Annotated in this window: 37 protein-coding genes and 1 pseudogene; 23 read left to right on the forward strand and 15 right to left on the reverse strand. The window is 72.4% G+C overall.

Annotation, left to right across the window (positions count from 1 at the left end; translation table 11 throughout):
- Window positions 1–184: 184 nt before the first annotated feature.
- Complete coding sequence (locus ACGF0D_RS30800; protein ID WP_392880011.1) at window positions 185–1,279, reverse strand: NlpC/P60 family protein; 1,095 nt, start codon at window positions 1,277–1,279, stop codon at window positions 185–187.
- A gap of 519 nt (window positions 1,280–1,798) precedes the next feature.
- Here ACGF0D_RS30800 and ACGF0D_RS30805 point away from each other — a divergent pair.
- From ACGF0D_RS30805 to ACGF0D_RS30850, 10 genes are all read left to right on the forward strand, one after another.
- The gene (locus ACGF0D_RS30805; RefSeq protein WP_392921743.1) at window positions 1,799–3,667 is read left to right on the forward strand and encodes a methylmalonyl-CoA mutase family protein; all 1,869 of its coding nucleotides are present in this window, start codon (window positions 1,799–1,801) and stop codon (window positions 3,665–3,667) included.
- On the forward strand, window positions 3,664–5,901 hold the full coding sequence (gene scpA, locus ACGF0D_RS30810) for a methylmalonyl-CoA mutase (RefSeq protein ID WP_392921746.1): 2,238 nt from the start codon (window positions 3,664–3,666) through the stop codon (window positions 5,899–5,901). The genes ACGF0D_RS30805 and scpA overlap by 4 nt, the downstream gene beginning before the upstream one ends.
- Before the next feature lie 12 nt (window positions 5,902–5,913).
- On the forward strand, window positions 5,914–6,906 hold the full coding sequence (gene meaB / locus ACGF0D_RS30815; RefSeq protein WP_392880018.1) for a methylmalonyl Co-A mutase-associated GTPase MeaB: 993 nt from the start codon (window positions 5,914–5,916) through the stop codon (window positions 6,904–6,906).
- Window positions 6,907–6,933: 27 nt separating this feature from the next.
- A complete protein-coding gene (locus ACGF0D_RS30820) occupies window positions 6,934–7,332 on the forward strand; it encodes an SRPBCC family protein (RefSeq protein WP_392921747.1) in 399 nt (132 codons plus the stop codon).
- A gap of 323 nt (window positions 7,333–7,655) precedes the next feature.
- Entirely contained in the window at window positions 7,656–7,856 is a 201-nt protein-coding gene (locus ACGF0D_RS30825; protein ID WP_392921750.1) for a hypothetical protein, read from the forward strand.
- A gap of 2 nt (window positions 7,857–7,858) precedes the next feature.
- Entirely contained in the window at window positions 7,859–8,395 is a 537-nt protein-coding gene (locus ACGF0D_RS30830; RefSeq protein WP_392921752.1) for a DUF6879 family protein, read from the forward strand.
- A complete protein-coding gene (locus ACGF0D_RS30835) occupies window positions 8,392–9,231 on the forward strand; it encodes a helix-turn-helix domain-containing protein (RefSeq protein WP_392921755.1) in 840 nt (279 codons plus the stop codon). Before ACGF0D_RS30830 ends, ACGF0D_RS30835 begins: the two co-directional genes overlap by 4 nt.
- Before the next feature lie 265 nt (window positions 9,232–9,496).
- Window positions 9,497–9,685 carry a hypothetical protein gene (locus ACGF0D_RS30840; RefSeq protein WP_392880040.1) on the forward strand — a complete coding sequence of 63 codons (189 nt, stop codon included), beginning with the start codon at window positions 9,497–9,499 and terminating at the stop codon, window positions 9,683–9,685.
- Window positions 9,686–9,717: 32 nt separating this feature from the next.
- On the forward strand, window positions 9,718–10,869 hold the full coding sequence (locus ACGF0D_RS30845) for a methyltransferase domain-containing protein (protein ID WP_392921757.1): 1,152 nt from the start codon (window positions 9,718–9,720) through the stop codon (window positions 10,867–10,869).
- Window positions 10,870–11,201: 332 nt separating this feature from the next.
- Window positions 11,202–12,197: a hypothetical protein gene (locus tag ACGF0D_RS30850; RefSeq protein WP_392921760.1), complete on the forward strand. Its 996-nt coding sequence runs from the start codon at window positions 11,202–11,204 to the stop codon at window positions 12,195–12,197.
- Window positions 12,198–12,219: 22 nt separating this feature from the next.
- On the opposite strand, the gene ACGF0D_RS30855 is transcribed toward ACGF0D_RS30850, so the two are convergent.
- The 3 genes from ACGF0D_RS30855 to ACGF0D_RS30865 form a co-directional block, all read right to left on the reverse strand.
- Entirely contained in the window at window positions 12,220–12,624 is a 405-nt protein-coding gene (locus ACGF0D_RS30855; protein ID WP_392921763.1) for an SMI1/KNR4 family protein, read from the reverse strand.
- 230 nt (window positions 12,625–12,854) lie between these two features.
- Window positions 12,855–13,889 (reverse strand): glycosyltransferase family 2 protein, encoded by a 1,035-nt coding sequence (locus ACGF0D_RS30860; protein WP_392921765.1) that lies wholly within the window; start codon window positions 13,887–13,889, stop codon window positions 12,855–12,857.
- Window positions 13,890–14,175: 286 nt separating this feature from the next.
- Window positions 14,176–14,778, reverse strand: a complete 603-nt coding sequence (locus tag ACGF0D_RS30865) for a superoxide dismutase (RefSeq protein WP_392880054.1) — start codon at window positions 14,776–14,778, stop codon at window positions 14,176–14,178.
- A 182-nt stretch (window positions 14,779–14,960) separates the two neighbouring features.
- Here ACGF0D_RS30865 and tsaD point away from each other — a divergent pair, with 182 nt between their 5' ends.
- The 6 genes and pseudogenes from tsaD to ACGF0D_RS30895 all read left to right on the forward strand — a co-directional run bounded on the left by tsaD (window position 14,961) and on the right by ACGF0D_RS30895 (window position 22,250).
- Window positions 14,961–16,013: a tRNA (adenosine(37)-N6)-threonylcarbamoyltransferase complex transferase subunit TsaD gene (gene tsaD, locus ACGF0D_RS30870; protein ID WP_392921768.1), complete on the forward strand. Its 1,053-nt coding sequence runs from the start codon at window positions 14,961–14,963 to the stop codon at window positions 16,011–16,013.
- A 302-nt stretch (window positions 16,014–16,315) separates the two neighbouring features.
- Entirely contained in the window at window positions 16,316–18,565 is a 2,250-nt protein-coding gene (locus tag ACGF0D_RS30875; RefSeq protein ID WP_392921771.1) for a collagenase, read from the forward strand.
- A gap of 572 nt (window positions 18,566–19,137) precedes the next feature.
- Window positions 19,138–20,184: a cytochrome P450 gene (locus tag ACGF0D_RS30880; protein ID WP_392880063.1), complete on the forward strand. Its 1,047-nt coding sequence runs from the start codon at window positions 19,138–19,140 to the stop codon at window positions 20,182–20,184.
- Window positions 20,185–20,259: 75 nt separating this feature from the next.
- On the forward strand, window positions 20,260–21,366 hold the full coding sequence (locus ACGF0D_RS30885) for a JmjC domain-containing protein (RefSeq protein WP_392921774.1): 1,107 nt from the start codon (window positions 20,260–20,262) through the stop codon (window positions 21,364–21,366).
- A 74-nt stretch (window positions 21,367–21,440) separates the two neighbouring features.
- A pseudogene (locus ACGF0D_RS30890) lies at window positions 21,441–21,655 on the forward strand (DUF6193 family natural product biosynthesis protein).
- Between the two features lie 82 nt (window positions 21,656–21,737).
- On the forward strand, window positions 21,738–22,250 hold the full coding sequence (locus tag ACGF0D_RS30895) for a histidine kinase (RefSeq protein ID WP_392880067.1): 513 nt from the start codon (window positions 21,738–21,740) through the stop codon (window positions 22,248–22,250).
- A gap of 96 nt (window positions 22,251–22,346) precedes the next feature.
- On the opposite strand, the gene ACGF0D_RS30900 is transcribed toward ACGF0D_RS30895, so the two are convergent.
- Window positions 22,347–24,734 carry an FtsX-like permease family protein gene (locus tag ACGF0D_RS30900; RefSeq protein ID WP_392921777.1) on the reverse strand — a complete coding sequence of 796 codons (2,388 nt, stop codon included), beginning with the start codon at window positions 24,732–24,734 and terminating at the stop codon, window positions 22,347–22,349.
- A gap of 73 nt (window positions 24,735–24,807) precedes the next feature.
- Window positions 24,808–25,503, reverse strand: coding sequence for an ABC transporter ATP-binding protein (locus ACGF0D_RS30905; protein ID WP_392921780.1), 696 nt, complete (start codon window positions 25,501–25,503; stop codon window positions 24,808–24,810).
- 209 nt (window positions 25,504–25,712) lie between these two features.
- Between ACGF0D_RS30905 and ACGF0D_RS30910 the strand changes: the two genes are divergently transcribed.
- The gene (locus ACGF0D_RS30910) at window positions 25,713–26,972 is read left to right on the forward strand and encodes a sensor histidine kinase (RefSeq protein WP_392921782.1); all 1,260 of its coding nucleotides are present in this window, start codon (window positions 25,713–25,715) and stop codon (window positions 26,970–26,972) included.
- Window positions 26,969–27,658 carry a response regulator gene (locus tag ACGF0D_RS30915; protein WP_392880076.1) on the forward strand — a complete coding sequence of 230 codons (690 nt, stop codon included), beginning with the start codon at window positions 26,969–26,971 and terminating at the stop codon, window positions 27,656–27,658. Before ACGF0D_RS30910 ends, ACGF0D_RS30915 begins: the two co-directional genes overlap by 4 nt.
- A gap of 126 nt (window positions 27,659–27,784) precedes the next feature.
- Here ACGF0D_RS30915 and katG read toward each other — a convergent pair whose 3' ends face one another.
- Window positions 27,785–30,001, reverse strand: a complete 2,217-nt coding sequence (gene katG, locus ACGF0D_RS30920) for a catalase/peroxidase HPI (RefSeq protein WP_392880079.1) — start codon at window positions 29,999–30,001, stop codon at window positions 27,785–27,787.
- A 289-nt stretch (window positions 30,002–30,290) separates the two neighbouring features.
- Here katG and ACGF0D_RS30925 point away from each other — a divergent pair, with 289 nt between their 5' ends.
- Window positions 30,291–30,704 carry a Fur family transcriptional regulator gene (locus ACGF0D_RS30925; protein WP_392921784.1) on the forward strand — a complete coding sequence of 138 codons (414 nt, stop codon included), beginning with the start codon at window positions 30,291–30,293 and terminating at the stop codon, window positions 30,702–30,704.
- Window positions 30,705–31,232: 528 nt separating this feature from the next.
- Window positions 31,233–32,252, forward strand: a complete 1,020-nt coding sequence (locus ACGF0D_RS30930; protein WP_392921786.1) for a PP2C family protein-serine/threonine phosphatase — start codon at window positions 31,233–31,235, stop codon at window positions 32,250–32,252.
- Window positions 32,253–32,284: 32 nt separating this feature from the next.
- On the opposite strand, the gene ACGF0D_RS30935 is transcribed toward ACGF0D_RS30930, so the two are convergent.
- From ACGF0D_RS30935 to ACGF0D_RS30950, 4 genes are all read right to left on the reverse strand, one after another.
- Complete coding sequence (locus ACGF0D_RS30935; protein WP_392921788.1) at window positions 32,285–33,433, reverse strand: substrate-binding domain-containing protein; 1,149 nt, start codon at window positions 33,431–33,433, stop codon at window positions 32,285–32,287.
- Complete coding sequence (locus ACGF0D_RS30940) at window positions 33,430–34,494, reverse strand: ABC transporter permease (protein WP_392880089.1); 1,065 nt, start codon at window positions 34,492–34,494, stop codon at window positions 33,430–33,432. The genes ACGF0D_RS30935 and ACGF0D_RS30940 overlap by 4 nt, the downstream gene beginning before the upstream one ends.
- Window positions 34,491–36,053 carry a sugar ABC transporter ATP-binding protein gene (locus ACGF0D_RS30945; protein WP_392921791.1) on the reverse strand — a complete coding sequence of 521 codons (1,563 nt, stop codon included), beginning with the start codon at window positions 36,051–36,053 and terminating at the stop codon, window positions 34,491–34,493. The genes ACGF0D_RS30940 and ACGF0D_RS30945 overlap by 4 nt, the downstream gene beginning before the upstream one ends.
- Window positions 36,054–36,132: 79 nt before the next feature.
- A complete protein-coding gene (locus ACGF0D_RS30950; protein ID WP_392880094.1) occupies window positions 36,133–39,012 on the reverse strand; it encodes a SpoIIE family protein phosphatase in 2,880 nt (959 codons plus the stop codon).
- A 170-nt stretch (window positions 39,013–39,182) separates the two neighbouring features.
- Between ACGF0D_RS30950 and ACGF0D_RS30955 the strand changes: the two genes are divergently transcribed.
- On the forward strand, window positions 39,183–40,091 hold the full coding sequence (locus ACGF0D_RS30955; protein WP_392921793.1) for a cyclase family protein: 909 nt from the start codon (window positions 39,183–39,185) through the stop codon (window positions 40,089–40,091).
- A 53-nt stretch (window positions 40,092–40,144) separates the two neighbouring features.
- Here the strand turns inward: ACGF0D_RS30955 and ACGF0D_RS30960 are convergent, their stop codons facing one another.
- A complete protein-coding gene (locus ACGF0D_RS30960) occupies window positions 40,145–40,732 on the reverse strand; it encodes a hypothetical protein (protein WP_392921795.1) in 588 nt (195 codons plus the stop codon).
- A 304-nt stretch (window positions 40,733–41,036) separates the two neighbouring features.
- Here ACGF0D_RS30960 and ACGF0D_RS30965 point away from each other — a divergent pair, with 304 nt between their 5' ends.
- Entirely contained in the window at window positions 41,037–42,182 is a 1,146-nt protein-coding gene (locus tag ACGF0D_RS30965; protein ID WP_392921798.1) for a PP2C family protein-serine/threonine phosphatase, read from the forward strand.
- Window positions 42,183–42,191: 9 nt separating this feature from the next.
- Here the strand turns inward: ACGF0D_RS30965 and ACGF0D_RS30970 are convergent, their stop codons facing one another.
- The 3 genes from ACGF0D_RS30970 to ACGF0D_RS30980 form a co-directional block, all read right to left on the reverse strand.
- Window positions 42,192–42,701, reverse strand: coding sequence for a cytochrome P450 (locus ACGF0D_RS30970; RefSeq protein ID WP_392921801.1), 510 nt, complete (start codon window positions 42,699–42,701; stop codon window positions 42,192–42,194).
- 366 nt (window positions 42,702–43,067) lie between these two features.
- Window positions 43,068–45,902: a M4 family metallopeptidase gene (locus tag ACGF0D_RS30975; RefSeq protein WP_392921803.1), complete on the reverse strand. Its 2,835-nt coding sequence runs from the start codon at window positions 45,900–45,902 to the stop codon at window positions 43,068–43,070.
- A 529-nt stretch (window positions 45,903–46,431) separates the two neighbouring features.
- Window positions 46,432–47,733, reverse strand: coding sequence for a cytochrome P450 (locus ACGF0D_RS30980; RefSeq protein ID WP_392921806.1), 1,302 nt, complete (start codon window positions 47,731–47,733; stop codon window positions 46,432–46,434).
- Window positions 47,734–47,947: 214 nt separating this feature from the next.
- Between ACGF0D_RS30980 and ACGF0D_RS30985 the strand changes: the two genes are divergently transcribed.
- Window positions 47,948–51,976, forward strand: a complete 4,029-nt coding sequence (locus tag ACGF0D_RS30985) for a hypothetical protein (protein WP_392921809.1) — start codon at window positions 47,948–47,950, stop codon at window positions 51,974–51,976.
- The last annotated feature ends 95 nt before the right edge of the window (window positions 51,977–52,071 follow it).

The following is a 52,071-nucleotide window of genomic DNA, read 5'->3' on the forward strand; positions in this document are numbered from 1 at the left end:
CAGTTGTCGGGCCCCCCCCCCGGCCCCGCGGTGGGGGGGGGGGGGGGGGCGGGGCGCCGCCCCCCCCCCCCCCCGGGCCGGGGGGGGCCGGGGGCCCCCCCCCCCCCCCCCCCCACTGCGGTCGGTCCACGAGGGTCGGCCCGGTCTCGTGGGCCGACCCTCGTGGATCACATGAGGCGCCCGGTCAGGCCGGGCGGACGGCGCCCATGTAGGGCATCACGGAGATCGGCAGGACCTCGATGTTCTTGCCCGTGCGCGGGGCGTGGATCATCTTGCCGTCGCCGATGTACAGGCCGACGTGGTGCAGGTCGTTGTAGAAGAAGACCAGGTCACCGGGCTGGAGGTTGGCGCGGTCGACGTGCGGGCCGTCCTTCCACTGCTCCTCGGACGTCCGGGAGATCGTGACGCCCGCGGCGCGGTAGGCCTGGCTGGTGAGGCCGGAGCAGTCGAAGCTGGCGGGGCCGTTCTTGCCCCAGCCGTAGGGCTTGCCGAGCTGGGCCTGGGCGAAGCCGATGATGGCGCCGGCCCGGCCACTGGCCGACGGAACCGGGGCGTTCATGTCCGGGCGGTCGGCGGAGCGGGAGGCACGGTCCTTGGCGGCGGCAGCGGCGGCGGCGGCCGCCTGCTGGGCCTCGGCCTTGGCCTTCTCGGCGCTCTGCTGGGCGTTGATCTTGGCACGGTCCTCGGCGCTGAGCTTGTTCAGCGTCTCCTGGGCCTGGGCCAGCTTGGTCTGGATGTCCTTCTTCTGCTCCGCCAGCTGGGTGCCCACCGAGTCGAGCGCGGCCAGGGTGGCGGTGGCCTCGGCGCGGTCCTGGTCGAGCTTGCGCTGCTCGTCCTGGGCCTGCTTGAGCAGGTTCGCCTGGGAGTCGGAGACCTGGTTCTGCACCGCGGCGCGCTCCAGGTAGGCGGACGGGTCGGAGTCGAGCATCAGCTGGACCGACGGGTCTATGCCGTTGGTGCGGTACTGGTCGGCGGCGACCGCGCCGAGCCGGGTCCGCAGCTCGTTCATCGCCTCCTGACCGCGGGCGACCTTCTCCTGGATCACGTTGGCGTCGGCCTGGAGCTGCTGCTGCTTCGCCTGGAAGCCGTTGTGCTTCTCGATCGCCTGCTCGGCCGCCTCGTTGAGCTGGTCGACCTGCTCCTTGACGGAGGCCAGGCTCGGGGTCGGCTCGGCGTGGGCGGTACCGGACGCGAGGACCGCGCCGCCGGCCGCCATGGCCGTGGTGACGACCGCCATGCGGGCCCGGCTCGGCGGGCTGGGCTTGCGACGTTTTCCCATGGCGGTCGCTCTCCTTCGGGGGAATCTGGGGAGGGTCCGGACGGAGCCGGGGGACGGCTCGGCCGGGGCCGGGGACGACGAAGGCAGGCAGGGCGAGCAACGGGGGGGTACCGCCCCGCCCACCTTCTTCGAAGTAACTTAATAGATGAGGGCCCGGGTTCCGCAATCCCCCTGATCATGACGTTTTGGCAGCATGACGGAACATCGATCGTGTTCCCTGCCATCGGTGTTGACCTCGGACATCGCGCCCGCCGCCGACGGCCGCCGCCGCCCCCGCCGACCTGCGCCCGTCCCGCTCCCGCTCCCCCGCCTCCCCTCGGATCCCTCCACTCCCCCCTCGGCTCCCCCTCGGCTCCCCCGTACGGCCCCCCTTCCCACCCCTGGTACCCGTGGTGCCCGCCGCCCCGGCCGCCGTGACACTCCCCACCTCGGAGAGTGCTCGGATCCCGGCCCGATCGAGGGCAAGGTCACACGGAATCCCCCTCCTGCGGCCCCGCGAACGGGCGCTAACCTGCGCACATGAAGGTCCCGCCCGAAGGGCTCCCCCTTGCCTCCGAGTTCCCGGCCGCGCACCGCGAGCAGTGGCAGCAGCTCGTCCAGGGCGTGCTGCGCAAGTCCGGTGCCCAGCCCGAGGACGGCGCCGCCGCCGAGCAGGCGCTCACCACCCGGCTCCAGGACGGGCTGAGCGCCCGCCCGCTGTACACCGCCGAGGACACCGCCGCGGACCCGGGCTATCCCGGCTTCGCGCCGTTCGTGCGCGGCGGCCCGGCGCAGGGCTCCGCCGTGGCCGGGTGGGACGTCCGCCAGCGGCACGCCGACCCGGACCGCCGGCGCACCAACGAGGCCGTCCTGGCCGACCTGGAGCACGGCGTGAGCTCGCTCTGGCTGGAGCTGGGCGGTGCGGGCCTGCCGGTGGCGGCCCTGCCCGAGGCACTGACCGGGGTGTACCTGGACCTGGCCGCCGTGGCACTCGACGCCGGGCCCGAATTCACCGACGCCGCTGAGCAGTTGTTCAAGCTGTACGAGGAGCGCGAGGTCTCCCCCGGCTCCGCCGCCGGCAACCTCGGCGCCGACCCGCTCGGCCTCCAGGCCCGCACCGGCGACGGCGCCCGCACCGACGCGCTGCTCGCCGAGGCCACCGCGCTGGCCGCCCGCTGCGCCGCCGGGTACCCGGGCCTGCGGGCGCTCACGGTGGACGCCCTGCCGTACCACGAGGCCGGCGCCTCCCCCGCCCAGGAGTTGGGCTGCTCGCTGGCCACCGGCGTCGCCTACCTGCGCGCGCTGACCGCCGCCGGGCTGTCGGTGGACGACGCGCTCGGCCAGCTGGAGTTCCGCTACGCCGCGGACGCCGACCAGTTCCTCACCATCGCCAAGTTCCGTGCCGCGCGCCGACTCTGGGCCCGGGTCGCCGAGGTCTCGGGGGCCGGCGCGGCCGCCCCGGCGCAGCGTCAGCACGCCGTCACCTCGCGAGTGATGATGACCGCCCGCGACCCGTGGGTGAACATGCTGCGCACCACCGTCGCCTGCCTGGCCGCCGGCGTCGGCGGCGCCGACTCCGTCACCGTGCTGCCCTTCGACACCGCGCTCGGCCTGCCGGACGCCTTCGCCCGCCGGATCGCCCGCAACACCCAGGCGATCCTGCTGGAGGAGTCCCACCTGGCCCGGGTGATCGACCCGGCCGGCGGCTCCTGGTACGTCGAGCAGCTGAGCGAGGAGCTGGCGCGGGCCGCCTGGGCCTGGTTCCAGGAGATCGAGCGGGCCGGCGGCCTGGGCGCCGCCCTCGCCTCCGGACTGGTCGAGGAGCGGATCGCCGCGACCTGGGCGGAGCGGTCCGTACGGCTCGCCAAGCGGCGCGAACCCGTCACCGGCGTCAGCGAGTTCCCGCACCTGGACGAGCAGCCGCTGGTCCGCGAACCGGCCCCCGCCGGGTTCGGCGGCGGGCTGCCGCAGGTCCGCCGCGCCGAGGCCTTCGAGGCGCTGCGGGACCGCTCGGACGCCCACGCCGCCGCGCACGGTGCCCGACCGAGCCTGTTCCTCGCCTCGATCGGCACCGCCTCCGCGCACACCGCGCGCACCACCTTCGCCGCCAACCTCTTCCAGGCCGGCGGCATCGCGACGGTCTCGGCCGAGTCCGTCGACCCGGCGGCCTTCGCCGAGGCGTTCCGCACCTCCGGCGCGACCGTCGCCTGCCTCTGCTCCAGCGACGCCCTGTACACCGAGCACGCCTCGCCCGTCGCCGAGGCCCTGAAGGCGGCCGGCGCCACCAGGGTGCTGCTGGCCGGACGGCTCGGCGAAGTACCCGCCGGAGTGGACGAGTTCATCTTCGCGGGAGGCGACGCCGTCGCCGTCCTGACCTCCCTGCTGGACCAGATCGGAGCCGCTCGATGATCCCCGACTTCACCGGAATCGGGCTGGACGGTGGCGCCGCCGGCGCCACCGTCAACCCGGACGCCACCGGCAACGCGGGCGTCACCGAGGAGCAGTGGCGGGCCGCCTGGCGCCAGTCCACCGGCAAGGACGTCGAGGAGCTGCTCTGGGACACCCCCGAGGGCATCGGCGTCAAGCCGCTGTACACCGGCGCCGACCTGGCCGGCCTGGACTTCCTGGAGACGTACCCGGGCGTCGCCCCGTACCTGCGCGGGCCGTACCCGACCATGTACGTCAACCAGCCCTGGACCGTCCGCCAGTACGCGGGCTTCTCCACCGCCGAGGAGTCCAACGCCTTCTACCGCCGCAACCTCGCGGCCGGCCAGAAGGGCCTGTCGGTCGCCTTCGACCTGCCGACCCACCGCGGCTACGACAGCGACCACCCGCGGGTCACCGGCGACGTCGGCATGGCGGGAGTCGCCATCGACTCGATCTACGACATGCGCCAGCTGTTCGACGGCATCCCGCTGGACAAGATGTCGGTGTCGATGACCATGAACGGCGCCGTGCTGCCGATCCTCGCGCTGTACATCGTCGCGGCCGAGGAACAGGGCGTACCGCCGGAGAAGCTCGCGGGGACCATCCAGAACGACATCCTCAAGGAGTTCATGGTCCGCAACACCTACATCTACCCGCCGCAGCCGTCGATGCGGATCATCTCGGACATCTTCGCGTACACCTCGCAGAAGATGCCCCGGTACAACTCGATCTCCATCTCCGGTTACCACATCCAGGAGGCGGGTGCGACGGCCGACCTCGAACTGGCCTACACCCTCGCCGACGGGGTGGAGTACCTGCGCGCGGGCCTGGACGTGGGCCTGGACGTGGACGCCTTCGCGCCGCGCCTGTCGTTCTTCTGGGCGATCGGCATGAACTTCTTCATGGAGGTCGCCAAGCTGCGCGCGGCCCGGCTGCTGTGGGCCAAGCTGGTCAAGCAGTTCGACCCGAAGAACCCCAAGTCCCTGTCGCTGCGCACCCATTCGCAGACCTCGGGCTGGTCGCTCACCGCCCAGGACGTGTTCAACAACGTGACGCGCACCTGCGTGGAGGCGATGGCGGCGACCCAGGGCCACACCCAGTCGCTGCACACCAACGCCCTCGACGAGGCGCTCGCCCTGCCCACCGACTTCTCCGCGCGGATCGCCCGCAACACCCAGCTGCTGCTCCAGCAGGAGTCGGGCACCTGCCGGGTGATCGACCCGTGGGGCGGCTCCGCGTACGTCGAGAAGCTGACGCACGACCTCGCCGCGCGGGCCTGGGAGCACATCCAGGAGGTCGAGGCGGCCGGCGGCATGGCGAAGGCCATCGACGCGGGCATCCCCAAGCTGCGCGTCGAGGAGGCCGCCGCCCGCACCCAGGCGCGCATCGACTCCGGCCGCCAGCCGGTGATCGGCGTCAACAAGTACCGGGTGGACAGCGACGAGCAGATCGACGTGCTCAAGGTCGACAACTCCTCGGTGCGGGCCCGGCAGATCGAGAAGCTGCGCCGGCTGCGCGAGGAGCGCGACGAGGCCGCGTGCCGCGACGCGCTGCACGCCCTCACCCGGGCCGCCGAGGCCGGTTCGCAGCGCGGCGGCTCGCTGGACGGCAACCTGCTGCACCTGGCCGTCAACGCGGCCCGGGCCAAGGCCACCGTCGGCGAGATCTCGGACGCCCTGGAGAAGGTGTACGGCCGCCACTCCGGCCAGATCCGTACCATCTCCGGTGTGTACCGAGACGAAGCGGGCCCGTCGGCCTCCCTCCAGCGCACCCGCGACCTGGTCGAGCGGTTCGAGCAGGCCGAGGGCCGCCGTCCGCGCATCCTGGTCGCCAAGATGGGCCAGGACGGCCACGACCGCGGCCAGAAGGTGATCGCCACCGCCTTCGCCGACCTCGGCTTCACCGTCGACGTCGGCCCGCTGTTCCAGACCCCGGCCGAGGTCGCCCGCCAGGCCGTCGAGGCGGACGTCCACATCGTCGGCGTGTCCTCGCTGGCCGCCGGCCACCTGACACTGGTGCCCGCACTGCGCGCCGAACTCGCCGAGGCCGGCCGGGAGGACATCACCATCGTGGTGGGCGGGGTGATCCCGCCGCAGGACTTCGACGCCCTCTACGAGGCGGGCGCCGCGGCGGTCTTCCCCCCGGGGACGGTCATCCCGGACGCGGCGTACGACCTGCTGAAGTCCCTGGCGGCCGACCTCGGCCACGAGCTGTGATCGCCTGATCCCATGCCTCCGCGGACGATCGACCTCGACAGCTACGTGACGGGCGTACTGGACGGCTCGCGCGCCTGGATCGCGCGCGCCGTCACCCTCGTCGAATCCTCCCGGCCCGACCACCGCGCGCTCGCGCAGCAGCTGCTCCAGCGGCTGCTGCCGCACGCTGGCGGCGCGGTCCGAGTAGGCATCACGGGCGTGCCCGGTGTCGGCAAATCGACCTTCATCGACTCCTTCGGGACGATGCTGACCGGCCGGGGCCACCGGGTCGCGGTGCTCGCCGTCGACCCGACGTCCAGCCGGACGGGCGGCTCCATCCTGGGCGACAAGACCCGGATGGAGCGGCTCGCCGTCGACCCCGCCGCCTTCGTCCGGCCCTCGCCGACCTCGGGGACACTGGGCGGCGTCGCCAAGGCCACCCGGGAATCCATGGTGGTGATGGAGGCGGCCGGGTACGACGTGGTGCTCATCGAGACGGTGGGCGTCGGGCAGTCCGAGACGGCGGTGGCCGGAATGGTGGACACCTTCCTGCTGCTCAGCCTCGCGCGGACCGGCGACCAGCTGCAGGGCATCAAGAAGGGCGTACTGGAGCTCGCGGACGTCATCGCCGTCAACAAGGCCGACGGCCCGCACGAGCGGGACGCGAAGGCGGCGGCGCGCGAACTCGCGGGCGCACTGCGACTGTTGCAGGCGCCCGACGCGGCCTGGACGCCGCCGGTGCTCACCTGCAGCGGGCGCGACGGGGCGGGCCTGGACGTGCTGTGGGAGCGGCTTCAGCAGCACCGCAAGGTGCTGGACGCGACGGGGGAACTCGCCGCCAAGCGCCGTGAGCAGCAGGTGGAGTGGACATGGGCGATGGTCCACGACCAGTTGTACGCGCGGTTGCACGAAAATCCCGAAGTTCGGCGTCTCTCCTCCGAGTTGGAAACCCAGGTCCGCGCCGGAACCCTTCCGGCGGGGTTGGCGGCACAGCGTCTGCTGGACGCCTTCTTCGGCACTTCCTGACAGGAGCGCAGGACCATCGCCACCATCGTGCAGGACGTCGCGATCGAGGCCGACGCGGACGAAGTCTGGGACGCCGTACGGGATGTGGGCGCTGTGCACCGGCGCCTCATTCCCGGCTACGTCCTCGACACCCGGGTCGAAGGCGACGTCCGCTACCTGACCATGCCCGGCGGCGCGGTCATCCGCGAGCTGATCGTCAGCATCGACAATGATCTGCGCCGCCTCGCCTATTCGGCGGTCGAGGGCTTCAAGATTCCGCTCACCCACCATCATGCTTCGTTCCAGGTCCTCCCGGAGGGGGTCGGACGGTGCCGCCTCGTGTGGACGACGGATGTCCTGCCCCAGGAGATGGCCGAGCAGGTCCGGCTCCGGGTCGTCAGGGGCGCTCAGGTCATGAAGGAGACCCTGGAACAGCGCGCTACCTGACGGCGGCGGTCACTGCTACCGCCGTGCCCCACCCGTGCGTGGGGCACGGCGGTTCGCCGGTTTCGGGGTAATCGAACCACACCACCTTGCCCGCTTCCGTCGGGTACCACCCCCAGGCGTGCGCCAGCGCCTCCACCAGCAACAAGCCGCGCCCGCTGGTCGCTTCTTCCTCGCACGCCAAGGAAGTTCCGCAAACCGGTCCACGGCCTCCACCAGGACGCGCCGCCGCGTTCACTCCTGGGCCTGGAAATCTTCCCGAACAGCCCCGCGTGCTGTCCTTCAGGCTGCATCCTGGTCCCCCGCCGAACGAGAGGGAGCCCTCCATGCAGCTCAAGTTCCTCGGCACCAGCAGCGAAGACGGGAAGTGCCCGACGCTCTATGAGACGGAGACGGGTGACATCGTCGTCCAGGGATACCGTCTGACCGATCCCGAGGCCCTCGCCCAGCTGCGGGACGTCCTCCCCGGAGAGACGTTCGTCGTTGTGCCCCGTGACCTGCTCACCCGCTTCGCCCCCAAGGACTGACCATGGCCTACATCAGCGATGAACAGTTCGACTACTTCTTCGGCGAGGGATTCGCCCACACTGCGTGGCGCCTGGAAAGCCGGCAGGGCTACGCCTCGGATCGACAGGCTCCCGGCTTCCAACGGTGGGTCTGTGGCGAGGACCCGCAGACGGATCCGCAGCGGCCCTGGTGCCGGAACATCACGACTCAGGTCGCGGCCGGGAAGCGTGTCGAACGGGTGCGGATCGCGGACGACCCGCTGACCGACGGGCAGGCCTACCTTCTCGCTGTCGGATGGGCCAACGTCCAGGCAGGGGAGGACATTCGACACCTACAGCGCGCCACAGCACAGCAACTCGAGCTTCCGGATCGCGACTTCTGGCTGTTCGACTCCGCATCGCTGTTGGAGATGCGTTTCGACACGGAGGACAACTACCTCGGGGCGGAGCTGATCGAAGACCTCAGCGCGGTCCTGGAAGCATGCCGAATCCGGGATCGAGCCTGGAAGTACGCCATCCCCCGGGCGGAGTTCGCCGACGAGGTGCCGTCCCAGGAGTGAGCGACTTCCAACGGGCTCGCGAGGCGCTCGGCGCTCGGCTTCAAGGGCTGCGCGCCGATGCGGGACTCACCGGCCGGGAACTGGCGGGCCGATTGGGCTGGCCCCACTCGAAGATCAGCAAGTTGGAGAACGGTCGGCAGACCGCCACAGGCGCCGACTTGGCCGCGTGGGCCGAGGCAACCGGTCACGCAGCACTGGTGGTCTCGCTCCAGAACGACCTCTCCGGTCTGGAGACGCACTACCGCTCCTGGCGCCGCCGCCTGTCCGGTGGTCACCAACACGCCCAGCGGGAAGCCGACACGGAGGAACGCAACGCGCGGGTCGTCCGGGCCTACGAGCCCACCGTGGTGCCCGGATTGCTCCAGACACCCGACTACGCTCGACACGTTCTGCTCGCCGCTGCCGCGCTGCATCAATCGCCCCGGGACACGGACGAAGCCGTCCGCGAACGGATGCGTCGCCAAGAGCTGCTGTACGAAACGGGCCGACGCTTTCGATTCATCCTCTGGGAAGGAGCGCTGCACGCCCGCGTCTGCCCTCCAGGGGTACTTCGGTCACAGCTCGACAGGCTCTGCGGCCTGATCGGCCTGGACACGGTGAGCATCGCCGTCATCCCGTTCTCCGCGACACTTCCGCTGTCACTTCGGCATGGTTTCTGGATCCACGACCGGTCCTTCGTGACCGTCGAGACGATCAATGCCTCGCTACATCTCGACGAACAAGCGGACGTTGCGCTCTATCTCCGGGCATGGGAACTATACGAACAGGTGGCTGAAACCGGAACGGATGCGTACCACGTTCTCGCAGCGGCACGCCATGCGTTGGAGGCCGCCTGAGAAGCGTCGGGAACCAGCCGCCGGTGTCCGAGAAACCGCGAGAAACACGAACCACGGACCGGCGAGGTTCCCCCTACCGTCCTGTCATGACAGAGCTTCCCGCTCTGCGCCAGCCGTCACAGGCAGGAGGAGTAGAACCATGGCCACTCCGTTCCCCAAGCCCCCGCGTCCCCCGGCGCCGCCGGGGCCCGGGCCGGACATGCCGGTGAGCGGACCGACCGGCAGCAGCACCACGACGACCATCACGACCAAGTAGGAGACTCCCATGGGATGGGGCCTCGGTAAGGGCGGAAACTCCGGCGGAAGCTCCGGCGGCGGCAGCGGAGCCAACGACGGCGGTCAGGGCAAGCACGCCGGCGGCAACAAGGACTTCAGCACGAGCAAGTCGAGCCAGGACACCTCGTCCGGGTCGAAGACCGGCAAGCACGGCAAGGGCGGCGAAAAGGACAAGTGACACCTCAGCCGAGTGTCTGTGAGCAGGCCGCCATGCGCGGCCTGCTCCACACGGTCTCCCACTTCCTCGGCCATGAGGTGGCCGCGGAGTGGCGCATGGCCGCCGAAGCGGCCCCTCGACACCGTTTCCTCCCCAACCGAATCTGGCTGAGCGGCGACAACGATCGTCTCACTTCGTGCGATCGTGAACACGAGCCGGATCGTTGGTTCGCCGCCGCCTATGCGGACAAGCCGGTGGTAACGCAGATCAACGACGGAGAGGAGCAGGACGGCCCCGATGGCCTGCCTTCGTCCTCCGCTTCCGCCCCGTCGATCGTCTTCCGAATGCTCGAACTCCTGGACCTCTCACCGGGGATGCGAGTACTGGAGATCGGAACCGGAACCGGTTTCAACGCTGCTCTTCTCGCCCACCGGCTGGGCGATGCCAATGTCACCACGATCGAGATCGACCCCGCCATGGTCGAACTCGCCCGGTCAAACCTCAAGGCGAACGGCTACGCCCCCACCGTCGTCCACGGTGACGGAAGCCTGGGGCGAAGCATCAAAGCGCCCTACGACCGCGTTGTGGCGACGTGCTCCGTCAAACGCATTCCCTACGCCTGGATCAACCAGACCCAGAGCGGTGGAACCGTACTCGTTCCGTGGGAGAGCCCATGGATCTGCGGCGGCCTACTCCGTCTCACCATCGACGACGATGGAACCGGCACCGGTCGCTACATCCCCGAGAGCGCCTTCATGCTGATGCGCACCCAGCGCCTCGACCTCCGGCTCTTCCGCGATGTCGCCCTGGAAGAGCATGTGCCGACCGAATCCACGACCATGCTCAACCCATGGGCCGTCGCAGACTCCGCCTTCGAGACCCAGTTCGCCCTCGGCCACCGCCTCGGCGACCTCTGGTATGCCTGGCACCAGAACCCCGACGTCGAGAATGTGGCGACCCGCCTCTGGGTGGCCACGACCGACGGCGGCTCCTGGGCAGCCGTCGACTGGGACGGCACCGAGGAGGCCCAGCAGTACGCGGTGTGGCAGCACGGCCCACGGCAGGTCTGGAACGAAGTCGAAGCCGCTCACCAATGGTGGCTCGACAACGACCGTCCCGGGCCGGATCGGTTCGGCTTGAGCGTTACCCCCGAAGGGCATATCGCCTGGCTCGATCACCCTGCGAACGGGTGGCCACTGCAATAGGTGATCGCCCTCGGGCCGCCCGGCGCGGCCCGAGGGCGAGTGCCGGTCGGAGGAGAGCGGAACTGGCGGTGCCGCGGTCTCATTCTCTACCGGCTCCGAAACGTTCCAGGCGTCCAGGCACTCGATGGACGCGCCGCATACCTCTGGAGTAAACCATGGCAGGTGATCAACCGAGCTCGTCTGGCACAAGAGAGGACTGGCGCCGGGTACGAAGCTTCCTGAACGAGCAACGCTTCGCCTTGACCATTCAACTCCTGGCTGAGAGCACTATGGAGAATCTGGTCCCAGGAACGCCCCTGTTGGCCCGGCCCCACTGGATCCCGGAGCAGCCGGTGCCATTGGAGCGCGTCCGGCTGCGGTGGCAGCCGGACGGGCCGAATGCCCTCCTGGACGGGAGCGAGCCGGAGCTCGACCACATCCGGCCTCGTCGGGCGGACGGCGCCTCGTACCGCTACTACGCGGATGCTTTGCGGGATCTCGCCAAGCCCAAGGTGTTCGAAAACCGTGGCTGCTACCGCCTCCTGGACGTCGATGCTTCCACGGCCGAACCCGTGCTGACCTTCGGGCGCGGGCAGTACTTCGACGTCATCAACGTCTGCGAGGCCGTCGCCCACGAGTACGCGTCGGCCGTCCTGGCGGGCCCGGACCGGCACACGCCGTTCCGGGCCGCCATCGCCGATCCGACCGACCTCACGCGCCGCCCCGTCATGGCCGCGACCAGCACGCTCACCATCCGGCACGATCGCCGCACCGACGAGGCGGAGTTCGTCCTCCACTGGCGCGACCCCGAGAAGGTCGCCAGCGGTGGCGGCCTCTACCAGGTCATGCCGGTCGGGATGTTCCAGGCCTCGCACGACGCACCGTGGAACGAGGCCAACGACTTCGACCTGTGGCGTTCCATCCTCCGCGAGCTGAGCGAAGAACTCCTCGGCGCCAGCGAGGACCACGGAAGCGACAAGGCGCCCATTGACTACGCCTCCTGGCCGCTCAACAAGAGACTCACCACAGCACGCGAGGACGGCACCCTACGCGTGTTCTGGCTGGGCCTCGGGATGGATCCGCTGACGTACGTCACCGACATGCTCACCGTGGCCGTCTTCGACGCCGGCCTGTTCGACGAGACGTTCCGGCGGATCGTCTCCACCAACGACGAAGGCCGTCGGGTCGGGCTGGACGACGCCACGGGTCGCTCGACCGGCATGCCCTTCACCGCGGATCAGGTGGATCGCCTCACCACCGCGGAGCCCATGCAGCCCGCCGGTGCGGCGCTCCTTCGCCTGGCCTGGCGGCACCGGAACGTACTCCTGCGGCCCCTCGACGCCGGATAGGCGACCGTCAGGTGCACGAGGCCTACAGCATCCCGTGTATGAAGGCCGCGAAGGAGGCCGCGCCTTCGTGGACGCCCTCGTGGGTCTCGGCGACCTCGTAGGTCCTGCCGCCCAGTTCGGGCGGGGCGATGAAGGAGTAGATGTAGCCCTGGTGGGCCATGAAGACGACGCAGCCGTCGAGGGACTCGCCGGGGGCCGCTTCCGTCAGGATCTCGCGGGCGCTCTCCTTGATGCCCAGGATCTCCGGGAAGGCGTACGTCTCCCCCCGCAGCGCGTGGAACCCGCCGCCGCCGGCGAGGGCCAGGAATTCGTGGTAGTCCTCGGGGAGGGGAACGCCCTGGTCCTCCTCGATCAGGGCGATCTGCTCCGGGGTCAGACCGACCGCCCCGTTCAGTGATCCGGGGAACGCGTCCAGAATCCTTGCCATCGCACCCATGGGTCTCGCACCTCGGAACGTCGTGGGTCGCCCTCGAACAGGCGAATGTACGGGACCATCGTGCCGGAAGAGCCCTGGTCAGGGGCCGCCGGGCAGATCCGGCCCGGCGGCCCCGTGGTTCCCTGGCTACCGCAGCCTCTGCGGCACCGAGCGGCTCGGCCGGACTCCCCTGCCCGCCCGTGGAGGACGGCCCAGTGGAAGACGGCCCAGTGGAGGACGGCTCAGCGGCGGGCGGAGACGGCCTGCCGGGTGCGGCGGGCGAGGCGGTGGGCGTGTTGGACGGCGACGAAGCCCTGCATGGCGCCGGCCAGGGTGAGGCGGTACTTGAGGCGCAGCTGGGGGCTGAGGCCGGCCACCTGCCCGGGGCCGATGGCCCGCAGGAGGCGGCTGACGTGCTGCTGGTAGGCGGCGCGGTAGGCGTGGTCGCCGTCGGGGACGGTCCAGAAGAACATCGGGATCTCCTCGACCAGGCAGTTGCGGTCGTAGGCGTGCAGGTGGTCGGCGAAGACGGGCTCGGGGCGGGCGAGCAGCCATTCGCGGACGAGTTCCATCGAGCGGACCCGGTCGACCAGTCCGCGCGGGTCGGTCTTCTTCTGGGTGATGGAGAGGTCGCCGTCCTCGCGCACGCGCCAGTGGTAGATCGGGTCGGCGAGCACGTCGACCTTCTCGGCGAGGAAGTGGTGGGGCACGCTGACCGGGGCGTCCTCGTACAGGATGCCCTCGGGGTAGAGCAGGCCCGCGCCGTCGAAGAAGGTGCGCCGGTAGACCTTGTTCCAGGCGGTGCGGTCGGTGACCAGGGCGGGCAGTTCGCTGACGTGGGTGCGCAGCCGGGTCTCGTGGAACGGGCGGCGGTGGCCGTGCGAGGGGGTGAGGCCGGTGGTGCGCAGCCGCAGGGCGTTGCCGGCGGCGAAGTCGGAGCCGGTCCCGTCCAGGGTGTCGATCATCAGCTGGTAGGCGTGCGGCGGAAGGGTGTCGTCGCTGTCGACGAAGGCCAGGTACTCGGTGCCGGGGGTGAGGTGGCGCCAGCCGGTGTTGCGGGCGGCGCCCAGGCCCTGGTTCTCCTGGCTGACCAGCCGGAAGCGCGGGTCCTGTTCGGCGTGGGCCTTGGCGATGGCCGGGCCGTCGTCGGTCGAGCCGTCGTCGACCATGACGCACTCGAAGTCCCCGAAGGTCTGCGCCGCGATCGAGTCCAGGCACTCCTGGAGGTAGCGCTCGACGTTGTAGATCGGGACGACGAGGGAGAGACGCGGGGCCATCGGGCGCCCTTTCGCTCAGCGGCGGCAACCGCGGCTGCGGCGATGGCGGCGGCAGCAGCGGCGACAGCAGCGGACAGGGCCGGGAGGCCGTTGCCGGCCGGTCACCGGCGGTGGTCCGAGCGAGCGTAGGGAGGGCACGCGACCGGCAGGCGAACGGCGGGTGGCTTACGGCCTGCGGCGGGGTGCACCGGCTGTGTCGGGCGTCAACTCCCGTACGGGACAAGCACGAAAGGGGACGGCCCCGGACCGCCCGACCGGGCCGGGGCCGGCTGTCACCCGACGGGGATCAGGCGCTCTTGACGGCCGCGAAGCGGTCCGACACGTCCTGCCAGTTGACGACGTCCCACAGGCGGGTGACGTAGTCCGGGCGGACGTTGCGGTACTGCAGGTAGTAGGCGTGCTCCCAGGCGTCGAAGGCCAGCAGCGGGGTGGTGTTCTGGCCGACGTTGCCGTGGTGGTCGTAGACCTGCTCGACGATCAGGCGCTGCCCGAGCGGCTCCCAGGACAGGATGCCCCAGCCGGAGCCCTGGACGCCGGTGGTGGCGTTGGTGAGCTGCTTCTTGAAGGCCTCGAAGCTGCCGAAGTGCTCGGTGATGGCGTCGGCCAGCTCGCCCTCGGGGCGCTCGCCGCCCTCGGGCGAGAGGTTCTGCCAGAACAGCGAGTGCAGCACGTGGCCCGACAGGTGGAAGGCGAAGGTCTTCTGCAGGCCGACCAGGCCGCCGAACTGCTCCTTGTCGCGGGCCTCGGCCAGCTGGTCGAGGGTGTCGTTGGCGCCCTTGACGTACGCGGCGTGGTGCTTGGAGTGGTGCAGCTCCAGGATCTCGGCCGACATCGCCCGCTCCAGCGCGGAGTAGTCGTACGGGAGGTCGGGAAGCGTGTAGGTGCCCATCAGGACACGGCCCCTTTCGGCGGGTTGAACCGCGTTGGACGGCGGTGGAGGTGGTGATCGTGCCGGAACAACACTATTGCGTATGAGTTGCAAGAACGAAGCATGGGCTCCTGCTTATTCCTCACATCCCGTCGGGCACAATGGTCGTCGTTCCGTGTAATGACCGACAAGGATGAGTGACTGTGACAGGGTCGCCGGTAGTGCTGGGCATCGAGTCCTCCTGCGACGAGACCGGCGCGGGCCTGGTGCGCGACGGCGTGCTGCTCGGACAGGCGGTGGCCTCGTCGATGGACGAGCACGCCCGCTACGGCGGGGTGGTGCCGGAGATCGCCGCCCGGGCACACGTGCACGCGATGGCACCGGTGGTCCGGGAGGCGCTGGACCGGGCCGGACTCACCCTGGCGGACGTCGGCGCGGTCGCGGTGACCGCCGGCCCCGGACTGGCCGGGGCGCTCCAGGTGGGCGTGGCCGCCGCCAAGGGGTACGCCTTCTCGCTGGGCGTCCCGCTGTACGGCGTGCACCACCTCGCCGGGCACGTCGCCGCCGCCACCCTGGACGGCGGGCCGCTGCCCGACCCCTGCGTGGTGCTCATCGTCTCGGGCGGCCACACCTCGCTGCTGCTGGTGCGCGACCTGGCCCGGGACCCGATCGTCCACCTCGGCGACACCCTGGACGACGCGGCCGGCGAGTGCTTCGACAAGGTCGCCCGGATCCTGGGACTCCCCTACCCGGGCGGTCCGGCGATCGACCGCGCCGCGCGCGAGGGCGATCCGACGGCCGTCCGGCTGCCGCGCCCGCTGACCGGGCCGCATGACGACCCGTACGCGTTCTCCTTCTCCGGCCTGAAGACCGCGGCCGCCCGCTGGGTCGAGGCGCAGCGCGAGCCCCGGGTGCCGGACGCGGCGGCCGCGCTGCAGGAGGCGATCGCGGACGTGCTGACCCGCAAGGCGGTGCGGGCCTGCCTGGACCACGGGATCGGCACCCTGGTGGTGGTCGGCGGGGTCGCGGCCAACTCCCGGGTGCGGGCGCTGGCCGAGCAGCGGTGCGCGGCGGCGGGGATCGCGCTGCGGGTGCCGCCGCTGCGGCTGTGCACCGACAACGGCGCGATGGTGGCGGCGGTCGGGGACCTGCTGGTCCGCGCAGGTGCGGAGCCGGCTCCGGCGGACCTGTCGGTGGATCCGTCGGCGCCGCTGGAGTTCGCGGCGCTCACGCCGTCGGCACGGTCGGGCGGCTGACCGACCGTCCGTCCGTCCGTTTCGGCGACGCGCCGCCCGACGACGCGTTCCAGTGGCGCGCCCGACGACCCGCCACAACGCGCCACGACGAGGCGCTCTGACACGCGTTCCGACACGCTCCGGCAACGTTTCGGTCTCGCCGACCGGCAATCCGTTCTTGGGGGCTTCCCTCCGCGTTCAGCCTTGTGCCATTTTACATGTCACACAGCAAGGCCCGTGCGCCCCACGCAGCACGGCCGCCCCCACCTCAACGGCCCCGGAGGCCCCCACAGATGCGTCCCTCCTCGATAGCGAAGGACGGCGTGCGCAGGCTCCCCGCGCTCGGCACCGCCCTCCTCCTCTCACTCGGCCTGTTCGCGTCGGCCGCACACGCCACCGAAGCCCCCTCGGCCGCCCCGGCCGGCAAGCCCGCCACCTCGGCCGGGAAGGCCGCACCCCGCACGATCCCCGTGCCCAAGTCGCCCGACACCCCGCAGGACGACCGCCCGCTCGCCTCGGACCCGCAGGCCAAGGCGACCGCCCCGACGGCGGGCAGCACCGTCGGCGCCGCCAAGTCGGCCCGGTCGTTCTCGGCCGCCGCCGCCTGCGACGTCTCCGCCTTCACCGGCAAGTCCGGTGCCGCGCTGGTCCAGCAGGTCAAGGGCTCCGGGCTCGACTGCGTCAACACGCTGTTCCAGCTCACCGGCAACGACGCCAAGGGCGCCTTCAACGAGGCCCAGATGGTCACCGTCGCCAACGCCCTGCGCGACACCGCCGCCACCTACCCCGGCGACAACTCCACCTCGGCCGGGCAGTTGGTGCTCTTCCTGCGGGCCGGGTACTACGCGCAGTGGTACAACAAGGACGCCGTGGGCCCGTACGGCGACGGCCTCAAGACCGCCATCCGCGGCGCGCTGGACGCCTTCTACGCCGCCCCGCACAGCAAGGACGTCACCGACGCCAACGGCGCCACCCTCGCCGAGGCCGTCACCCTGATCGACAGCGCCCAGGAGAACGCCCGCTACACCGGCGTCGTCAAGCGGCTGCTGAACGACTACACCGGCAGCTGGCCGGCGGCGATGACCACCGCCGTCGCCAACACCGAGACCGTCATCGAGCGCGGCTTCGACCTGCCGGAGTTCGTCTCCGCCCTCCAGGCCGACCCGTCCTTCGCCACCACCGCGGCGTCCTTCGTCACCCGCAACAGCGGCCTGCTCAACGGTGGCGACCTGGTCACCAGGATCGGCATCCAGCTCGGCAACCTGGTCGCCCACGACGAGCTGCGCGCCCAGGGCCGGCCGATCCTCAAGGACCTGATCAACCGCTACCCGCTGGTCGGCAACACCGGTCCGCTCACCATGAACCTGCTCTGGTTCACGGAGAAGAAGGACGAGGGCAACTGCTCCCTCTACGGCACCTGTGACGTGCCCGCCAAGCTCGTCCCGCTGGTGCTCACCGTCGACCACACCTGCAACGCCAACCTGCGCATCCGCGCGCAGGACATGACCGCGCAGCAGCTCGCCGACACCTGCACCAGCCTGATCAACCAGGACGCGTTCTTCCACAAGATCGTCAAGGACAACGGTCCGGTCGCCAACGACAACAACACCAACCTCGAGGTCGTCGTCTTCGAGGACTACTACAACTACAGCCTGTACGCCTGGGAGATGTACAAGATCGAGGTCGACAACGGCGGCATGTACGAGGAGGGCGACCCGGCCAAGGCCGGCAACCAGGCCCGCTTCATCGCCCACGAGGCCTCCTGGCTGCGGCCCCAGTTCCAGATCTGGAACCTCAACCACGAGTACACCCACTACCTCGACGGCCGCTACGACATGTACGGCGACTTCGAGGCCGGCATGACCACCCCGACCATCTGGTGGGTCGAGGGCCTCGCCGAGTACGTCTCCTACAGCTACCGCGGCCAGCACTACGACGACGCCGTCGCCCAGGCCGGCAAGGGCACCTACGCGCTGAGCACGCTGTTCGACACCACCTACGACAACTCGGACTCCACCCGGACCTACAACTGGGGCTACCTGGCGGTCCGCTACATGCTCCAGTCGCACCCGGACGACGTCACCGCGGTGCTCGCCAAGTACCGCGCCGGTGACTGGAACGGCGCCCGCACCATCCTGAAGACCACCATCGGCACCAAGTACGACGCCGACTTCGCCACCTGGCTCAAGGCCTGCGCCGCCGACAACTGTGGCACGCTGCCCACCGAGCAGCCCAAGGCCCCGCTCTGCACCATCGCCGACACCCGGCAGTTCGACAAGAACTGCCGCCGCGACAACGTCGCCGCCACCACCGGGAACTACAGCTACAGCTTCCTGTACCTGCCGGCCGGCGTGCAGCAGCTGACCATCACCACCAGCGGCGGCACCGGCAACGCCGACCTGTACTACAACGGCGGCGCCTGGGCCACCACCGGCTCCTACAAGGCCAAGTCCACCAACGGCGACAACGGCGAGACCCTCACCATCGCCAACCCGCCGTCCGGCTGGGTGTACTTCAGCCTCTACGGCCAGCAGGGCTTCAGCGGCGTGACCGTCACCACGACCTACAACTGATCACCGTGCTCGACACCTGACCGTGCTCGACACCTGACCGACCGCGCCGTACCCGTCGTACGCGCAGCAGGGCCCCGCGGCTTCGCGGGGCCCTTTCGCGTTCCCGTTCCGCGCCCCACCTTGATTTCCGCGGGTTATAACGATTCGACCATCGAATAGACCGCTAACAAGGCGCAGAGATCGCATAATCCTCTGCCGAAGGGGTGTCCGAGCGGCGATCTTTCGGTTAGGGTCCATGACAGATGAACCCGTTCGGCACCCGGCAACGGAATGCCGAATAACTCGGACGGCCCGGCTGCGGCATTCTCGCCGCACCCGCAATCACCGGAATGGAGATAGCCATGAAGATGATCAAGACGCTCGTCAAGAAGTTCAAGAAGAACGAGGACCTCGCGAACCACGCGTGGGTGCTGCACGTCATCTGACGTGGTCGGCCGCCGGCGGGAGCGAGGGTCGGCCACGTCTCCCGCCGGCGCCGCGGCGCGTCCGGAATTCCCCGCGCGCCGCACCGAACGCACTTCCCAGGCATTTCCCGGGTATTTCGCATTGGAGGCCGAATTCCCATGGAAGAAATGGCGACGGCCACCACGCGCAGCCGTACCGTCGTGTTCGCCCCGACGATTCGGGACCTGCTGGCCAGGGACGAGAAGGTCTTCCGGATCGACCCGGCCAAGGTCGGCGTCTCGGACTCCCGACTGATGGCCGAAATCGTCGCGGCCCGCCCCGTGCTTTCCACCGAGCGATCGGTCTACAAACCCGCCGCGGGCGCCGAAATCCCCCACGACAGCGCGACCCGGACGATCCGGGCGCTGGGCCAGGACGCCGTGGCGGGCAGCCGCAAGCCGCCGCCCCCGGCCCGCGGGATGGCCGGCGCCTGGCCCTACGCGGGCACCTCCTACCTGCGCCGCTGGCTGTTCTCCGGCGACCCGCTGCCCGTCTCGCTGCTGTCGAAGCGCGGCGTGACCCGCTCCGACACCCTCTCCCGGCTCGTCGACCGCGCCGCCACCCGCTGGCCCGGCTCCGCCGAGCAGGACGGGCGCACCGCACTGGCCGGGCTGATCCGCGACGCCGACGACCCGCTGGACCGCCGGCAGGCCGTCGCGATGTACCGGCGGGCGACGGCCACCCTGTGCGACGGCGTGGCCGCGCTGACCGGCAACGCGCTGTGGCTGATGGGCCCGGAACGGGACCGGCCGGAGCAGCGCGCCGACCTCACCGCCATCCTCTGGGAGACGCTGCGGCTGCTCCCACCGGCGTGGATGCTGTACCGCAACGGCGGCGCGGCGTACACCGCCCTGCACCCCGAGATCCGCCCCGAGGACGACGTCGCGCTCTTCCCGCTGCTGATGCACCGCCACCCCGACTACTGGTCCGACCCGCTGGAGTTCCGCCCCGAACGCTGGGACGGCGTCACGGACCCGGAGAAGGCGCCCGCGTTCATGCCCTTCGGCTTCGACGGCGCCCGCTGCTGGGCCAAGCACCTGATCGTGCCGCTGGCCGAGCGGCTGCTGACCGTCGCCCTGGACAACCGGCTCACCGTCCGCGGCCCGCAGCAGGAGGCGCAGGTGCCGCTGCGCTCCCTGCTCTCCGTACGGTTCGAGGCGCAGGTCGGGGCCTGACGCCCGGCTCGTAGAGGACCCCTGGGGCCCCGCGCTCCCGCGCCCCGGAACACCCCTGACACCACGGGACACACCATGGAATCGCCCACGCTGGCCGACTGGGTCGGCGACGTCCGGAGCTTCGCCGAGCGCCAGTGGCAGCGCGAGCCCGCGCTCTTCCCCCGGGACAACCCGGCGGCCCCGAAGGCCACGGCGGCCGCGGAAGCCACGGCGGCCCCGGAGGATCCGGTGGCTCCCGCGGCCCCCGCCTCGCCGTTCGACCTCGACGAACTGGACGCCGCCTTCGACGGCGGGCTGCTGCGCACGCCCTACCTGGAGATGGTCCGCTCCGACAAGGTCACCATCCCGCCCGAGGCCTTCACCACCTCCCGCGTGGTCAACGGCGTCACCCACCACGGCTTCGCCGACCGGGCGCGGGTCCTCGCCCAGCTGCGCCGCGGGGCGACCCTGCTGCTGCGCTGCGTCGACCAGTGGCACCGCCCGACCGGCGACCTGGTGTCCCGGCTCTCCGAGGAGCTCGACCGGCGGATAGAGGCCTTCTTCTTCGTCACCCCGGCCGGCGGCCAGGGCCTCGCGGTGCACCGCGACGACGCCGACGTGTTCGTCCTCCAGGCCGCCGGCCGCAAGACCTGGTACGTCCACGACGCGCCGACCGCGGCCGACTGGCAGCTCGGCGAACTGCCGGACGACGAGCGCTCCCCACTGCGGCTGCACGGCGTCCTCGAACCCGGCGGCGTGCTCTACATCCCGCGCGGCTTCGCCCACCGGGCGGTCGGCGCCGGCGGCCTCTCCGCCCACCTGTCGCTGACCGTCCGCGACCTCTCCGTCCAGGACCTGCGCGCCGCCCTGGAACGGCAGTTGGCCGAGGGCCTCGACCTCCCGGCCCGCCCGCTCGGCGAGGCCGCGATCACCGACGCCTGCGCCACCCTGCTCGACCACGCCCGGGCCCGGCTCGCCACGCTCGGTCCCGAGGACCTCCTGCGCGCCGCCCGGGCCGCCCGGTCGGTCCGGTCTGACCAGCCCGACCGGGGCGGCCCGCCGGCCACCCCACCGTCCGCGGAGACCCTCGCCGAGGCGGCCCGGTCCTGGGAGTCCGGTGCGCCCGCCGCCGGACGCACCGGACCGTCCTCCCTCGGCCGCACCTGGCGCAAGCTGCGCGACGCGGCCCGCACGGGGGCCTGACGGGCCGTCACATCTAGGCCGCCCGCTCCGAGCCCCGGCTGCGCCGGCTGTTCCCCTGGACCAGCCACCACAACCTGCACTTCAGCCGGTCGACCACACCCCCTGGGCCGACCGGGGCCTCCCGAACGCCCATCCGCAGGAGGGCGGCGGCCACCTCGTCCACCGGTGGGACGAAGCCGGCGAGCGCGTCAGCGCCGCCACCCCGGAGGAGGCCGTCGCCCTGCTGGTCGAACGCCTCCCGGCGGGCCTCGGGCCGGTGTTCGACCGCCCCGCCGACGAGCAGCGCTGAGGAGGCCGGGGTGGCAGCGCCCCGCACCGCGGGCCACGATGGAGGCCCGGCCTCAGCCGGCCCCGGCCCCGATCGGAGCGCGATGAGCGAGCAGCACAACGTCGTCCTGCTGACCTTCCCGGACGCCGGTGCCTGGCGCCCCGCCTTCGACGAGGCGCAACGCCTGCCGGGCCTGCGGATGGTGGCCGCGATGGAGCGCAGCGCCGACGGCCTGCTGGAGGTCAAGGACACCTTCACCCGGGGCGCCGGCCTGACCACCGTAGGCTCCGGCGCGCTGGGCGGCCTGATCGGACTGCTCGGCGGGCCGGTCGGGGTGCTGCTGGGCTTCGCGGCGGGTGCGGTGATCGGCAACGCGGCCGAGGAGCACCAGGCGAGCGAGGGCGGCGCCGGGCTGATCCTGCTCTCGCCCCGGGTGCCGGACGGCGGCGCGCTGCTCGCCCTGGAGGTCAAGGAGTCCACCCCGGGCCCGGCCGACGAGTTGGCCGCCCGGCACGGGGCCTCGGTCGAGCGGATCGACGCCCACGACTTCACCGAGCAGGTCCGGGCCGCCGAGAAGCGCGCGGAGCAGCAGAGCGCGGACGAGGACACCTCCTGAGCCCACCAAGGACGGCGCAGCACCACCTGGAACGGGCAAGGACCACCCGGAACGAGCGGGACCGGGTGAGCACCACCCGGTCCCGCCCGTCGGCCGTCACTCGGCCCGCAGCGCCTCCACCGTGCGCGCCCGCGCCACCCGTACGGCCGGGAGCAGGGCGCCGAGCAGCGCGATCAGCACACCGCCGAGGCCGAGCAGAACCAGCTCCGGGGTGCCGAAGACGTCCAGTGCGGAGGCCGGGAAGGTCAGCCCGGCGCTGCGGCCCATCGCGGGCACCGTCAGGCCGTGCAGCAGCAGCCCCACCGGCAGGCCGATCACGCCGCCAGCGGCCCCGACCAGCAGGACCGAGGCGAGCACCACGCCCACGGTCTGCGCCGGGGTCATGCCGAGCGCCTTGGTGACGCCCAGGTCCCGGGTGCGCTCGCGGATCTCCAGGACGACGGTGTTGAACACCCCGAGGCCGGCGACGACGAGCAGCAGCAGCAGGGTGAGCGTGGCGGTGAGCGAGTTCAGGGCGGCGATCGAGCCGCTGGAGCCGTGCGGGCCGCCGGTGTCGGCGGTCATGCGCTCGGGGGCGAGCGCGGTGGCGACGGCGCCGGCGTAGGCGGCGCGGTCGGTGCCCGGCTTCAGTCTGACGGTCCAGAAGTCCGGCGCCGGGGCCGTGCCCGGCGGGTAGCCGGCTGCGTCGGTGAGGAGCTCGTTGGTCTGGGTGTGCGGGTCGAAGACCTCGCCGACGAGCCGGACGGTGACCGCCCGGCCGTGGGTCGTGAAGGTCACCCGGTCTCCGAGCCTGACCGAGGCCTCGGTCAGGAAGGTGGACGGGGCGACGGCCTCGCCCGGGCCCTGGTACCAGCGCCCGGAGACCAGCCGGTAGCCCGCCCAGGAGGAGTCGCCGTCGAAGGCGGTCACCGTGGTGGTGCCCGCCACCCCGGGGACGGTGACGTCCTCGGTGCCGACGCCGAAGTAGCCGGCCGTGCCCGGCTGGGCGTCCAGCGCCGCGGTGACGACGGCCCGGTCGGCCGGGACGGGCAGCCCAGCCGCCGGCGCCGCCCCGGGTGGGCCGTCCGGGCGCGTCGGGTACACCGTGACGTCCCCGGCGTCCCGCGTCTTCGCCTGCTGCACCCAGCTCATCGTCCCGCCCATGCCCACCGCGAAGACGGCCGCCGCCGTGCCGAACAGCACCGCCGCCAGCATCCCGGCGGCCCGGGCCGGGCGGGCGAACGGCTGGGCGAGGCCGAGGCCGACCGGCCGGGGCAACGGCAGCCGGGTGGCCAGTGCGGCGGCGCGGGCGGCCAGGGCGTCCCGCCGGGTACCGCCTCCGGTGCGGCCGACGGCGAGCGCGTCCACCGTGCGCAACCGGCCGGCCCGGGCGGCGGCCGCCCAGGCGACCAGGGCGACGGCGGCCAGGGTGCCGCCCGCCACGGCGACGTCCACCCAGGGGGCGAGGCCGGAGGTGCCGGTGCCGTAGAGCGAGCCGGTGGTGGCGAGCACCGGGACGGCCAGCGCGTTGCCCGCGACGACCCCCAGCAGGGTGCCGACGCCGGCCGGGACCAGCGCCTGGGCGACGTACGCCCGCGCCACCTGGGCGGGGGTGCAGCCGAGCGCCTTGAGCACGCCGATCCGCCGGGTGGCGGTGCCGACCGCGCCGGCCACCACGTTGCCCGCGACCAGCACCGACATCGCCATGCCGAGCAGGCCGAAGGCGACCAGGAAGGGCAGGAACAGCGCGGTGTTGCGGTCCGATCCCTGCTTGGCGGTGAGCCAGGACTGCGCGCCGGTGAGCGCCCCGGCGGGGGCGGCGGCCGCGACGGCGGCCCGGTCGGCGGCCATGGCGTCGGCGCTCGCGGCGGCCGTGAAGCGGTAGAGCATCGCGTAGCCGGGGGTGCTGCCGGGCGCGGTGAGGGCGGCGATGCCGTCCGGCGCCACCCAGGCGTCCGAGGTCCGGCTGACGGAACGGGCGAAGCCGACGACCTTCAGGGCCGGCGCGCCCGGCAGACCGGGAAGGCGCAGGCTGCCGCCCAGGTCCCGGGGCCGGTCGCCGTACCTGTCGTCGAGCACCACCTCGCCCGGCCGCTGCGGCCAACTCCCCTGGAGCAGGGTGATGTCGTCGACCCCGGCCGCGGCCGTGGCGCGTCCGGTGACCGTCATCGGCGCCATCCTCGCCCCGGGCGGCAGGTCGTAGCCGGGGCCCGGCTCGGGGTCGACGGTGACGGTGCGGTACGGCCCGGCGGCGGCCGTCACCCCGGGGGCGTGCGCGGTGGCGGCGAGCTGCGCGGCGTCCGTCCTGGCGCCGTCGAAGCGCGCGGTGAGGTGGGCGCCGTGCTGGCCGTCGAAGGCCCGGTCGAAGGGGGCCTGGGAGGCGACCAGCAGTGAGCCGCCGAGCACGGAGCAGGCGGTGGCCACCAGCGCGGCCAGCCCGACCGCGACGGACTGGGTCCGGCGCCTGCGCACACCCGCACGCACGACCCTGCCCAGCGCGCTCATGCGCCCACCTCGCTGCGCTCGGCAGGCGCTTCGCGCAACGCGCACCTCTCGATGATGAGCTCGCTCCGCTCTCTCATGCCGCCACCGCCGAGGCCGAGTCCGACTCGACCCGGCCGTCCCGCATCCGGACCGTACGGGTGGCGCAGTCCTCGGCCAGCGTCACGTCGTGGGTGACCAGCAGGATGGTCTGCCCGTCCTCGTGCAGCTCCCGGAACAGCTCCTTGACGTCCTCGCCCGAGGCCGAGTCCAGCGCTCCGGTCGGCTCGTCCGCCAACAGCAGCGTCGGCCGGTTCATCAACGCCCTCGCCACCGCGACGCGTTGGCGCTCACCGCCGGAGAGGCGGCCCGGGTGGGCGCGGGCGTGCCGGTCGATGCCGAGGGCCTCCAGCAGCTCGCCCGCCCGGCGCCGGGCCTCGGCGCGCGGGACGCCGGCCAGTTCGCCGGCCAGCACCACGTTGTCGGCCACGGTGAGGTCGTCCAGCAGGTTGAAGAACTGGAACACCATGCCGATCGTGCTCCGCCGGTAGCGGGCCGAGGCGGCCTCGCCCAGCCCGTCCACCCGCACCCCGGCCACGGTGACCGTCCCGGTGCTCGGCCGGTCCAGCCCGGCGACCAGGTTCAGCAGGGTGGATTTCCCGCTGCCGGACGGGCCGAGCACGGCCACCGACTCCCCCGCCCGCACACTCAGCGTGACCCCGTCCAGGGCCGCCCGGGCGCCCTCGTAGTGACGGCTCACCCCGTCCAGTCCGATCACCGGATCGCTGCTCATGTCCCCGCTCCTCCTCGCGTCCCGCCTGATGACGGGGACGACGGTACGAACGGGCGGCACGCCCGCGCGTCCGCCGCCCGGGGCAACCCCGCTACCGCGTCCGGCGGACCCTGGCGTGCCGTCATCCTTGCGAGGTAGTCGCCGGGTGTACGGGCCGCCCGTCGCCCGCCGGGCTGTCCCGAACGGCTCGCGGCCCGCACAATGTCCCGGTGATCAACCATGCGACGGTGCGACGGCTGCGCGCGGCCGCCGCCCGGCCGGGCGGCGGCCCGGACCCGACGCCCCCGCCCCGGCCGACCCGGCGCGGCCAGGTCTTCGACGCCGCCCTGGCCCTCTTCCTGGCGCTCACCGGCGGGCGCTACGCCACCATCGCGGGCGGCCCGCACGGGACGCCCCCGTCCTGGCTGTTGGTGCTGGTGCCACTCGTCCCGCTGCCGCTGGTGCTGCGCCGCCACCACCCGGTGGCGGTGCTGTGGACGGTGCTGCCGGTCGCCCTGCTGGTCCGGCACCAGTCGCAGGACATCGCGTACTCGGCGGGCGTGGCGGTGATCGTCGCCGCGTACAGCGTCGCCGCGTACGGGCGCCGCCCGGCGGCCGTGCTGCTGAGCCTGCCCGCCGCGACCGCCGCCCTCGTGGTGCTCTTCGGGAACGCCAAGCTGCCGCACTTCCCCAACGGCGTGGTGGCCGTGCTGGTCCTGGTGCCGGTGTTCGCGGTCGCCTACGAACTCCGGATGTGGCGACGCCGGGTGGACGAGGGGCGGGAGCGGCTCTCCGCCCTGGAGCGCGAGCAGCTGGCCGCGCTGCGGCATGCGGTGGAGCTGGAACGGGCGCGCATCGCCCGGGAGTTGCACGATGTCGTCACCCACAACGTGAGCATGATGACAATCCAGGCCGGGGCCGCCCGCAAGATCCTCGACACCGCACCGGACAAGGCCCGCGAGGCGATGGCCGCGGTGGAGACCGGCGGCCGCGCGGCGATGACCGAACTGCGGCAGGTGATGGGCCTGTTGACCGTGGACGCGGACCCCACCCGGTCCGGCGCCGGTGACACGCCGGCTGCCGGGGCCGATCTCAGCCCGCAGCCCGGCCTCGGCCGCCTCGACGCCCTGGTCGAGGGTGTCCGGCAGGCCGGGCTGCCGGTCGAGCTGACCGTCCGCGGTGAGCGCCGGCCCGTCCCGCCCGGGGTCGAGCTGGCCGCCTACCGGGTGGTCCAGGAGGCTCTCACCAACACCGTCAAGCACGCGGGCGGTGCCGACGCCACCGTGACCGTCGAGTACGCCCCCGACCGGCTGCTGGTGGAGGTCAGCGACACCGGCGGACGCCCCACCGGCGCGGCCGCCACCGGCAACGGACGCGGCCTGCTCGGCCTGCGCGAACGCCTCGCCGTCTACGGCGGCACCCTGCACACCGGCCCCCGGCCGCGCGGCGGCTACCGCGTCAAGGCCCTGATACCCCTGGAGAGTTCATGACCGAGCAGCCGCTGCGGGTGGTGGTCGCCGACGACCAGGCCCTGGTCCGCACCGGGTTCCGGCTGATCCTGGAGTCGGAGGGCATCGACGTGGTCGCCGAGGCCGAGGACGGCGAGCGGGCCGTCGCCGCCGTCCGGCGCTGCCGCCCGGACGTGGTGCTGATGGACATCCGGATGCCCGGCCTGGACGGGCTGGAGGCGGCCCGACGGATCCTGGCGGACGGCGCGCAGGAACCGCCGCGGATCATCATGCTGACCACCTTCGACCTCGACCACTACGTCTACGCGGCGATGGCCGCCGGAGCCAGCGGCTTCCTGCTGAAGGACGTCACCCCGGAGCACCTGGCGGCCGCCGTCCGGCTGGTCCGCACCGGGGACGCGCTGCTCGCCCCGGCGATCACCCGCCGCCTGGTCGAGCGCTTCGCCCGCCCCGACGACCCGGCTGGCGCCGTCGCCCCGCACCGCGAGCTGGGCACGCTCACCCCGCGCGAGCTGGAGGTGATGGCGCTGCTCGCCCGCGGCCTCAGCAACGCCGAACTCGCCGCCCGGCTGGGGCTGTCCGAGGCGACGGTGAAGACGCACGTGGCCCGGATCCTCGGCAAGCTGGGCCTGCGGGACCGGGCCCAGGTGGTGGTCGCGGCGTACGAGACCGGGCTGGTGAGCGTGGGCTCGTCAGAGGTCCGATGAGGAGTCCGCGCGAGGAGTCCCCGTAGCGACGGCAAGGACCCGTGACAACGGCGGGAGCCCGTAGCGACGGCGGGAGCCCGGGGGTGGCACCCCCGGGCTCCCGCCGTCGCCGTCAGTCGACCGGCATCACGCGAGGTCGAAGCGGTCCGCGTTCATGACCTTGACCCAGGCCGCGACGAAGTCCTCGACGAACTTCTCCTTGGCGTCGTCGGCCGCGTACACCTCGGCGACGGCCCGCAGTTCGGCGTTGGAGCCGAACACCAGGTCGGCGCGGGTGCCGGTCCACCGCACCCGGCCCGAGTCGTCCCGACCCTCGAAGGTGTGCGCGTCCTCCGAGGTGGCCTTCCAACTGGTGCCCAGGTCCAGCAGGTTGACGAAGAAGTCGTTCGTCAGCACGCCCGGGGTGGAGGTGAGCACGCCGTGCGTGGACTTGCCGTGGTTGGCGCCCAGCACGCGCAGGCCGCCGACCAGCACGGTCAGTTCGGGCGCGCTGACGCCCAGCAGGTTGGCCTTGTCGAGCAGCAGGTACTCGGCCGGCAGCCGGTTGCCCTTGCCGACCCAGTTGCGGAAGCCGTCCGCCTTGGGCTCCAGCGCGGCGAAGGACTCGGTGTCGGTGAGCTCCTGCGTCGCGTCCACCCGCCCGGGCGCGAACGGCACCTCGACGGCCAGGCCGGCCGCCTTGGCGGCCTGCTCGACGCCGACGCCGCCGGCCAGCACCACCAGGTCCGCGAGCGAGACCTGCTTGTCGCCGGCCTGCGCGTTGAACTCCTGCCGGACGCCTTCCAGGGCGCGCAGCACGGTGGCGAGCCGGTCGGGCTCGTTGACCTCCCAGCCGACCTGCGGCTGGAGCCGGATGCGGCCGCCGTTGGCGCCGCCGCGCTTGTCGCTGGAGCGGAAGGAGGAGGCGGCGGCCCAGGCGGTGGAGACCAGCTCGGACACCGACAGCCCGGTGGCGGCGATCCGCCGCTTGAGGTCGGCGACGTCGGCCGCGCCGACCTGCTGGTGGGTGACCTCCGGCAGCGGGTCCTGCCAGAGCAGGTGCTCGGCGGGGACCTCCGGGCCGAGGTAGCGGACCACCGGGCCCATGTCGCGGTGGGTCAGCTTGAACCAGGCGCGGGCGAAGGCGTCGGCGAACTCCTCCGGGTTCTCCAGGAAGCGCCGGGAGATCGGCTCGTAGACCGGGTCGAGGCGCAGCGAGAGGTCGGTGGTGAGCATGATCGGCACGTGCCGCCTGCTCGGGTCGTGGGCGTCGGGGACGGTGCCCTCGCCGCCGCCGTCCTTGGGCTTCCACTGGTGCGCGCCGGCGGGGCTCTTGGTGAGCTCCCACTCGTAGCCGAACAGCGTCTCGAAGAAGCTGTTGTCCCAGGTGACCGGGGTGGGCGTCCAGGTGCCCTCCAGGCCGCTGGTGATGGCGTCGCCGCCGACGCCGGTGCCGAAGGTGCTCCTCCAGCCGAGGCCCTGCTGCTCGATCGGGGCGTCCTCCGGGGCCGGGCCCACGTTGTCGGCCGGGCCGGCGCCGTGGGTCTTGCCGAAGGTGTGGCCGCCGGCGATCAGCGCGACGGTCTCCTCGTCGTTCATCGCCATCCGGTAGAAGGTCTCGCGGATGTCGCGGGCGGCGGCGATCGGGTCCGGGTTGCCGTTGGGGCCCTCGGGGTTGACGTAGATCAGGCCCATCTGGACGGCGGCCAGCGGGTTCTCCAGCTCGCGGTCGCCGGTGTAGCGCTCGTCGCCGAGCCAGGTGGTCTCGGGGCCCCAGTAGACGTCCTCGTCCGGCTCCCACTCGTCGACCCGGCCGCCGCCGAAGCCGAAGGTCCGGAAGCCCATGCCCTCCAGGGCCACGTTGCCGGACAGGACGATCAGGTCGGCCCAGGACAGGGCGCGTCCGTACTTCTTCTTGACCGGCCACAGCAGGCGGCGGGCCTTGTCCAGGCTGGCGTTGTCCGGCCAGCTGTTCAGCGGGGCGAAGCGCTGCTGGCCGCCGCCGGCGCCGCCGCGGCCGTCGCTGATCCGGTAGGTGCCGGCGCTGTGCCAGGCCATCCGGATGATGAAGGGGCCGTAGTAGCCGAAGTCGGCCGGCCACCACTCCCGCGAGGTGGTCAGGGCCTCCTGGATGTCCCGCTTGACGGCCGGGAGGTCGAGGGTCTTGAAGGCCTCGGCGTAGTCGAAGTCCGCACCGAGCGGATTGGCCACGGCGGGGTTCTTCGCGAGGATCTTCAGATTGAGCCGTTCCGGCCACCACTGGCGGTTCCCGCCGCCCTGGGTGGGGTGCGACGCCCGCCCGTGGTTCACCGGGCAGCCCTCCGCGTTCGCCTCTACGCCGGTTGCATCGTGGTTGTCAGACATGGGAATCCTTCCCTCACAAGGCGGATCACGGTGTCTTCTCTGCTACCTACGGCACCTACTGCTGCTGTCTGGTCCTGGCGCGTCACGTGTTGCCGCTGCTCGCCGTTGCGCACGGCAGTGACGGTGGTCACGTGCTGCTGCTACCCAGGCTAGCGCCGGAGCCGATCCTACGATGGACGGAATCCAAGTCAAGAAAGACACCAAAGACATATCCGATCGGGATCCGGAAGGCACCGGATGTGAATTGGTAAACTCCGGTCCTCCCCTTGACCTGAATAGGTGAACCGATATGAGTGACCTGCTGGAGCGGCTGCGCGGGCGCGGCTGGCGCCTCACCTCCCAGCGGCGTGTCGTGGCCGAGGTCCTGGACGGCGAGCACGTGCACCTGACCGCCGACGAGGTGCACGCCCGGGCGGCGGAGCGCCTCCCGGAGATCTCCCGGGCGACGGTCTACAACACGCTCGGCGAACTGGTCACCCTGGGCGAGGTCGTCGAGGTGGCCACCGACGGGCGCGCCAAGCGGTACGACCCGAACGCGCACCGCCCGCACCAGCATCTGATCTGCACCGGTTGCGGCGCCATCCGCGACGTCCAGCCGCGGGGCAATCCGCTGGCCGACCTGCCGGCCGAGCAGCGCTTCGGGTTCGCCGTGTCGCAGGCGGAGGTCACCTACCGGGGGCTGTGCCCGACCTGCGCGGGCTGATCGCCCCGGCGGTCGGCCCGATGGTCGGCCGGACGCCGGACGGGTCGGCCCGCCGGCTCTTTCGCGGGCGCCATGCGGTCGCGCGCTCGGCTCCGTCGGCGGGCGGCAGTGGCTGGTATGTCGTGATGATGAACGTATGCATGCACAGGCGGATCACGAACCGGATGACGCCCGCCTCCGGGAGTTCGGGGTCACACCGCTGCGCGCCGCGATGCCCCCCGCGGCTGTCGGACTCCCGCCGCCGTCCGGGCGGATGCTCCCCGGCAGGCTGACGGATCCGCCGTTCGTGAGGCCTCGGCGGTCCGCTTCGCCCGCCCGTGCCCGGCCGGTTCCCCGCGGTTCCTCGTTCGACCGGGCACACCGTCACCGGAGCGCGCGGTGAGGCTCCCGGGCTTCGGCGGAGCCGCTCGGCACCATGCGCCGGAGCCGGGCGGGACGGAGCCTCGGCCGCCCGCCCCGCCGGCCTGGATCCGCTGGCTGCCCGCCATCTACGTCGCGGTCATCCTGGCGCTGGAACCGATCACTCCCGTGCAGTGGCCGGTGAGCTTTCTGCTCATCGCCCTGCCCGTCGTCGCCGCTTTCGCCCACGGTCCCGCCTTCGTCGGCGCCATCACGGTCTTCGCCGTGATCTTCGAAGGCGTGCTGGCGGGCACTCCGTGCTGTGCGGGCCGCGTCGTGGGTTACCTGTGGGAGCGCCACTACGTGGCCACCTACCTCTCCACGGCATTGGTCGGGGGGCTGGGCGCCCTTCTGGCCGCCCACCGAATGCGCCGGGAACGCACCCTGGCCACCGTGCGCTCGGTGGCCGAGACGGCGCAGCGCGTGCTGCTGCGTCCGGTTCCCCACCTCCTGGGCCGCGTCAGCATCGAAACCCTGTACGTGTCGGCAGCCGCGGAGGCCCAGATCGGCGGCGACCTCTTCGAGGCGATGAGCACCGCGCACGGTGTGCGCCTGCTGATCGGCGATGTCCGGGGCAAGGGCCTGCTCGCGGTGGAGACGGCCGCGGCGATGCTGGCCGCCTTCCGCGAGGCCGCCTACGACGAGCCCGATCTGCCCGCGGTGGCGCGTCGATTGGAGCGGAGCATGAGCCGCCGGGCCGCCCAGCTCCCCGACAGCGAGGAACGCTTCATCACCACCGTGCTCGCCGAGATTCCCGGCGACGAGCCCGTGGTCCGCATCGTCAACTGCGGTCACCCCCCGCCGCTGCTCATCAACCGGGACAGGGTCAGCGAACTTTCCCCGTGTGATCCGTCGCCGCCTCTCAACCTCGGTGTGCTGCTCGGCGGCGACTACCACGTCGACGTGGAGCCCTTCCGTCCGGGCGACCGGCTGCTGCTGTACACCGACGGCGTGACCGAGACCCGCGACCGAACCGGAGCCTTCTACCCGCTCACCCAGCGTGTCCGCAACTGGACCGCCCTGCCGCCACGCGAACTCCTGAACCGCCTGCACCAGGATCTGCTCGCATACAGCGATGCCACCCTCGACGACGACATCGCCGTGCTTCTCGGCCACCGGCTCCCCGACGACCGCCCTGACGCGGACTGATCACATGGGCTCCGTCGGGCACCGCCCCCTCGCTACCTGCCCCAGATCGTCCGGTACGCCTCGCGGTAGCCCGACGGGTCCCAGGAGGTCGCTCCGCCGCTGTTGGCGGCCGTGGCGATGTGGACCGGGGCGACGTAGCCGCTGGCGGGCTGGCCGGCGAAGGCGCGGTTGAACTCGTCGACGATCTGCCAGCCCTGTGCGGTGAGGGGTTCGGGGACGGTGGCGGCCTGGAACTGTCTGCTGTTGATGCGCTGGAAGGCCGAGGGGTCACCGTCGCCCGCGCCGATGTTGTACGGGGCTGCGTCGCCTGGTCTGCCGGCCGCGCGCAGGGCGGGCGCGGCGTCGGCGAAGTACAGGTCGTTGATGGCGACGGAGTGCGTCCACTGGCCCTGGAAGCGGGCGAGGAGGGCGGAGACCTCCTGGGGAGTGCGGCTGGTCGCGTCCGGGATGGGGATGTTCTCGTAGGCCAGCAGTCTCACGCCGGGGCAGGTGGCGAGTTCGTCCTTGATCAGTTGGGACTTGGTCCTGGCGAACGGAACGGAGTCGTCGGTGAAGACGACGGCTCCGGCGTTGCCGTTGGACTCCGCGATGACCCAGTCCGCGCTGAGCCGTGCGACATCCCCGACGTCGGTGGTGATGTTGCTGAAGAGCGGCGGGTTCGTGCTCGGCCCGGGAGCCGCGACCGCGTGCCAGCCGATGAGCGGGATGTGTGCCGTGCCGGCCTGCGCGACCTGTTGCGAGGTCAGGCCCGGGTCGAAGCCACCGATGACGATGCCCGAGGGCCCGAGGTTCACCGCCTGGCCGAGCGCCGCCTGGATTCCGGCGGGCGTGCCCTGCCCGTCGATCACCCGCACGCTCCAGCCCATGATCGTCGCGGCCTCCGTGACACCCCTGGCGACGCCCGCCACGCCGGGGTTGGTCATGGTCTGGGCGACGTAGACGATGGACTTGCCGGGGACCGCCCCGGGGCCGCTGGTGGGGCCGCTCCAGGCGGTGGTGGCCTGCTCGGCCTGCTGGACGTCCACCTTCGCCCGGGCCAGGGTGGCCGGGCAGCCGACCCCCGACGGCCCTGCGACGGGGCCCCCGGCCCCGGTCGACAGGCCGCGCTGGCAGCCGGCCAGGGCGGTGCCGGCCGTTGTCAGCACGACTGCTGCCAGCACGGTCGCGGCACCGTGCCTCATGGTGTGTCCCGGGAGGATGCCACGTCCGTCGACGGCGGCGTGAGCGGACCGTGGGGCCCTGCGCCACCGGCGCGCAGCCGGCGGCGTGCGGAGTAGCCGGCCAGGCCGACGGCGAGGAGCAGCGTCGCGCCGTTGAACAGCGGCACGGCCCAGAAGTCGGCGCCGAGCTGCCCGATTCCGGCCAGACCGATGGCGAGGACGGCGACGGCGACCACGGTGCCCAGGCTGTTGGCGCGTCCGGGTTTGATCGCGGTGGAGCCGAGCAGCGCGCCGACGAACGCGGGCAACAGGTACTCCAGGCCGACGCTCGGGTTGCCGATCTGCTGCTGCGCGGCGAGCAGGACCCCCGCGAAACCGACGACCAGGCCCGATCCGGCGAAGGCATGGACGCTGTAGCGGCGGACGGGGATTCCGACGAGTTCGGCGGCGCGCGGGTTGGAGCCGATGACGTACAGGTACCGGCCCAGCGGCAGCCGCTCCTGCACCATCCACAGGACGGCCGCGAGCGCGAGCACGTAGGAGGCGGACACCGGCAGTCCGAGGAACGTGGAGTCGTAGAGGTCGGTGAAGGCGACCGGCAGACCGCCCGCGCCGGGGAGGACCCGGGCGCCACCGGTGATCCAGCCGGTGAAGGCGTACAGGACGCTGCCGGTGCCGAGCGTGGCGATGAAGGAGTCGATCCGCCCGAACTCGACGATGACACCGTTGAGGGCCCCGAAGGCCGCTCCGCCCAGGATCACGGCCAGGCAGGCGAGCGGCCAGGGCCAGTCGCCGTCGACGATGAGCCACAGCACCGCGACGTGCGCGAGGCCGAGGCCGTAGCCGATGGACAGGTCGAATCTGCCGGTGGCAATGGGGATCGTCGCACCGAGCGCGAGGATGGCGGGGACCGACTGGTTGGACAGGATCGAGGAGACGTTGTCGCGGGTGGGGAAGGTGTTCGGCAGCGCGACGGAGAAGACCAGGAACAGCAGGGCGGCGAGGGCCGGCAGGCCGTAGCCGCCGATCAGGTGCCCGCGCCGGCGGCCCGGCCGGAATCGACGGAAGGGGGGCGCGGTCATCGGCCTGTCGCACACCCGTCGCCGTCACCGCCGGTGACGGGAGGCATGGTCGAGGCGGCGGAGGTGAGTTCGGTGACGGTGAGGGCCGCACCGGCCAGCTCGGCGGTCACGGCCCCGCGGACGAAGACCAGGGCCCGGTGGCACACGGTGGCGACCTCCTCGAAGTCGGTGGAGATGAGCAGGGCCGCGAGGCCGTCGGCCCGCGCCTGGTCGAGCAGGCGGTAGAGCTCGGCCTTGGCGCCGACGTCGACGCTTGCGGTCGGTTCTTCGAGGATCAACAGCCGCCGGTGCACCCGGAGCCACCGGCCGACCATGATCTTCTGCTGGTTCCCGCCGGACAACGTGGCGATCGGCACCTCGCTGTCGCGGGGGTGCACCGAGAACCGCTCGATCAGCGCGGCGGCCTGGGCCCGCTCGCGCCGGGGACTGATCCAGTGCAGCGCCGACCGGCCGCCCGCCCGGGGGTTCGCCAGGAAGTTCTCCCGGACCGTCAGTTCGGCGAGGCAGCCGTCCTCCTGGCGGTTTCCGCCGACCAGGCCGACGCCGGAGTCGACGGCACCGGCCACCGTGTGCGGGGTGTACGGTCGGCCGTCGAGCAGGGCCCGCCCGCCGACGATCCGACGGGCTCCGGCGAGGGCGCGGCCCAGGTCGAAGTGGCCGGCGCCGGTGAGGCCCACCATGCCGAGGATTTCGCCGGCGCGCAGCCCGAGGCTGACCGGCCCGGCGTTCGGGGTCCGCACCGCGTCGAGGCTCAGCACCACCGGGCCCTCGGCGGGGGCGACCGGGGCGGCCCGGTGGCTGACCGGTTCGCGGCCCACGATGTCGTGGACCAGGCGCCGGCGGCTGTGGCCGGCGAGCGGGCCGGAGCTGATCAGACGGCCGTCGCGCAGGACGGCGAAGGTGTCGGCGACCTGGTAGACCTCGTCGAGCCGGTGGGTGACGTGGACGATGCCGTGCCCCCGGTCGCGCAGGGTGCGCAGGACGGCGAAGAGCCGGGTGCAGTCCGCGGCGGGGAGGCTGGCGGTCGGCTCGTCCAGGACGATGAGCTCCGCCCGCGTCGCCAGCGCGCGGGCGATCGCGACCAGCGAGCGCTCGGCGGGGGCGAGGTCGGCGATTCGCGCGTCGGCGTCGAGGTGCCCGGCGATCAGGGCGAGGGCGTCGGCGCAGCGCTCCCGGGTCCGCCGCCAGGAGACCAGCCCGTGACGGCGCGGGTAGCCGGCGACCAGGGCGATGTTCTCGGCGACCGTCATCCACTCGACGAGACCGAGATCCTGGTGGATGAAGGCCATGCGGCGAGCAGCGGCCTCGGTGCCGAGCGGGTGCCCGGCCACCGTCACCTCGCCCTGGTCCGCGTGGTGGATCCCGGCGAGCGTCTTGATGAGGGTGGACTTGCCGGCGCCGTTCGGACCGAGCAGGGCCAGGATGCTGCCGCGATGGATGTCGAGGTCGATCCCGGCCAGCGCGGAAGTGCCGCCGAACCGCTTGCCGAGACCGCGGATGCGGACGAGTGGGTCGCGGCGCGCGGGTGGGCCCGCCAGGGGGTCGGGGGTGTCGTGCATGGACCACCGTTCCTACCAGCTCGGCCCGGCCGCCGGGGTGTTGACACGCCACGGTGGCCGTTGGTGTCCGGAGGGCGGGTCATTCGATTTCGGGAATGTCGGCGAAGTGGTTCTCGAAGAAGTGGCTCTCGAAGAGGTCGGGGGCGCCGTCGGACGCCTCCAGGCCGCATTCGGCCCAGATGACCTTGCCCCTGGCCGTGTAGCGGGTACCCCAGGCCTGGGTGAGCTGGGCGACGAGGAACAGGCCGCGGCCGCCCTCGTCGGTGGTCGCCGCGTGGCGCAGGTGGGGAGCGGTGCTGCTGCCGTCGGAGACCTCGCAGATCAGGGCGCGGTCGTGAATCAGACGGACCTGGATGGGCTCGGTGCCGTACCGGATGGCGTTGGTGACCAGCTCGCTGAGCAGCAGTTCGGTGACGAAGGCGACCTCGTCCAGCCCCCAGTCGTCCAGGCGGCGGGCGGCGGCGGCGCGGACGTCGGCGACGCGGGACGGGTCTGCGGGCAGGTCCCAGGTGGCGATCCGGCCGGGGTCGAGGGCGTGGGTGCGGGCGACGAGCAGCGTGACGTCGTCGGCCGGGTGCTCGGGTACCACGGCCTCCATGACGGTGCGACAGGTGTCCTCGGGTGAGCGGTTCGGGTGGGCCAGGGCGGTGCGCAGGCGGTCGAGGGCCGCGTCGGGGTCGCGGCGGTGGTCTTCGAGGAGTCCGTCGGAGTAGAGGACCAGCTGGCTGCCTTCGGGGAGGTGCAGCTCGGCGGTTTCGAAGGGCAGTCCGCCCAGGCCGAGCGGGGGCCCGGCGGGGAGGTCGGGGAAGGTGACCGTGCCGTCCGGGTGGACCACCGCGGGTGGCGGGTGACCGGCGCGGGCCAGCGTGCAGCGCTGCGAGGTCGGGTCGTAGACGGCGTACACGCAGGACGCGCCGACGATGCCGTCGTTGCCGGCGGCGGGCTCCGCGCCGTCCTCGTCCCGGTCCAGGCGCCCCACGAGGTTGTCCAGGTGGGTGAGGAGCTCGTCGGGCGAGAGGTCCAGTTCGGCGAAGTTGTGCACGGCGGTGCGCAGGCGGCCCATGGTGGCGGCGGCGTGCAACCCGCGGCCGACGACATCGCCGACGACCAGGGCGACCCGGGCACCGGAGAGGGGGATGACGTCGAACCAGTCCCCGCGCACCCCGGACTCGGCGGGCAGATAGCGGTGGGCGACCTCGATGGCGCTCTGCTCGGGCAGGCCGCGCGGGAGCAGGCTGTGCTGCAGGGCCAGGACCATGGCGTGTTCGCGGGTGTAGCGGCGGGCGTTGTCGATGCAGATGGCGGCGCGGGTGGCCAGCTCCTGGGCCAGCGAACGGTCGTCGTCCCCGTAGGGGGCGGGGTTCCGGGCGCGGTAGAAGCCGGCGATGCCCAGCAGGACGCCGCGGGCCAGCAGCGGGACGGCGATGAGGGAGTGGACGTCGTGCGCGAGGAGGCGGTCGGCCGCCTCGGGGTCCTGCGAGGCCCAGCCGGCGGCCGTGCGCAGATCGGGTTCCAGCACCGCCTGCCCGTCGGCCAGGCAGCGGCGGTGGGGCGTGGTGGGGCTGAGGTCGATCCGTTCGCCGACCGGGTAGAAGGGGCAGTCGGTGCGGATGCCGTGGACCACCGTGCGGTGCAGCTCGTTGGCGGCGTCGGTGGGCTCCTCGCCGCGCAGGACGGTCTCCGGCAGGTCGATGGTGACGTAGTCGGCCAGTCGCGGGACGGCCATCTCGGCGAGTTCCCAGGCGGTGCGGGTCACGTTCAGGGTGGTACCGATGCGGGTGCTGGCCTCGGACAGCAGCTCCAGGCGGCGGCGGGCCGCGACGGCGTACTGTCCCACGCCCGGCTCACCCAGCAGCAGCAGCCTGGTGGCTGCGCCGCGCGCGGGGGCGGACGGGGCCTCGGCCTCGAGATCCGCTGCCCCCGTGGAGGTCCGGAGCGGTGGGACGGCGGTGGTCGTTGCGGGCGCCGGGAGGCCGACCGGCCGACCGACCTGGTCGACCTGGTCAACCTGGTCGGCCTGGTCGGGGGCGACGAGCCGGGGCTGCGAGTCGCCGTACAGGATCGCCTCGATGACGAAGCCCTCCACCCCGGACGGGCTGGTCACCGGACGGCTCAGCAGGGTGGCCCGCCGGCCCTGGGAGAGGACCACCTCGACCGCGGTGCGGCGGGCCGAGGAGATCAGCTCGGTGGCCATCTGTTCGAGCAGCATCTGGTCGTGCCGGTCCAGCCCGCTCCGGGGCAGCTCGCCCATCCCGACCACGCGCCCGTCCCCGGCCGCCTGGTCGGCCTGGGCGCGGCGCCTGGAGTCGAGGTACGCGTGCAGCAGGGTACGCTCTCGCGCCGAGGTCTGCGCCAGCAGGCGCCGCTCGATGGCGATGGCGGCCCTGCGGATCAGGTCCTCCATCTGCGGGTCCGCGTAGGCGGGCGGATAGGCGAAGCAGAGGACACCCTCGATCCGTCCGCTGAGGGGGTCGCGGACGGGAATCGCCGTACAGGCGTTCGACTGGCCGCGCTCGGCGAAGTGCTCGGCGCCGGAGATGTGAATGAGCCGCCGTTCCGTGAGCGCCAGCCCGATGCCGTTGGTCCCGCCGTACCGCTCGGCGAACACGAAGCCCGGGACGCTCTGGATCGCGGGCAGCTGCCTGCTCATGGACGCTTCGCCGAAACGGCGCTGCAGCACCGCCCCGTCCCCGTCGGTCAGGGCCACGTTCATCCGGCTGCCGGCGAACCTGGATGCCAGCCGGTCCAGCACGGGCCTGGCCGCGTGGACCAGCCGGCCGTCCAGATCGATGTCCGGCCGGTACGGGAGCTCGGACCCTTCCGGGGAGATCTCCATCGACTGGCAGCGTTGCCAGGAACTCAGGATCAGGTTCCGCACGCCACCCTCGACCGGTTCACCGAGCATGAACCGCTCACGGGCCCGCACGGGGCCGATCCCTGCCTCGTCCGAAGCCGTCATGACCGCCACAGCGCTCGCATTTCCGCGGACCTGCACCCTTCAATGCAATATTAGGACTCTGCCCGTTATGCGGTGTTTTTCACCTGACCGCTCACACCCCCCGAGCACGGTGGCGGTATTGCGGCCGTCACCGCATCATCGGCAGAGCGGGGGACGGGTGGAGGAGCGCCATGACCAGTGCCGACGGGCCGGCGATGACCCGCGACGAGTTCGACGCGCTGTTCCGACAGCTGCGCCGCGACCGTCTCCCCGGGCCGGTCGAAGGGCGGCGACGGGTGACGGCCGCCGGACTCGTACGCACGGGTGAGGTCGTCGCCATGGGGCGGCCGTGGGACAGCGTGCCGGGGCCCGACAACCGCAGGCCGGCACTGCACCAGATGACCGAACTGGCGGACGTCACGGCCCCCGAGCCGACCGTCCACCGGGACTTCATCGCCTCCGACTACCACGGCAAGGCGCAGACGCACCTGGACGCGCTCTGCCACATCGCGTACGGCGGACTGCTCTTCGCGGGAGTGCGGGCGCGGGAGGTGTTCTCCTCACAGGGTGCGGCCTACGGCGCGGTGACCGACCTGCTGCCCGGACTGGTGGGGCGAGGAGTCCTGCTGGACGTGCCGCGCCTGCGTGGCCGTGCCTGGCTGGAGCCGGGAGAGCCGATCGGCGGCCCGGAGCTGCTGGCCTGCGCCGAGGAACAGGGCAGCCCGCTCCGCCCCCAGGACATCCTCCTGGTCCGCACGGGCCACCTCGCCCGACGGCGGCGGCTGGGCGCGTGGGACCCGGACGACCTCAGCGCGGGCCTGCATCCCGGCGCGATGCGCGTGCCGAGCGAGTCACAGGCCTCGGCACTGGGCAGCGACGGCGACAGCGACGTACGCCCGAGCCCCGTCGCCGGCGTCCACTCGCCGGTCCACGTGCTGGCCATCACCGCCCTGGGCCTGCCGCTGATCGACAACCTGGACCTGGAACCACTGGCCGAGGCGTGCGCGCGCACCTCACGATGGGAGTTCCTCTTCGTCGCCGCGCCCCTGAACATCCCCCGCGGCACCGGCTCCCCGGTCAATCCGCTCGCGGTCCTCTGAGCACTCGCGGTCTTCTCGGCGGGGCCGGGAGCCGGTCGCTCCGGGCGGCGTCGTCACCACTCGTAGCGGTCGCCGATCACCCGGAAGCTGCCCACCGCGCCGCCACCGAACAGGCCCCCGTACGCGCCCCCGTGGGCGGTACGGGTCACGACGCCATTGGTGGCGCCGTAGGGGCCCACGGTGGCGACCGGACCGCCGTTGTCACAGGAGAAGCCGCGGTAGACCTCGACGATCTTCCGACTGTCGTTGAAAATGCTGAAGCTGGTGGAGCCCAGTCCGCTGGCGGCGGTGATGCATCCCTCCGCGTCGGCGGAGTACGTGCGTTCGTTGAAGTAGATCCTTCCCGCTTCCTCGTGGCCGTGGCCGCGTCCGCCGTCATGGCGGTCGCCGCCCTCGTGCTGCTCCCCGCTTTCACTGCCGCCGCCCGAGGCGGCCGCGGCCGGGGCGGCCTGCTCGACGGGCTCGGCCGCCGGCTGGACAGCCGGGGGCGCCGGGGCGGCTGGTTGGGCAGGCTGGGCCACCCGCTGGACAGGCGGGGACGCCGGGGTGGATCCGGTGGTCAGGGCGTAGGTGATGCCGGTGGTTGCAAGGGCCGCCGCGCCTACTCCGGCGGCGGCCACAACCAATGTGCGCGTGCGCATGTCACTGCCTCTCCGTCTCTCTGCCTCACGGACGTCGGCCGGGTGACCGACCTGCGATGAACGTAACGACAGCCTTGCTGACCGTCATTTCGGACATGTCCGAGGTGTGACACCATGAGTCCAGCCAGGTGAACATGCGGCACGTGTCGCATACCGGTGACATCGAGTTCACCACTCCACGCCGCCGAAGTCCGGTGCAGCGGAGCGCCCCGGGGCGGCGCCGGAACGGCTACGGCCGGCACGTCGGTCACCACGCACGGTGCGACACGCTGCGCTCGCCGACGCCCAGGAGCACAGTGGGGACATGGAAGTCCGAGCACGCGCGGCCCGCCTCCAGCAGCGCGGGCACCAGAGCGGGGCGCTGCTGCTGATCCCGCTCGCCCTCATCTCGGCGATCACCGTGGTCGATCTCCACTCCCCCACCACCATCCACCTCGGCCCGCTCCTGGTGATCGCCCCCGCCCTCACCCCCTCGTTCGCCGGCTCCCGCCCGACCGCCCTCGTCTCGGCCCTGGCCATCGCCGCCCAAGTCCTCATCGCCTTCCTCCACGGCGGCTTCACCACCAGCAACCACATCGCGCAGATCGCCGCGCTGACCGTCCTGTGCGTCCTGATCGTCATGTTCACCGCCATCCGCGAACGCCGGGCCAGACAGCTCGCCCGCGCCCAGTCGGTCGCCGAGGCCGCCCAGCGCGCCCTGCTGCGCCCGCTGCCCGAACAGATCGGGCCGCTTCAGATCGCCACGATGTACCTCGCCGCCGAGAAGGAGGCACAGATCGGCGGCGACCTCTACACCGCCACCCGCACTGCGGGCGGAACCCGCATGGTCATCGGAGACGTCCGGGGCAAGGGCCTGGCCGCCGTCGGCGAGTCGGCCCTACTGGTCAGCGCCTTCCGCCTCATCGCCGCACAGCACGACACCCTGGCGGACCTGGCGTCCACGCTCGACCACAACGTGGGGCGCTACCTCACCGACTTCGCCCAGGAAGGCGGCGACATCGTCGAGCACTTCATCACCGCGATCCTCCTCGACCTGCCCGACGACGAGCCCGTCGCCCGCATGACCAACTGCGGACACCCGCCGCCCCTCCTGCTGCGCGACGGCCGCGCACTGCCCGTCGACTCCGTGCCGGCCGCTCCACCCCTCGGCGTGAACGACCTCGGCGACGGGAGCTACCCGAACGACAACTTCCCGTTCGAAAGAGGCGACACCCTGCTGCTGTACACCGACGGGGTCACCGAGGCACGCGACGACACCGGCGAGTTCTACCCGCTCGCCGATCGCGCCGCCCACTGGACCAGATGCTCCCCCGAGGCACTCGTCAACCACATCCGCCGCGACCTCCTCGCTCACGTCGGCCACCACCTCAACGACGACGCCGCCGCCATCGCCATCCGGCGCGCCGAACCCACCGCCGCCCACCTCGCCGAGTCCGGTCGGAACCAGTGAGGCGCCTGCCTACCCCCAGCGGATGCGCAGCTCCTTCAAGCCGTTCTGGAAGTTGGAGACCAGCCGTTTCGGCGGCGCGTCCGAGGCAAGCTCCAGACCGGGCAGCTCGGCGACGACCCGGCCGATCAAGGCCGACATCTGGATCCTGGCGAGTCGTGCTCCCACGCAGAAGTGTGCTCCGAACCCGAAGCTGACATGGTCGTTCGGCGCGCGGGTGATGTCCAGGCGGTCCGGGTCGGGGAAGACCGACTCATCCCGGTTGGCGGAGGCGTGATACACGACCACCTTGTCTCCACCGCGAATCTCTTTCCCGGCCAGCACCACGTCCCTGGTCGCGGTACGTCGGAATTCGACAACTGGCGGCCAGAACCGAAGCAGCTCATCCACTGCCGGAGCGATCAGGTCCGGCCGTCGACACAGCAGGCGGTACTGCTCGGCGTGGGACAGCAGGGAATACAGCCCGCCGGGCAGGCCGTTGCGCAGGGTCTCGTTACCAGCGACGGCCGGGAAAGCACGCAAACATGTCCCCTCCACCCCAGATGGGCCGGAACGGGCAGGGCCGTTCTGCCGTGCAGGAAGTCGATCTCCATCTCCGAAAGCCCCAGGTCGTCCGCAACGCCGATCCGCGTGACCTGCTGTGCGTGGATGCGCAGGAAGCCGCCGGCCGTGCGTGGGCGGCACGCAAGGGCCTCCGGGGGACTTCGGTCGAGCTTCTGCGCCCATCGTTGGCGGCATCCGAAGGAGCGTCAAACGATTCCTGGGCGGATCTCCGGTCGTTCCAACGGCGACGCGGTACGTGGTTCACCGTTGCAGGTGACCGCTGGGCGTGGCCGGCGCCCGCACTCGCGGCGGATGCCGCCGTCGCGGGCGCCGGCCACGGCCGGATCAGCAGGAGCCAGCCGGGCGGTCGCGGGCCACGACGTCGGTGCGGCCGAGGGTGGCGTCCAGCCAGACCACGCCCCTGCCCTGGTCGGCGGCGGCCTGCTGCTGGCTGCCCCGGTTGCAGGAGACCCGTACGGGAGTGCCGCCGGTGACCGGCAGCTGGTACAGCTTGGGGAGCGCGGCGTTCGACCAGCCGCTGCTCGGCTTGGGGCTGCGGTTCAGGAAGGTGACCGCCTGGTCGGAGGCGGTGAGTTCCACATCCGCCGGGGTGTACTTCGAGCCCGCGGGCAGGAGGTCGGTCGCTCCGGAGCCGTCCACTGCGCCGGAGCGGATGCTGGCCGCCTGGGTGTCGTCGGCCGGGAGCGACAGCCAGAGCAACTGGCCGCCCGCGAGCCGCGGGGACACAAGGAACGGCGCGGCGCCGCCCTTCGGGGTGCTCACCGGGTACTGCGCGCTGACCTTACCGGTAGCGAGGGAGAAGACCGTCGGGGCCTGGACGGCTGCCTCGCCGGTCGTCCAGGACTCGATCCAGCCGAGCCGGCCGTCCTTGAACGTGAGCCCGCCGACGGAGTGCCCCTCGGGCAGCGGGAGATCCACCAGCGGGGCGCCGTTGCGGGAGAGGACGACCCTGGCCACGTTGGTGCTGTTGTCGCGCACCAGGAAGGCGATGTCCCCGCCGGATATCTGCACGCTCGTGGGCGACTGGCTGGGCGAGTGGAACACGCTGCGGACCGGCCCGCCGGACAGCGGGCTGCTCAGCACCTCCGTCCCCCACGTGCCGGTGGCGTCGGGCCCGATGGCCAGCCAGGCGGCGGACTTGCCGTCGGTGGCGGCCCAGCTGTGCATCCGCCCGTCATCCGGGCTGAGCCGGGTCGGGGTGCCGGGGGCGGTGGTGGAGCCGGTGTACAGAGCAGTCGTGCTCTGGCCGTTCTTGTTCTCGGTGTTGCCCATCACCCAGTGGCCGCCGGCCGCGGTCGGTCCGGTCAGGACGGTGGCGTCGCGCAGCAGCGGGTGGCTGTCCGTCGCGATCCGGCTCTGCCAGCCGGCCTTGATCCCGTGCGCGTCGAACACCGCTGCCACCTTGCGCAGTTCGGCCTTGCCGAGCTTGAGCGCCTGGCCGGCGGCGAGCACCGCGTTGCGTCCGGCGACGAAGTCGTCCAGCGGGGTGAGGTACTCGGTGAGCGTGCGGTAGACCAGCTTGTCGGCGGTGAGCGGGTCGAGGGTGCGCCGGATGTCCCACAGCGCGCCGCTGAAGATGGTGGAGTTGAGGTGCACGCCGCCGTTGTCCAGGTCGGGCCCGGTGCCGAGGTAGTCGTCCACGGTGGTGCGGCGGTCGTCCAGCCGGCGGTTGGCGCAGGCCTCCGGGGTGCCGGTGCGGCAGAGCGCCTCGCCCATCAGCGGGGCCCGCGGGTCGTCCATCGCGATGCCGCGGGTGGTCACGTCGATGGCGTTGCCGAAGTAGTCGGCGAGCCCCTCGTTCATCGCGCCGGACTGCCCGGCGTTGACCAGGTTGGCGGTGTGCTGGATGACGCCGTGCGTCATCTCGTGACCGGCCACGTCGAGCGCCGCGGAGAACGGGAGGTGCTTGTCGTCGCCGTTGCCGTAGACCATCTTCTCCCCGTCCCAGGCGGCGTTCGGGAAGGGCTTGCCGTCGTGGCTCGCGTTCGCCACGGAGACGATCGGGCCGCCCTTGCCGTCCAGGCTGTCCCGGCCGAGCCGGTTGCGGTAGAAGTCGTAGACGGCGGCGGCGTTGACGTGGGCGTCGGTGGCGCCGCCGGCGCCGGTCGAGGCCGGGAAGTCCGGGCCCGGGGAGGCGACCGGCAGGCTGCCCTCGGGCAGCCCGCCCATGAACTGGTAGAACTCCTGCCCAGCCGCGTCGTATGTGCTGATGGTGGTGGGCCGGGTGAGGTCGACGAGCCGGTAACTCCCGTCCGGTTGACGGGCGATGTTCACCGGGACGGTACCGCCGCGGAGGTTGGGGGCGGTACCGGTGGCGGGCTCTGCGGCGGATCCCGAGGGCCCGGCATCAGCAGCGGCAGGAGCGGCTGCGCCAGGGGCGGCGTCGGTGGCAGCGGCCGTGGTACCGGCGACGCCGGCGGCTCCGGCGCCGACCTGGTACGGCGCCGGGGCGTTGTGGGCGAGGGCGACCACACCGAGTGCGGCATCCACGTAGACCTCGCGGATCAGCGGACCGCCGGTCGCCGGGTCGGTGGTGCGCACGGTGAAGTGCTGGGCGAGCCGCCCGGCGCCGCCCGGCAGGACGACCAGGCCGCGGTCCTCCGCGGTGGCCCCGGCCCGGGTGCGCGGGTCCTTGAGCGAGCCGAGCGCCGCTGCCCGCAGCGCCGCAGCCGGTACGGCGGAGGTGGTCGGCGCGGTCAGTCCGGTGAAGTACTTGCCGCCGGCGGACTCCACCCGCTGATCGGCGCCCTCGCCGACCAGGCGCACCAGGTACTGCCCGCCGAGCACCGGTACACCGCCGTGGTACTGCTGGAACCTGACGGTGTGCCGGCCCTCGGCCGTGCTCTCGACCGCGAGTTCGGTCAGCTGCCCCGGGTCGATCCTGTACCGGTCGACGTGGGCCGCGAGGTGGGCGCGGGCCGCCTCGACCGGACCGCCGGGCGCCGCCTCGGACAGCCCGGTCACCAGCTGCGGGGTGGCGGTGTCCTCGCCCGCCACCAGGCCGGGGACGGGATCGGGATCCGCGGTCGGGCCCGGCGGCGCGGCCAGGGCGGGGGACGCGGTCAGGACGAGCGTCAGCGCCAGGCTCAACGAGGCGGCCGCGCCGAGTGCCTTGGCCGCCGGGCGGGGAGCACGGGAAGAGCGGGAGAGGTGGTGCACTGCGGTCCTCCAGGGAATCGGCGGTGGAGGCAGCGCGCAGGCCCTGCCCTTTCCCCTAGGAACGGGACGGTCCGCAGGACGGGTTCAGCTTCGTATGCGGTGCACGACTCGCCGTCGCGGGTGATGACGGGCCGGTGTGCGGGACCGGGATGCCGGTGGTCCGACGAGACGCCGACAAGCCGGGAGGGCGTGTGAGGGAGTCCCAACTTCCGCACCACGAGGCGGGATCGGGCGTGGGGCGGGCTGGATGCCGGGGATCGCCCTCGGGGGCGGGGCCGGCGCCCGCACTGGCGGGTCCGCCGCGAGTGCGGAGCCCGCACCGCACGCGCAGACGCCGAACCCGAAAGCGCCGCACGCCCCCGCGCCGCACGAGCCGACCGCCGCGCTGGGGCGGCGGGTCGCCGAGGTGACGGCCGCGCAGATCGGGGTGCCGTACGCGTGGGGCGGCGGCGACCGGCTCGGCGCGAGCTACGGCTACCCGATGGCGAGAACGGCTACCCCGACGGATCGAACCACCTCAAGGCACCCCTCAACGCCAGCGGATGATCAGGTTCTTCAGCCCGTTCTGGAAGTTGGATACCAGCCGCATCGGCGCAGCGCCTGGAGCAAGCTCCAGGTCGGGCAGCTCGGCGATGACGCGCCGGATCAGGGCTGACATCTGGATCTTGGCAAGCTGTGCGCCCATGCAGAAATGCGGGCCGAAGCCGAAGCTGACGTGGTCGTTCGGTGTGCGAGTAATGTCCAGGCGGTCCGGGTCGGAGAAGACCGATTCATCGCGGTTGGCAGAGGCGTGGTACACAACCACCTTGTCGCCGCGGCGGATCCGCTGCCCGCCGAGCACGACGTCCCGCGTGGCGGTGCGCCGGAAGTCCAGTACGGGCGGCCAGAACCGCAGCAGCTCGTCCACCGCTGAAGCCGCCAGGTCGGGCCGTCGGCTCAGCAGGCGGTACTGGTCGGCATGGGTGAGGAGGGAGTACAGCCCGCCGGGCAGGCCGTTGCGCAGGGTCTCGTTACCAGCGACCGCGAAGAGGAAGAACATCGTCTCGAACTCCTCGACCGTCAGCCCCGCGTCGAGCGTCCGGGAGAGCAGTCCGCCCGGGTCGGGCCGCCGGGCCAGGCCGTGGGCGTAGGCGAACATGTCCGCCAGCGCGGCGCGGGACCGGGGATTGACCGGGCGGCCCTCCGGGGTGGTCCAGGTGGTGGGGCGGTCGGCCAGGGCGGCCCGGCCGAGGTCGGTGAGCGCGGCCGGCTCGACGGTGCTGGAGTGGGCGTAGTCGGCGTCCTGGTAGCCGATCACCCGGTTCGCCCAGTCCAGCAGCAGCCCCCGGTCCTGCTCCGGCACACCCATCACCCGGGCCAGCGTCCACACCGGCAGGTCCGCGGCGAGCCGGACGAAGTCCGCCTCGCCATCCGGCCGCACCTCCTCCACCAGCTCCCGCACCCGGCCGTCGACCGCCTCCGCCAACTCCGCCAGCGCACGCGGAGTGAACGCCGCGGCGACGATCCGGCGCAGCCGGGAGTGGTCCGGAGGATCCTGGTTGAGCATCATCGCCCGGGCGAACTCCAGATCCGCCGGCGAGTCGGGATCGCGGATCTGGGTGGCGCCCAGGTGCGAGGAGAACAGCTCGGGACTGCGCAGCACGTGCTTCACGTCCGCGTGCCGCAGCACCGCCCAGTACCCCGGCCCGCCCGGCCAGCCGCCGACCGGGGGCTCCTCGACCCACCAGACCGGCGCGGACTCGCGTAGCTGCCGCAGGAGCCCGTACGGAACGCCGTGCGCGTAGGTCTCCGGGAGGAAGAGCTGGTTCACGTACGCCTGATCGAGGGTCACGTGGAGGGACGGTACGGCAGGGCTGCCGCGATGTCATGGACGTTGAAGAGCAATCGAGTTCAGCCCTACCCGCTGTCGAGGACGAGACCGTGCGGATGCCTGGCCGGCGGGCTGGATTTCCGTGGCACCGTCCGTATGCGCCCCGCTAGACTCCGCCCGCTCGACCACATGTGTGGTTTCCGTGAGCACGACCTGTCCAAGGTGGGGGGAGCAGATGAACGTACTGCCGATCGGCAGTCGAGTACGACGAAGGCGAGGGGGAGGCGGCCGCGCAGCCGCCTCCGGGGCCCTCCTGTTGGCCGTCGTGGCCTCGCTGATGGGCCAGGCCGCACCGGCCCGGGCCGTGGCGGCGGCTCCGACACCTGCCGCTTCGCCGCAGGCGGGCGCCTCGCAGCAGGCGGGCACTTCGGCAGACCCGGCCGCCAAGCCCGACCCGAGCCCGACCGCGGGTGCCTCGACCGCGGGTGCCCCGGCCGCCGAGCCGGACCGGAAGGCCGACCAGGAGGCCCTCACCCACGAGCTGCGGCAGGCCGAGCCGGACGGCCCGTGCCCGACGACGCTGCAGCCCAACACCGTGGCGAGCTGCACCGTCGACCAGAGCGCGACCGTGACCTTCGGCATCGACCTGCCACAGCAGAAGGACCTGCTGCTCGTGCAGATCGCCGCCGCCCAGGGGTCCGTCACCCCGACCGTGGTCGCCCCCGACGGCACCACCGTGACCTGCGACGACCCGGTCGGCCCGAGCTGGGGCAGCAGCCAGGCCCTGCGGTGCGCCACCACCCGGGCCGGCACGTACACGCTGAAGGTCCGCACCGCCAGTAGCTCGCCGACCGAACTCGCGCTCTCGTACCTGCCGCTGCAGTCCACCACGGCCTGCCGGACGATCGGCCCCGCCGACCTCACCCTCGGCGCCCCGACCGTGTTCCAGGGTTCCCTGGCCCTCGGCTCGGCCGGTGACTGCTACCAGGTGAACGGCCTCGCCGCCGGCGACATGCTCCGCACCGGTGCCACCCTCCGGGGCGCCGACACCGTCGTCTACGACGCCACGGGCACCCCGGTCTGCGACAAGTGGAGCACCCCCGACTGCCGCCTCACCGGCACCGCCCCGTTCCGGATCACCGCGCAGCGCTACAACGGCACCGCCCTGACGTACGACTTCTTCGCGGCGCGGCTGTCCCGCCCGGAGGGCTGCACGCTGGTCGAGCCCCAGGCGTTCGGCGTCTCCCCGGACCCGACCTCCGTCACCCGCTGCCACACGCTGCGCGTGCCGGAGTCCGCGCGTTACGACTTCGGGACGGTCGTCCAGAACGTCGGCTCCGTCCCCGGCCGGCTGTACGCCGCCGACGGTGCCCCGCAGGGCGGGCTCTGCCCCCAGGGGTCCTGCGACCTGACGCCGGGTGACTACACCTGGGCCGTCGACCCGTACGCGGTCTCCGTCGGCGCGTTCGGCATGGCGTTCCACTCGGCCAAGGAGACCCGGGGCTGCGTCGCGACCAACGACACCGGTCTGGCGGCCGGGCCGGCCACCGGCACCTTCGGCGGGCCGGGCCAGCAGCTCTGCCTCACCCTGCCGACCGCCTCCGGCAAGGGCGTCTACCTGATCAACCGGCCGCCCGCCGACGGCGCGGCGGTCGGCGGGCGGGTCACCGACGCCTCGGGTGCCAAGCAGTGCGACATCGGCGCCACGACCGGCATCTGCCGACTGACCGGCACCGCCCCGTTCCGCGTGGTGCTGACCGGCGCCCCGTCCAAGGCCTACGGACTGGTGGTCCACCGGACCGAGGAGACCGCCGGCTGCACCGCCTGGCCGCAGAGCGGGTTCGACGGCACCTGGGGCGTCGAGGTCCCGATGCCCCAGGGCTCGCAGGAGGCCGTCTGCCTGAGCCTGCCGGCCGGCCAGCACTCCACGTCCGAGGTGATCGACTACGGCAACCTCAAGAACCAGCTGAACGCCGAGATCACGGTCGTGGACGGCGCCGGCGGCGCGGCGTGCTCGTTCATCGCCTCCGGCAACTCGGCCAAGTCCTGCACCATGACCGCAGGCGTCCCGTACACCGCGCTGCTGATACCGATCCGGACCTGGGAGACCGACACCTACAAGCTCACCCGGCGTGACGTCTCGCCGGGCGCGCCGTGCCTCACCCCGTCCTCGACGACGGTCGGCGGCCCGTCGCTCCGGTTCGACCTGACCTCGGCCCTGGACGCCCGGTGCGTCCGGGTCGACGGCGCGGCCACGGACAAGTTCTGGATCGGCTCGCGGCCGGGCAGGAACTCGTACGGCCCCGGGGTGCTCGCCGCCGTGCTCGACGCCGGCGGGAAGAACGTCTGCACCCAGTGGGGACCCAGCTGCCTGGTCACCGGCTCCAAGTCGTACACCATGGTCCTGTTCGCGGCCGGGTACCAGGACAAGCCCCTGCACACCAGCGTCGACGCCTGGAAGGTCGGCACCGCCGACGGCTGGGCACCGGAGTGCACCGCCCACCCGATCTCGGTCGACGGCTTCCCGCAGCGCAGCGGGGTGTTCACCGAGGACTCGACCGGTTACTGCGCGGTGGTCGACATGAAGCCCTCGCAGTCCTTCAACGTCGTCGGCAACAGCAGCACCCCCTACAGCCAGCAGCCCGTCATCAACCTGCTGAGCGGCACCCACTGGGACCGCGGCTACCTCGGCCACCAGTGCGTCAACTCCAGTGGGTTCGGCGCCCGGTGCCAGACGACGAACTCCGGCGACGCCGGCCAGGCCGTCCTGGTCGTCGGGCCCGGCACCTCGGCCCTGCCGGTCGAATACAGCATGCAGGGCACCTGCGACTCGTCCTGCCCGCGGCCGGCGCCGCGGCCCACCCTGGCCTCGGTCAGCCCGTCCACCGGCGCCGCCGGGACAAGGGTCCAGGCCGTCATCCGGGGCTCCGGCCTGCACCTGGGCAACAAGGCGAAACTGGTGGGCGGCGGCTCCTCCGGCACACCCTTCATGGAGACGCTCTCCGTGAACGCCGACGGCACCGCGCTCGACGTTCTGTTCGACACCAGGAGTCTGGCGCCCGGAAGTTACGGCATCGAACTCGACGGCGTGTACGGGGTCTCGCTCCCCGACGCCTTCACCGTCACCGCCGCAACCGCCCCGACCAGGAGCCGGTTCGTCCCGATCGATCCGGCCCGCTTCCTGGACACCCGCGACGGCACCGGCGCCCCCGCCCAGCGGGTCGGCCCCGACGGCGTGGTCAACCTCCAGGTCTCCGGCGTCAACGGCGTCCCGGCGACCGGCGTCACCGCCGTCGTCATGAACGTCACCGCCGTCAGCCCCACCGGCTCCGGCCACATCACCGTCCACCCCGACGGCCAGCCGCTGCCGAACGTCTCCAACCTCAACTACCAGGCCGGACAGACCGTCCCGAACCTGGTGACGGTGCCGGTCGTCAACGGCAAGGTGAACCTGCGCAACAGCGCGGGCGACGTCGACCTGATCGCAGACGTCAACGGCTACTACACCGACGCGGCCACCGGCTCGGCCTTCTCCCCGACCACCCCGGTCCGCTTCCTGGACACCCGCGACGGCACCGGCGCCCCCGCCCAGCGGGTCGGCCCCGACGGCGTGGTCAACCTCCAGGTCTCCGGCGTCAACGGCGTCCCGGCGACCGGCGTCACCGCCGTCGTCATGAACGTCACCGCCGTCAGCCCCACCGGCTCCGGCCACATCACCGTCCACCCCGACGGCCGGCCCCTGCCGAACGTCTCCAACCTCAACTACCAGGCCGGACAGACCGTCGCCAACCTGGTGACGGTGCCGGTGGTGAACGGCAAGGTGAACCTGCGCAACAGCGCGGGCGACGTCGACCTGATCGCAGACGTCAACGGCTACTACACCGACGCGGCCACCGGCTCGGCCTTCTCCCCGACCACCCCGGTCCGTCTGCTGGACACCCGCGACGGTGTCGGCGCCCGGGCCGGGACGGTGGGCGGCGGCAACGTCGTCAGCGTGCCCGTGACGGGCCTGGAGGGCGTGCCGGCCACCGGCGTCACCGCCGTGGTCCTCAACGTCACCGTCACGGGGCCGACGGCGGGCAGCCACCTGACCGTCTACCCGCACGGCACCGCCCGCCCGGGCGTGTCGAACCTCAACTTCACGGCCGGGCAGACCAGGGCCAACCTGGTCGTCGTCCCCGTCGTGGACGGCCGGGTGACGTTCTACAACTACTCGGGTGACACCCACGTGATCGCCGACCTGAACGGCTACTTCACGGCCTGACTCCGAACGGGTCCCCCAGTACCGGCGGGGGGGGGCGGGGGGGGGGCGGGGGGGGCGGGGCGGCGGGCGGGGGGGCCCCGCGAAGTAGGTCGGGA

This window comes from Kitasatospora sp. NPDC048298, assembly GCF_043201465.1.
Lineage (GTDB): Bacteria > Actinomycetota > Actinomycetes > Streptomycetales > Streptomycetaceae > Kitasatospora.

What these genes read in the sequence shown, in the direction of transcription:
- ACGF0D_RS30800 (WP_392880011.1), bottom strand. Translation starts at nt 1,279, where the DNA reads ATGGGAAAACGTCGCAAGCCCAGCCCGCCGAGCCGGGCCCGCATGGCG.
- ACGF0D_RS30805 (WP_392921743.1), top strand. Translation starts at nt 1,799, where the DNA reads ATGAAGGTCCCGCCCGAAGGGCTCCCCCTTGCCTCCGAGTTCCCGGCC.
- scpA (WP_392921746.1), top strand. Translation starts at nt 3,664, where the DNA reads ATGATCCCCGACTTCACCGGAATCGGGCTGGACGGTGGCGCCGCCGGC.
- meaB (WP_392880018.1), top strand. Translation starts at nt 5,914, where the DNA reads ATGCCTCCGCGGACGATCGACCTCGACAGCTACGTGACGGGCGTACTG.
- ACGF0D_RS30825 (WP_392921750.1), top strand. Translation starts at nt 7,656, where the DNA reads ATGCAGCTCAAGTTCCTCGGCACCAGCAGCGAAGACGGGAAGTGCCCG.
- ACGF0D_RS30830 (WP_392921752.1), top strand. Translation starts at nt 7,859, where the DNA reads ATGGCCTACATCAGCGATGAACAGTTCGACTACTTCTTCGGCGAGGGA.
- ACGF0D_RS30840 (WP_392880040.1), top strand. Translation starts at nt 9,497, where the DNA reads ATGGGATGGGGCCTCGGTAAGGGCGGAAACTCCGGCGGAAGCTCCGGC.
- ACGF0D_RS30845 (WP_392921757.1), top strand. Translation starts at nt 9,718, where the DNA reads ATGCGCGGCCTGCTCCACACGGTCTCCCACTTCCTCGGCCATGAGGTG.
- ACGF0D_RS30855 (WP_392921763.1), bottom strand. Translation starts at nt 12,624, where the DNA reads ATGGCAAGGATTCTGGACGCGTTCCCCGGATCACTGAACGGGGCGGTC.
- ACGF0D_RS30860 (WP_392921765.1), bottom strand. Translation starts at nt 13,889, where the DNA reads ATGGCCCCGCGTCTCTCCCTCGTCGTCCCGATCTACAACGTCGAGCGC.
- ACGF0D_RS30865 (WP_392880054.1), bottom strand. Translation starts at nt 14,778, where the DNA reads ATGGGCACCTACACGCTTCCCGACCTCCCGTACGACTACTCCGCGCTG.
- ACGF0D_RS30880 (WP_392880063.1), top strand. Translation starts at nt 19,138, where the DNA reads ATGGCGACGGCCACCACGCGCAGCCGTACCGTCGTGTTCGCCCCGACG.
- ACGF0D_RS30885 (WP_392921774.1), top strand. Translation starts at nt 20,260, where the DNA reads ATGGAATCGCCCACGCTGGCCGACTGGGTCGGCGACGTCCGGAGCTTC.
- ACGF0D_RS30895 (WP_392880067.1), top strand. Translation starts at nt 21,738, where the DNA reads ATGAGCGAGCAGCACAACGTCGTCCTGCTGACCTTCCCGGACGCCGGT.
- ACGF0D_RS30900 (WP_392921777.1), bottom strand. Translation starts at nt 24,734, where the DNA reads ATGAGCGCGCTGGGCAGGGTCGTGCGTGCGGGTGTGCGCAGGCGCCGG.
- ACGF0D_RS30905 (WP_392921780.1), bottom strand. Translation starts at nt 25,503, where the DNA reads ATGAGCAGCGATCCGGTGATCGGACTGGACGGGGTGAGCCGTCACTAC.
- ACGF0D_RS30915 (WP_392880076.1), top strand. Translation starts at nt 26,969, where the DNA reads ATGACCGAGCAGCCGCTGCGGGTGGTGGTCGCCGACGACCAGGCCCTG.
- katG (WP_392880079.1), bottom strand. Translation starts at nt 30,001, where the DNA reads ATGTCTGACAACCACGATGCAACCGGCGTAGAGGCGAACGCGGAGGGC.
- ACGF0D_RS30925 (WP_392921784.1), top strand. Translation starts at nt 30,291, where the DNA reads ATGAGTGACCTGCTGGAGCGGCTGCGCGGGCGCGGCTGGCGCCTCACC.
- ACGF0D_RS30935 (WP_392921788.1), bottom strand. Translation starts at nt 33,433, where the DNA reads ATGAGGCACGGTGCCGCGACCGTGCTGGCAGCAGTCGTGCTGACAACG.
- ACGF0D_RS30940 (WP_392880089.1), bottom strand. Translation starts at nt 34,494, where the DNA reads ATGACCGCGCCCCCCTTCCGTCGATTCCGGCCGGGCCGCCGGCGCGGG.
- ACGF0D_RS30945 (WP_392921791.1), bottom strand. Translation starts at nt 36,053, where the DNA reads ATGCACGACACCCCCGACCCCCTGGCGGGCCCACCCGCGCGCCGCGAC.
- ACGF0D_RS30950 (WP_392880094.1), bottom strand. Translation starts at nt 39,012, where the DNA reads ATGACGGCTTCGGACGAGGCAGGGATCGGCCCCGTGCGGGCCCGTGAG.
- ACGF0D_RS30955 (WP_392921793.1), top strand. Translation starts at nt 39,183, where the DNA reads ATGACCAGTGCCGACGGGCCGGCGATGACCCGCGACGAGTTCGACGCG.
- ACGF0D_RS30960 (WP_392921795.1), bottom strand. Translation starts at nt 40,732, where the DNA reads ATGCGCACGCGCACATTGGTTGTGGCCGCCGCCGGAGTAGGCGCGGCG.
- ACGF0D_RS30965 (WP_392921798.1), top strand. Translation starts at nt 41,037, where the DNA reads ATGGAAGTCCGAGCACGCGCGGCCCGCCTCCAGCAGCGCGGGCACCAG.
- ACGF0D_RS30985 (WP_392921809.1), top strand. Translation starts at nt 47,948, where the DNA reads ATGAACGTACTGCCGATCGGCAGTCGAGTACGACGAAGGCGAGGGGGA.